The sequence below is a fragment of the Actinoallomurus sp. NPDC052274 genome, assembly GCF_040679475.1.
GTDB classification, from domain to species: Bacteria; Actinomycetota; Actinomycetes; order Streptosporangiales; family Streptosporangiaceae; genus Actinoallomurus; species Actinoallomurus liliacearum.
Genome location: NZ_JBFAUT010000026.1, coordinates 1 through 53,771, shown reverse-complemented (window position 1 = coordinate 53,771; position 53,771 = coordinate 1). Strand labels below are relative to the sequence as shown.

The window sequence follows — 53,771 nt, the reverse complement described above, 5'->3', positions numbered from 1 at the left end:
TCCGGACTTCGCGTGATAGAAGCCGGGCAGGGCGTCGAGCCCGGCCGCCACGGCGGCGTAGCCGCCGATCAACCTGGGGCCGTGGCTCCAGTGGAAGACCATCGCCTGCTCACCCTTGATGAACAGGGTCTCTTCCTGTGATTGGTCCGGCGACTTGAACATCACGGCGTGGTCGAAGTCGCCGCTCATCTCCGGGGGCACACTTCGCCACTGCCACTTGGGCATGTCGGCCAGGGAGCCCTTGTAGGAACAGCCGCCCTTGGGGCCCCAGTCGATGACCGCGCACTGGTTCCCCTTGAACAGCATGGTGCTGCCGTCCGGCAGTCCCATGACGGCGTTGAGGTCGCTGCGATACTCGCTCGGGATGTGGCGCCCGAAGTCCGGCATCTCGGTGATCGGCCCCTGATATCTGGGCATGCCACCCCACTGCCAGTCCAGGCACTGATCTCCGAGGATGAAGATCGTCCGCCGAGTGCCCGTGGCGCTCCGGACGTCGAACGCCGCGTCGGTGTGACCGGCGAACGACTCGGGGATCCCGGCGAGCTGCTTGTCGTAGGCGTCCACAAGCCGCCCATCCGAGATCAGCTTCTCCGTGTTGATCTTCGCGACCCGGTCGGCCCGCAGGAACAGCGCTTCCCACGGATCGGCCTGTCCCGGAATGATCGCCGTGAAGTCTGTATTGCCCGCCCGTACGAACACCATCGTGCGCCTCCCAGTCGGGCCCCCGGCGGGCCCCCGCCGCTGACGTTAGGAGTTCACGATCGGCGCTCACAATGAGCAGAAATCGTCTGGGCGGGCCGGAACAAGCGAGGTGGACGGCTCCTTTCCATTGCGGACGTCCCTCCGGTATCGGGCCCGCACCCGGCCATGATCGCCACCGCCCGCTCCGCCTTCTCACCCGCGCCGCGAAACCGCAGGTCCAGGTCGAGGCGGCCAAGCCTCGAGCCGGCCGTGGGGGAGATCGCATCCGTTTCCGTCACCCCCGCCCCACCAGCCCCGGAAGAGGCCATCGCAAAACATCGCCATCACGCGACCTCATACGGCCAAGCCGTCCGTGGCAGCCAGAAGTCGTGTTCGCTGTTTCCCCCGAAGCCCGCTTCGGCCGCGAGGCGCACCGCCTGACCGTCGAGGCCCTCGCCAGCGGCACTCGGCCGGTTGCGCCCGGCCCGATAATGCCTGCTACATCGGCCCCGCAGGCCTGGTGCCCGTGACCCCGGCGAGGATGGTCTCGACCAGGGCGTCCAGGTAGTCGGCCGCGTTCGCGCGGGTGGCGTCGCGCATGCCGACGGGGGTGACGGTGGCGTGCATCATGGCGGCGCCGAAGAGCATGTCCATCAGAATGGTCGGGCTCGTGCCCTCGGGCAGTTCGCCGCGGGCGACGGCGCTTCGCACCAGTCGCCGTGCGGCCAGGACGGTCGGGCTGCTCTCCCGGTGCGAGGTGCCGAAGACCTCCGGGCGCACGGAGGAGTCCACGATCCGGCGCATGTAGGCGAGGCCCGCGTCGCTCCACAGCAGGAGGAGCATCTGCTCGGCGAGGCGGCGCAGGTCGGCTCGCAGATCGCCGGTGTCGACGTGGGTGTCCAGGACGATCCGCGCCTTCAGCGCGTCGACGAGCAGGGCCTCCTTGCCGGGCCAGCGCAGGTAGAGCGAGGCCTTCCCGACGCGGGCCGCGCGGGCGACGGCGCCGAGGCTCACCGCCTCCAGGCCGCCTCGGGCGTACAGCGCGATGACGGCGTCGAAGACCCGGTCCTCGAAATCGGGATCACGCGGCCGGCCGCGGACGGAGGCGGTGCTCTCAGCCATGGCCCCGCCCCTCGTCTCGTGCCGTCTTGTGCGCGGCGTCGCGCAGGGACATACTCCCATCGTATTTTCAGACCGCTAGAGTCTATTACTAGCGCCGGGGCAACAGCTTCGACTGGGAGTCACCATGACCGCTTCCCCCGCCCACCGCCCGCTCGACGGCTTCCGGGTCCTGGACTTCACCCAGAACGTGGCCGGTCCGCTGGCCGGCACCGTGCTCGCCGACCTCGGCGCCGAGGTCATCAAGATCGAGGCCCCCGGCGGCGAGGCCGCCCGCCGGATCACCTCGAGCCGCCCCGGCCTCGAGCATGTGGCGCCGTACTTCCTGCCAAACAACCGTGGCAAGAAGTCCGTCATGATCGACCTCAAGTCCGAGGAGGGACTGCGGCAGGCGCTGGCCCTGGCCGACACCGCCGACGTCGTCCTGGACGGCTTCCGGCCCGGCGTGATGGACCGGCTCGGCCTGGGCGCCGAGACCTTGCAGGCCCGCAACCCCCGACTGGTCTACGCGGCGCTGTCCGGATACGGCGGTTACGGTCCGGTGGGGCGGCGGCCCTGCATCGACATGATGATCCAGGCCGAGTCGGGCCTGGTGACCGGCCTCCGGTCCAGCGACGGCACACCCGAGTTCGTGCGCTCCACGATCATCGACGCGGCCACCGGACACGTCCTGGCTCAGGCCGTCCTCGCCGCGCTGCTGAACCGCGAGCGGCACGGCGTCGCGGACGTCGTGCGCGTCGCCATGTACGACGTGGCGTGCAGTCTGCAGTCCAACAGCCTCACCATGGCGGCCAACACCGCCTCGAACACCCCCAGGCCCACCGACGGCCGGAGCCCGTTCGCGACCGAACCCAGCGGCGCCTTCCGGTGCGGCGACGGCGATCACCTCGTGCTGGCCGCGTACGTGCCCAAGCACTGGAAGAAGCTGACCGAGGTCCTCGGCCGCCCCGATCTGCTGACCGATCCCCGGTTCGCCGACCAGCGGCAACGCGGCCTCCACCGGCGAGAACTCACCGCCGAGTTGACCGCGGCGCTCCGCGCGCATGCCGCCGCCGAGTGGGTGGAGATCTTCGAACGGGCCGGGCTGATGGCCACACGCGTACAAACGTGGAGAGAGGTGGTCAGCTCGCCGCAATTCGCCGAGAATCAGCTCGCCGTCACGGTCACCGACGGTGAACGAACCGAGACCGTCATCCGCACCCCGGCCCGCTACGACGGCTTCACCCCGGCCGGCACCACGCCGACCCCGGCCCTGGGCCGGCACAACGACGAACTCCTCCCTCCGAACGGTGCGGCGTGACCTCCTAAGCTGGCGGCCGTGGACGACACCGCGAACGACGACCTGGACGTGGCCGCCTTCACCACGGCGATCGAGGATTTCAACCGCTTCTACATCCGGCTGCCCACGCTGGAGAAGCTGCCGTTCACGACCCTGTCGGTGCTGGACACCCTCGCGTACGGCGACGGCCCGATGCGGCTGACCGACCTGGCCAGGACCGAGCAGATCACCCAGCCCGGCGTCACCCAGCTGGTCACCCGGCTCGAGCGGGAGGGGCTGGTCGAGCGCCGCCCCGACCCGGGCGACGGCCGCGTCGTCCTCGTGCACATCACCGAGACGGGCCGGCGGATCTGCCGGTCCCGCCACGCCGACCGGACCGGCCACCTGATCCCGCTGGTCGCCCGGCTGACCCCCGAGGAGCGGCAGGCGATCGCCGGCGCGCTGCCCGCCCTGACCCGCCTGGCCGAGCTCGGCCGTGACCGGGGGCGGACCGCCCGGTGAACCCCGACCTGGAGATCCCTAGCATGGCCGGGTGAGGACCGCCGAGGAGAACATCCATCCGTACCGCATCGACATCCCCCAGGCCGACCTGGACGACCTGCACGCGCGCCTGGACCGCACCCGCTGGCCGGACGAGCTGCCCGGCGTCGGCTGGGCCTACGGCGTACCGGGGGACTACCTGCGCGAGCTCGTACGGTACTGGCGGCACGAGTTCGACTGGCGGGCCGCCGAGGCACGGCTGAACGCCTGGCCGCAGTTCACCACCACCATCGACGGGGCGACGATCCACTTCGCCCACGTCCGCTCCCCGGAGCCGGACGCCGTCCCGCTGGTCATCACGCACGGCTGGCCCGGATCGATCGCGGAGTTCACCGAGATCGCCGGCCCGCTGTCGGACCCGCGAGGGCACGGTGGCGACCCGGCCGACGCGTTCCACCTGGTCATCCCCGGCATCCCCGGGTTCGGTCTGTCGGGACCGACGCGCCAGACCGGCTGGGAGTTCAAGCGGATCGCGGCCGCGTTCGCCAAGCTGATGCGCCGCCTGGGCTACCGGCGGTACGGCGCGCAGGGCGGTGACTGGGGCGCGGTCGTCTCCCGCGAACTCGGCCGGACCCGCCCCGAGGAGATCATCGGCGTTCACCTGAACCTGCTGCCCGGCGGGGCCGCCACCGAGGAGCCCGACGAGCGGGCCGCGCTGTCCCCGGCCGAACGCGACCGTGCCATGGCCTCGTGGCGGCGCACCCAGGCGTGGGAGCGGGAGGGCATCGGATACGCGGCGATCCAGTCGACGCGTCCGCAGACCCTCGCCTACGCCCTGACCGACTCGCCGGTCGGCCAGCTGGCCTGGATCGTGGAGAAGTTCAAGGAGTGGACGGACTCCCGGGACCGGCCCGAGGACGCCGTGGACCGCGACCAGCTGCTGACCAACGTGATGCTGTACTGGCTGACCGGGACCGCCGGATCCTCCGCCCGGATCTACTACGAGCGGGCGCACGCGGACTACTGGGGACGGCCGCCCGAGCCGTCGACCGCGCCGACCGCCCTGGCCGTCTTCCCCCACGACAACTTCATCCCGTTGCGGCACATCGCCGAACGGACGAACACCATCGTGCGCTGGACGGAGTACGACCGGGGCGGGCACTTCGCCGCGATGGAGCAGCCCGACCTGCTGGTCGGCGACATCCGCGCGTTCTTCCGGACCCTCCGTCAGGCGAACGGTCGCCGGTGAGCCCGCCCGCTCCGGTCGCTCGGGGCGGGGCTCACGCCAGGCGCTTGTAGAAGAAGCTGCAGTCGCGCAGCGCGCCCGACGGGTCGGCGGCGTAGTCCGGGACGATGCCGTACCGCGTCCAGCCGGCGGAGGCATAGAGGCTCTCGGCGACGCTGCCGGTCTCGGTGTCCAGGAGCAGGAGCGTCGTGCCGAGCTCGGCGGCCGCCCGCTCGGCGGTGGTCAGCAGCGCCCGGCCCAGCCCCCGGCCCCGCGCGGCGCGGTGGACCATCAGCTTGAGGACCTCGGCGCGGTGCCGGCCGTTGGGCTTGGGTTCCACGGCGAGGCTGACGGTCCCCTCGATGCCCCGCGGACCGCGGCAGGCCCAGACGAGCAGGCTCCCGTCGGCCACGGCCGGGGTGCGGGCCCGCCAGAAGTCGAGCGCGGCGCCACGCTCGAACGGAGCCACGAAGCCGAGGGAGTGACCGCCGGCGACGGCGTCCAGCAGGAGGTCGGCCAGGTCCGGCACGTGGACGGTGAACTCGGCGGCGGACAGGCGGGTGATGGCGCGCATCGGGCGAACTCCTTCATCGGCCGGCGGCGGGGGAGAGGAGGACGTCACGGCAGGACCACCAGGAGGGCGTAGCGGACCGGTTCGGCGCCGAGGCAGCGGAACCGCGACCGGCCCCACAATCGGAACCGCAGGCAGTCGCCGTCGCGCAGCTCGTACGTGTGACCGTTCGCGCCGACCTCCAGGGCTCCGTCGAGCACCCAGATGTGCTGCTCCAGGCCGGGAACCGGCGGTCCGTCGTAGGAGATGTCCGCGCCCGGGCGCAGCAGCCCCTCGATGGCCTCACCGCGCAGGCCGGGATGCGGGGGCGACACCGACCGCCGGGTGAAACCCGACTCCTCGTCCCGCCACACGGTCTGCTCACCGGCGCGTACGAGCTGGGGAGGGTCGGCCTCGACCTCGGCGAGGAGGCGTGACATCGTCCGCTCGTACGCGGCGCACAGCCTGCCGAGCAGGGCGGCGGTGGGGCTGATCTCGCCCCGCTCCAACCGTGACAGGGTCGATCGGCTCACCCCCGTCCGCCGTGCCAGCTCCTCCAGCGACCAGCCGCGCTCGACGCGCAGCTCCGCCAGCCGGGCCGCCAGCCGGGCGTCCACTCCGCCCGGCTCGGCCTCCTCCACCGAGTCCTGTCCCATATCTGGGACAATATCCCATATTCAGGATCGCCCGGACTGAGGAAGACGCTGTGGCGGATGCTGTTCGGGACAGCCGGACGGGCGGAGGGAATCGAGCCGTCCCCCGAGGCGATTGCCGAGCTCACGAGCCTGCTCGCGCGTCCACGGCCAGGGCGACGGCGTAGCGGGGGCCTCCGGAGGCACGGACGAGGGTGCGGGGCTGAATTCTGGTGATGGTTGCCATGGCGTCAGACGATGCGTTCGGCCGCTGGGGCAGGGCACGTCGGTTGACGCATACCGTCAATCGACGCCGTCGCCAGGTCGTCCGGTCGGTGATGATGAGGGGATGACGCTGAGGATCGACATCAGCGGCCTGCCGTCCGAGAGAGTGCGGTTCGCCGCCTCCCCACTGGCCGAACTGACCGCGATGCTGCACGTGCTGGCCGAACCCGGTCACCATCCGCAGTTCGCCGGCTGGGCCGCGGACGTCTGGGCCGGGCTGCGGCCGGAGCTGGCCGAGCGGCTCAGGGAGGCTGAGTTCCTCTGGCGTTCCTCACAGGCCGACTTCCTGATCCCCGCGCGGCCCCGGCCGACCCTCGCCGAGGAGCTGGACGACGTGGACCGGATCGACGACGAGACGTATGTGACCGCCGCGCTCGTCACCACCTGTGGCAGCAACCGGGTCCATTTCCGCGGGGCGTCGCCGCTCACCGACACGACGGCGCGCGAGCGGGCCCTGGACGTGGCCCAGGCCCGCGGCGCGCTGCAGGAGGCCTTCGCGGAGCGGCTGCTCGCGGACCCGGCCGCGGTGCGGGCGCGGATGCGCCACACCCTCGAAGAATGCGCCGAGGCATTCTTCGACGACGCCTGGGCGGGCGTCGCGGTGCGGCTCGCCACTGATCTGCGCCTGAAGAACGAACTCCTCAGGCGCCAGGGCATCGGGGCGGCACTCGCCTCGGTCTCCGGCGCGGTCGCCCTGGCACCGGACGGCGACTGCATCATCGTGGACAAGGTCCAGGACAAGGCGACCGCCGCCCGTGGCGCCGGGGTCACCTTCATCCCCAGCGTCTTCGGCCGCCCGCACCTGGTGGCGGTCCACGCTCGCGGATGGCATCCGGTGGTGCAGTACCCCGTCGCCGAGCCGGGTCCGGCTGAGCCCGTCTCTCTGGAGACGGTCACCCTCCGGCTGGAGGCGCTCGCGCATCCGGTACGGCTGCGGCTGCTGCGCACTCTGGCCCGTGGCCCGCACACCACCGGCGAGCTGGCCCACTTCTGGGAACTCTCACCCCCGGAGGTGTCCCGCCACCTCGCCGTCCTGCGCCGCGCGGGCCTGCTCACGGCCCGGCGGCACGGCCGTTACGTCCGGTACACCATCAATCTGCCCGATCTGACGGCGTTGGGCGCCGACCTGCTGGCGGCCGTACTGCGCTGAGCAGCCTCAACCTGTCAGATTTTCGTTCCGATGTCCCTCACGCCCCTGGACAGCGGTGAAGGCCAGGAGAAGCTCGGCGGTCCGCGTCGGGTCCTCCATTATCGGCGTGTGTCCGACGCCGGACAGCATCTCGACTCTCGCGTCCGGAACGGCGCGGTAGTCGGCGGCGGACGATGGCCGCCATCGACGGTCCTGGTCGCCGAAGATCACCTGCAGTGGTCTACCGAGGACGGCCAGCCGCTCCGGGAGCGCTCGCTGCTTCAGGTAGTCGCGGGGGGCCTGCATCGCCGCAGCGAACGCGTCGTAGGGCATACCGCGCACCTCGTCCACGAACTCTTGCGGGAACTGGAAGCCCTCGCGGCTGAAAGCGGTGCTCCCGAACTGGCGGATCTGCTCATCGGTCGGAGGCCACTGCGAGGGTCCGATGGCGGCGGTCTCTGCCGCGATGAAGGCGTCCATGCTGGGGCCGGTGTTGATGAGCACGAGCGCGGTGACCAGGTCGGGCCGTTGCTCGGCGAGGGCGGTGGCGACCACGCCTCCGCTGGAATGGCCGACGACCACGGTGTGCTCGACACCGAGTCGGTCCAGTGCCATGCCGACCCGGCGTCCCTGCTCGGGGGGCCCGTAGCCGCCGGTGGCCGGTGCGGTCGACCGGCCGCACCCGAGCAGATCGATCCGGATGACGCGATGGGACTCGGTCAGCAACGGGACCAGCGAGTCCCACGAGCGGGTCGATGAGGCGGAGCCGTGGATGAGCAGTAGCGGCGGGGCGTCGCGGGGGCCGTCCTGGCACACGTAAATGTCACCGTCGTCCAGGGGCAGGATCGAACCCTCAGTCGTCTCGGCGCCGCCGTTCACGTGCGGTTTCCCGTCAGGAATGGTCATGAGCCCACTGTCGCCGCCGGTGCGCGCCGGCGTCTTGGACGAATGTTCCGGCCGGCCCGCCCATCGTGGTGGGCGAGCCGTTCCGCGAAGGACGCCCCGCGCTGCGGGACACCGAGGACTCCGGAGCCGTGTCCTCGAGGTTCGATCTCCGAGCCGAAGTGTCAGCCGCCGGCCAGGGCGCGCCCGAGGAGGGGGAGCAGGCGGTCCCAGTGGCGCTGCGATGCGGAGGGGCTGAAGGCGTCGGTGTCGGACATGGTGTAGCCGTGGACGGTGCCGGGGTAGATCTCAATGGCGTAGTCGACCCCTGCGGCATCCAGGGCCTGGTCGAGTGCGCCGATGGCCTCGGGCGACATGTCGTTTTCGGCGAGACCGAGGTGAACTTGGGCGGTGAGCTCGGGGACGAGGCGGTGCGGGCTGTCGGGTGCGTCGGTGACCAGGAAACCGGGATGGAATCCGGCGACGGCGGCCACCTGGTCGGGATGGGCCGCCGCGGTGCGCATCGCCAAGGCCGCGCCGATGCAGTAGCCGACCACGGCGGCCGGTCCGGCGCTGACCTCGGGCCGGGTGGCGAGGAAGCCGAGGTAGGCGTCGGCGTCGCGCACGATTCGTTCGGCGGTGTGCGTCTCGAGCAAGGGCATCAACAGGGCGATGACCGCGGGCCGGATCTCTTCTCCGATGTGCTCGGGAAGTTCGGTCACCGGTGCCGGGCCGTGCCGGTAATAGAGGTTGGGGACGAGCACGTAGTACCCGTGCTCGGCCAGTGCGCGGGCCTTTCGCTCCAACTCGGGTCGCAGGCCGAAGGCGTCGGTGTACAGCAGCACCCCCGGGTGCGGCTCGCCGCGGTCGGGAAAGGCGGCGAAAGCGTCGGCCTGGCCGTCCGGGGTGGGAACCTGCAGAGTCTTGGTGGGCATGGCTTCTCCTGTCGTGGTTGATGTGTCGAGCCTGTGATCAACACGACGAGGCGGAGCCCGCGCGGCAGCGCATGGTCCTCGATCGAAGAGCGGGCCCGCGTCGGCCCGTACGGCGCTCAGAGGAGCACCGGGTCACCAATCCGTGTGTGGCGCAATGCCGTCCCGGTGATCATCGTCGCAAGGATAGCCCACCCATCGGACGCGCCCCTGCGCGTGATCCGTCAAGCGCCGCCCGGGCGCAGGTGGCGATCGCCGGCCACGGCCGCGTGGCCGACCGGTCGGGGCGGTCGACCACGCGGCCGGAATCCGGAATTCGGCCGACCTGTAAAACACGGGGCGCTCGCGCGGAATCGGACGGCGCGCGTTCCACCGGCGTCGTTGAATTCGTCGAAACCGTCGGCATTCATCACAGTCGAGGCGTTCGGCCACCGGGCGCGCACACAGAGTGGAGGGATGGGGCACGCCGTTGACTTGACAAGGACCATGAAGTCATTAACGCTGTCGAACGAGGCCCGGTGCCTCGTTGTTCGTAATTCCGAGCAGACGGGTCTCGACGGCCGAGGCTCGTTGAGGTATCAACGAAAGCGACTCGTGCGTGCCTGAAATCAACACGACAGAAGAGACGGTCTTCGACCTCCTGGGCGATCGACCGCAGGTCGCAGCGCTGATCGACTGGACGCTTCTGAAACTCGACAAGCAGTCGGATTCGATCCATCTGTCGTTCACCGCCGCTGAGACTTTCACGAATCCCGCCGGAAGCGTTCATGGCGGATTCATCGTGGCCATGCTCGACGAGTGCATGGGCTCGGCCATTGTGGGGCTCACCGACGCGCGGTTCCTGCCCATGACTATTTCGATGTCCACGGACTTCATCAAGCCGGTTCCGGTGGGGCAGGTCTTCGGTGAAGGCCACATCACCTCAATGGGCAATAGTTCCGCTTTTCTCGAGGCGCGGCTTTCGGACGGAGCCGGCCGCACACTGGCCCGGGCGATCGGCACCTACCGCCTGTTGCCCTTCCCCCACGGCCCGAAACACGACGCCGGACCGCACTAGAGACCCGGCGCCCCGCACCGCACCTCACCTCGTCCCGTACCTCACGTCCCTCGCCCGCCCCAGCGAGTCCCCCGAAGGATGGAACGCCGCGCATGAGCAATTTCGACGAACTGCTGTCCGCGACCGAGAGAGAGTTCAAGAGCGAGATCGAGAACAACCCGTTGATCGAACTCGTTCTCGGCGGTGGAATGAAGCGTGAGCACTACGTCAGCTATCTGCGCGAGACGTACCACATGGTCCGGCACACCTCCCGGATGCTGTCGCTGGCCGGGGCCCGCCTCGGCGACGACTACCGTAAGCTGCGGGATTGGTTCTTCGAGCAGGCCCGCGAGGAGAACAACCATGATCTGTTCTGCGTCAAGGACCTGAAGAACCTCGGTGAGGACGTCGACCGGGTCCTGTCCGTCCCGCCGATGTCCGGCTCCTGGGCCCTGGTCGCGCAGAACTACTACATGGCGACCTACGGAAGCCCGCTGGGCATCCTCGGGGTGGCGAGCCTGACAGAAGGGCTCGGCGCGGGCCTGGGCAAGGTCGTCGCGGACACGCTCAGGCAGCAGTACGGCCTGGAACGCCGCCAGGTGACCTTCATCAAGAGCCACGCCGGGCTCGACGCCCGGCACATCGAGGACGTCAAGAAGGCCGTCGACGACCTGCTGGTCAAGGACTCCGACCTCGACGAGGTCGTCCAGGGCAGGCGGATGACGATCCACTACTACGGCCAGATGTTCCGCGACGTGCTGAGCGCCGCCTGTTAGATGATCACGTACGACGGTCTTCACCTGGAAGACGACGCGATCCTCGCCAACCGCGACGTGACCTCCCCGATCACCCTCGTGGCCGCCCCCGAGGATGAGACGGTCCTGCGGGAGGTGCGCAAGTACCGGACCCACGAGATCCAGGACGTGCACGAGCACGACGAGTACCGGGAGTTCCTGGAGAAGGCGCTCAAACCGCTCGGGCTCTACAGCGCGGACTTCCTGCCGAGCAGCGCGTCGAGCTGTTACAAGGTGACCTTCCGCGACGAGGCGGTGGCCATCTTCCGGCTGACCCCGGTCGCCCCGGACTCGGTCTTCCACCGAACGATCCCCGGGGCGTCCGGCACGAAGATCCTCCAGGTCAACAACGTCGCGGTGGATCAGACCTACCAGGGCGACCTCCTGCTGGGCATCATCCTGAAGAACTGCGCCCTGCTGTCGCACGCGAAGGGTTTCGACTTCGTCGCCGGCCTGGTCCGGCACGAGGTCCTCCCGCTGTTCGTCGACTTCGGCACGCTCCCGGTCCGCCACGAGCCGCTGCACCTGCTGGGGGATTCGGCCATCTGCGACTACGTCACCTACTTCAGGACGGACCGCAGGGAGCACATCGCCTACGCCCTCGCCCGCAGCTACCACTACTTCCACCGGAAGGTCACGATGAAGAGGATCGCCGCCGACGTGAAATGGTCGGCCCTGCGCGCGCCGGACGAGTTCGGGAGCGTGTGAGGTGCCCGCCACGGATCGGGTCGGCGACGCCCGGGACGCCGGCACGGCCACCGGCGCGAACACGCGGCCGGCACCACCCGCGCCGGCCCGCCTCATGCAGATGGTCCTGCACGCCATGGCCGCCAAGTCCGTCTACGCGGCGGCCGAGCTGGGCCTGGCCGACCTGCTCGGCGAACGGCCGCGGACCACGGCCGAGCTGGCCGAGCTGACCGGCGCGCACGGGCCGTCCCTGCGTCGGCTGCTGCTGGCCCTGGCGGGGCTGGGACTGGTGACCCAGACCGGCATGGACCGGTTCGAGCTCGCCGAGTTCGGGCGGCCGCTGCGCAAGGACGCCCCGAACTCCATCCGCGACCTCGTGCGAATGATGTGCGGCCCGGCGGTGTGGCGGAGCTGGGACGAGCTGGTGCCCAGCGTGCGCACCGGAGAGCCGGCCTGGGACCTGGCGCACGGCGTCACCTGGCTCGAGTACTACGCGCGCGAGCCCGAGGAGGCGGCGACGTTCAACCGGGCCATGGCCGAGCACACCCGGGACACCGCGCCCGGCGTCCTCGCCGCCGCGGACCTGTCCCGGTTCGGCACCGTCGTCGACGTCGGCGGCGGCGACGGCACCCTGATCTCCCATGTCCTGCGGGCCCATCCCGGCGTACGGGGCGTGGTGTTCGACGTGCCGACCGGCCTGGCCGCCACGGCCACGACGCTGGCGGCCGCTGGCGTCGCGTCCCGGTGCCAGGTGGTGAGCGGCGATTTCTTCGTCTCGGTGCCCGCCGGCGCCGACGCGTACCTGCTCAAGCAGATCCTCCACGACTGGGACGACGAGCGCGCCACGGCGATTCTCCGCAACGTCCGCGCCGCGGTCGCGCCCGGCGGCCGCCTGTTCGTGATCGAGCGGGCCGTTCCCGAGCAGGTCACCCCGGGCGACCTCGCCGAGACCCGCGACCTCCTACTGGACCTGCACATGCTCGTCGCCACGGGCGGGCGGGAGCGCACCGAGGGGGAGTTCGGGCGGCTGCTGGACGCCGCCGGGTTCGAGATCGCCCGGGTGACCGCCCTGCCCCGCTTCGACTTCCGGGTGATCGAAGCCACCCCGGCCTGAGAGTAGGAGGCACCGACCCTTGACGCTCCCGACCGACACCACGCCGTCGACCGACACTGCGGTCCTGGACGGCGCGACGATCCTGGCGAACGCCCGCGCGGTCGCCCCGGTCCTGCGCGAAGAGGCCGAGGCGAGCGAACGCGGCCGCCGGCTCACGCCGCGCGCGGTGGAGGCGCTGCGTTCGACGGGCGTGTTCCGCATGGCGATGCCGCGGGCGTGGGGCGGACCGGAGGTCGACATCCGCACCCAGACCGAGATCATCGAGGAGCTGTCGGCGGCCGACGGCGCGGCCGGCTGGTGCGCCATGATCGGCTCGGACGGCGGCTTCTACACGGCGCCGCTCGAGGACGCCGTGGCCCGCGGGCTCTACCCCGACCTCGACATGATCACCGCGGGCTGGATCGTGCCGGCCGGGCGGCTGCGCCGGGTGGCCGGCGGATACCGGCTGGAGGGCCGCTGGCAGTTCGGCAGCGGCTGCACGCACGCCGACGTCATCATCGGCGGCGCGCTGGTGTTCGAGGACGGCGCGCCGGTGCTGACGGAGGGCCGGCCGGAGGTACGCGTCGCGATGCTGCCGGCGGGGGAGTTCGAGATCCTCGACACCTGGCACACCACCGGGCTGGCGGGCAGCGGCAGCCACGACTACACGACCGAAGGCGCTTTTGTCCCGGCCGAGCAGACCTTCCGGTTCGGTGACCTTCGCCGCCGCCGGCGCGCCGGGGCCCTCTACGCCTGGCCGGGCATGTTCTTCGCCAACCTGCCCGGGGTGCCGCTGGGCATCGCCCGCGCCGCGCTGCGGTCCGCCGAGCAGCTCCTCGCCGACAAGATGCTCGTCCCGGAGATGCGCCCGGCGCGTGAGGACCCGCGGGTCCGCACCGGCATCGCGCAGGTCCACGCGATGGTCGGCGCGGCCCGCAGCTACCAGTACGACGTCCTCGGCGAGCTGTGGGCGACCCTGGAGACCGGCGGTGAACCGTCCCTGCGCCTGCGGGCGGCACTGGTCGGCGCGCACATGCACACGATCCGGACCTGCCGCGACGCCGTGCGGCTCCTGGCCGACGTCGTGGGCAGCGCCTCGATCTACCGGCGCTGCCCGATCGAGCGTCACCAGCGTGACCTGACGACGATCGCCCAGCACCTCATGGGCCAGCCCAAGATCCTGGAGATGGCGGGCGCGCTGTGGCTGGGCGTGGACAAGGCCCTGGCCAGGCACCCGCTGTCGGCCGAAGGGCTGATCTGACCGTGATGGCGGACGACCTCGCAGTGGTGAGCAGGTCACCCCGCCGTGTGCGCGAGGATGGCGGCGGCCAGTTCCTCGTGCGCCTCCGGCGGCAGCGTGTGCCCCATGCCCGTCACGGTCATCAGCCGCGCGGCCGGAATCCGCTCGGCGATGATCGCGCCATGACCAGGCTTGGCCGGCTCATGGCTGCCCTCGATGACCAGTGTGGGCGCCTTCACCTGGTGCAGCACGCCCACCGGCTCGAAGTCCGGCTTGGCCATCGCGGCCAGCCGGTGGTTGGCCGCCGCCGACAGGTCACGGGCCCGGTCGTAGATCCGTTCCTGCAGCCGGCGCGCCGCGTCCTCGTCGAACGGCAGCCCGGTGCCGTGCAGCAGGCGCTGCTCGGCGATCATGCCGTCGATCACCGCGCGCCGGTCCTCCGGTGGCGGGGCGGCCATCAGCGCGCGGTAGAAGGCCACGAACTCCGGTGTCGGCTCCGGCAGGCTCCCCTCGGGCTGCGGCTGCCCCATCAGGGCCCGTACGAGCACCTCGCCCTCTCCGCCGCCGAGCGGCGAGGAGGCGATGACGGTCAGCGAGCGCACCCGCTCCGGCCGCTCCACCGCGACGAACTGGCCGAGCAGTCCGCCCGCCGAGTGGCCGACCAGGTGCGCGCTGTCCAGACCGTGGGCGTCCATCACGCGGTACACATCGTTCTTGATGTCGTCCCACGTGTACGGCTCCGCCGCGAAGTCGACGGTGCCCGACATCCCGGTGTCACGGTGGTCGTACCGGATCACCCGACGGCCTCCGGCGGTCAGGCGGCCGACGAACTCGTCCGGCCACAGAACGCCCTGCGACATCGAGCCCATGATCAACAGGATCGGCGCGTCCGTCTCGGCGCCGAACTCTTCACTCCAGAGGGTCACGTTTTGCATGTCTCACAGCATGTCGTCGTCGGCTACGGACGCCTTCTGTAGAACTACCAGTCGCGCCAGATCCGTACGGGAGCCGATGCCCAGTTTCGGATAGATCTTGTACAGGTGGTACTCGATCGTGCGCGGACTCAGGAAGAGCCGGGCGGCGATCTGCTTGCTCGACAACCCGTCGGCGACCAGGCCCGCGATGCGCAACTCCTGCGGGGTCAGCGCGTCGAGCGCGGCCGCGGGCGGCGCCTGTCCGCTCTCACCCGCCGCCCGCAACTCGTCCTGCGCGCGCCGCGCCCACGGTCGGGCGCCCGCCTGCTCGAACGTCTCCCACGCCATCCGCAGATGCGCCCGCGCCTCACCCGGCCGCTGCCCGCGGCGCAGGCGCTCACCCAGCAGCAGCGCCGTCCTGGCCGCCTCGAAAGGGTTGGCGTGCAGCCGCAGCGCCTCACCGAAGGCGTCCTCGGACGAGTCGGCCAGGCCGCGGCAACGCTCCAGCAGCGCGCGCGACTCGGGTGTCGCGGCGTGCGCCGACCACCGCTCATACGCCTCCAGCGCCGCACGCGCGCCCGCCTCGTCGCCCGCACCCACGGCGGCCTCGACGCGGTCGGGCGCCATCCGCCACACCACGGTCGGATGCCCGGCGCCCGGTCCCGCCGCCGCGATGGCCGTGAAACGGTCGTGCGCCGCCGCGTAGCGGCCCAGGCACAGGTCGAGCAGCGCCAGCGCGTACGCGGCCACTCCCGCGCGCAATCCGACCCGGTGCGGGATGGCGATGGCCAGCGCCTCGCGGGCCTGCTGTTCGCAGGGCTGCTCCTCGCCCCGCAGCGCCGCCAGCGCCGCCAGGTTGGCCAGGTGTGCGGCCACCGTGTTCTCATACCCGGCATCTCGGGCCAGCGCCAGGCCCTCCTCGGAGATGGCCTGGCTGCGTGCCAGCCGTCCGGCGACGCGCTCTGCGGTCGCCACGAACTCCAGCACGACGGGCAGTTGCCCGGTCATCCCCGACACCCTGGCCACCTGTCCGGCCCGGGCGGCCATTTCGGTGGCCAGATCCGACTCGCCCAGAGCGCTGGCCGCGGCCGCCGCCCACAGGTACTCCGCCGCGTCCTCCAGCTCGCCGGTCCGCGCCAGCGCCCGCCGCAGCAGTCCCGGCCCGGCAGCGTCGCCGTCCAGCGTCAGGCCGAGCCCCGCCACCGTGTCCCGCAGGAAACCCTCGGGGTGCGCCGCCGCCCTCCGGCCGAGCTCGACGACGGCCGCCGTGTCGCCGACGTATGAGGCCGCCTCCACGGCGTCGGCCAGCATGTCCAGGCTGTCGCCTGCCTTCAGGATCCGGACGGCCTCGGCGGCGTTGCCCGAGTTCAGCGCGAACCGGCCCCGGAGCTGAGCGATCTCCACGGCCATGGTGGCGTCCCCGTCAGCCTGTTCACGCGCCTCTGCCAGCAGCGACTCCGCCTGTCCCGGGCGGCCGCCGAGCCAGGCCGCCGCGGCGGCGTCCTTCAGGCGGGCGGCACGGGCGCGCGGCTCGGGAGTCAGCTCAGCGGCCCTGGCCAGGGCCGTGGCGGCGGCGCCGTACCCGCCGCGGTCGCGCGCCCGCTCCGCGGCGGCCACCAGCGTGGTGGCGACCTGCTCGTCCTGACCCAGAGCGGCTCCGGCCAGGTGCCACGCGCGGCGGTCATCCGCGGTCAGCTGCGCCAGGATGGCGTGCACGCGACGGACGTCGGCGGGAGCGGCCGCCTCATGCACCGCGGACCGGATGAGCGGATGACGGAACCGCACACCCGTGCCCGACACCTCGGCCAACCCGGCCCCCTCCAGCTCGGCCAACGCCACCCGCCCGGCCCGGGCCCCCGTGTTCTCGCCGGGCCGTACCGCTTGCTCGGCCAACAACCGGTCGGCGGCGCGCAGGACCGGGTCGAGGTCGGTCTCCACGGCGGCGACCAGGGCGACCAGCCGAGCAGGGGCGGACAACGCGGCCACCCGATGGCCGAAGAGCCGGGCGCCACCGGGCAACGGATCGGGCAGCGGTTCGCGCCCGGCGAGCTGCGCCGGCGTCAGGCCGGCGGCGATCTCGCCCAGTGCGAGCGGGTTCGCGCGGGTGAGCGTGACGAGCTCCCGTGCCACATGGGCGGGCAGCACACCGTGGCGGGACTCCAGCAGCTCGGCCGCTGCGGACTCGGGCAAGCCGCGCACGTCAACCGTCAGCGGCACGCCCTTGACCGGTGCGTCGCCGCGCACGGCGAACAACATCGCGATCCGTTCCGTCCCCAGCCGCCTGGCGGCGAACAGCAACGCGTCGGCCGAGGCCCGGTCGACCCACTGGAGGTCGTCGACCACGCAGATCAGCCCGTTCGGCGCGGCGGCCTCGGCCAGCAGCGAGAGCACGCCGGCCCCCAGCAGGAAGCGATCCCCGACACTGCCCGCGGAAAGCCCCAGGGCCGTGCTCAGAGCGTCCCGCTGCGGTTCGGGCAGCGCGTCGAGCGAGCCGGTCACCGGCCACAGCACCTGGTGCAGCGCCGCGAACGCGAGGTCGGACTCGGGCTCGACGCCGGTGGCCCGCAGCACGCGCATCCCGCCGCCTCGCGCGGCCGCCGTGTCGAGCAGGGCGGTCTTGCCCTCGCCTGCCTCGCCCCGCAACGCCACCGCGCCGCCGGAGCCGTCGCGGGCCCGTGCGATCACCTCGTCGAGTGCGTTGATCTCCGCTGATCTGCCGTAAAGCACGAAGCGACCGCCTGGGTCACCAGTGCGCCGGGCGGGTCGGCGTGGGCGGCAGCCGGGTGGCGGCGTCGCCGCGGGCCGCGTTGACCTGCGCCTGGGTCAGGAAGATCGCGCCGGTGAGGTCCGCTCCCCGCAGGTCGGCGTCGCGCAGGTCCGCGCCGATGAGGTCGGCCATGCGCAGGTCGGCGTTCCGCAGGTCCGCGGCGATGAGGTAGGCCCCACGCAGGTCGGCGCCGCGCAGATCCGCGCCGCGCAGGCGCGCGCCGACCAGGTCGGCGCCCCGGCGGTTCTTGCCGCGCTTCGGCACCCCGGCCCGTACGAGCTCGCTGGTGCGCAGCAGGAGCGGGTTGACGCGGGCGCGGTGCGCGGCGACGTCGAGGTCCGCCAGTTCTGCCGCGTCGGCGCGGGTGAGGGGCTCGGTGTCGGCCAGCGCCCGGCGCAGCTCGGCGTGCACCGGGCGGGCGGCCGGCAGCGCGAGCGCCTCGGTCAGGTACCACAGGATCTCGTTCAGCTGCCGCATGACGGCGAACACCGCGAACATCCGCCGGGCGGTGTCGGGGGACTCCCGCCAGTCCTGCCCGGCGAAGGTGACCTGGCAGACCTGCTGTCCGGCGCCGAAACAGTCGAAGACGGTGCAGCCGGAGAAGCCCTTGGTCCGCAGGTCGGCGTGGATGCCGCAGCGGGAGTCGCCGCGCAGGTTCGGGCAGGGCCGCCCGGCGTCCTTGTCGATCGCGAAGTCGGCGGAGGCCGCGAACGGCAGCGCCACGCAGCACAGTCCCTGGCAGCGGCCGCAGTCGGCGCGCAGGTCCGGGCGGACCGGCGTCACGGGAAGGGTCTGACGGTCGCGGGGCAACGGGCGGTCTCCTGGCTCGGCTCGGCACCGGGCGCGGCGCCCGGCGCGGACTTCCATTGTCCGGGACCGGGCGCCGTGCCGGGGCCCCTGGGGCGGACGCCGTGCCGCCCGCCGTTCAGAGGCGCTCGACGATGGTCGCGTTGGCGAGGCCGCCGGCCTCGCACATCGTCTGCAGGCCGTAGCGTCCGCCGCGCTGTTCGAGGACCGACAGCAGGGTGGTCATCAGCCGTGCGCCGCTGGCTCCGAGCGGGTGCCCCAGGGCGGTCGCCCCGCCGTTGACGTTGACCTTGGCCGGGTCGGCGCCGGTCTCGGCGAGCCAGGCGAGCACGACGCTGGTGAAGGCCTCGTTGACCTCGAACGCGTCGATCTCCTCCAGCGACAGTCCCGCGCGGTCGAGGACCTTGCGGGTCGCGGGGATGATGCCGGTGAGCATGAGCAGGGGGTCGTCGCCGACCACGGCGAAGGTGTGCAGGCGGGCCCGGGGCCGCAACCCGAGCCGCCGTGCCGTCTCGCCGCTGGTGATGAGCACGGCGGCGGCGCCGTCGTTGACGGGCGAGGAGTTGCCCGCGGTGATCCGCCAGTCGATCTCCGGGAACCGCTCCTCCCAGACGTCGGCCCGGAACGCCGGCCGCAGACCGGCCAGGACCTGCGGCGAGGTGTCGGGCCGTACGGACTGGTCCTCGGTGACCTGCACGGGCGTGCCGTCGGCCGAGGGGGCCTTCACCGGGGAGACCTCGGCGGCGAAGCGACCGTCCGCCCACGCCCGCGCGGCGCGGTGGTGGCTTTCGGCGGCGAAGGCGTCCAGCCGTTCCCGGGACAGGCCCCAGCGCTGGGCGATCAGCTCGGCGCTGACGCCCTGCGGCACCAGCCCGTCCGGATAGCGCCGGCCCACGCCCGCGCCGAGGAAGTCGCGGCCGGCGGTCTGGCTGCCGATCGGCACGCGGCTCATCGATTCGACGCCGGAGGCGATCACGACGTCGTAGGCGCCGCTGATGACGCCCTGGGCCGCGAAGTGGATCGCCTGCTGGCTGCTGCCGCACTGGCGGTCCACCGTGACGGCGGGCACCGACTCCGGCAGTCCGGCCGCCAGCGCCGCCCACCGCGCGGTGTTGGCGCTCTGCTCGCCGATCTGGCCGACGGCCCCGCTGATCACGTCGTCGACGGTGGCCGGGTCGATCCCGGTCCGTTCCAGCAGCGACCGGATCGCGTGCGCGTGCAGATCGACGGGGTGCATCCCCGACAGAGCGCCGCCGGGCTTGCCCTTACCGATCGGCGTACGGACCGCATCGACGATGACCGCGTCGTTCATGCCAACTCTCCTCACTCGCAACCGAACCTACTGACCGGTATATCGTGCAGAGTTGGATTTCACAACTCACTCTTGACGGCCCACCCGGACCGGAGCCGACACCCATTACGTTGCCGTGGCGGGCTCCGCGGTGAGCTCGGAGGTGGCCCGCGCCCCGGAGGGGACAGACTGTGACCACAGCGATCAGCCCGGCAGGACGCGTCGGGCCGACCGTCACCCTCGATGACAGGAGTGGCCATGACCGGCTCTTCTTCCACCTTGAACGCCGCCCCGCGCTCCCGCGCTCAGCGTCGCCGCGACACCGAGCACCGGCTCGCCCACGACATCGACCTGTGGGTGGCCACCGCCTCGGCGGACGGCGCGCCGTACCTGGTGCCGCTGTCCTTCGACTGGGACGGCCGGGCACTGCTGATGGCCACCCCGCTGGACAGCCCCACTGGCAGGAACCTGGCCACGACCCGGACCGTCCGGCTGGGGCTGGGCCCCACCCGCGACGTGACCATGATCGACGGCGAGGTCGAGGTCCTGGAGATCGACGCGCTGCCGCAGGAACGAGGTGACCGGTTCGCGGCGCGCACCGGCTTCGACCCGCGCGCACTGACCACTCCGTACCGCTGGTTCCGCGTCACCCCGCGCCGCATCCAGGCCTGGCGCGAGGTGAACGAACTGCCCGACCGCGAACTGATGCGCGAAGGCCGCTGGCTGGTCTGACGTTCCAGGGCGATCTCGAGGGTAGGTTGGGTTTCAGGACCGACCGGTGCGCCGACGGCGCCGAGCGAGGAGGGCAGTCCCGTGGCCGTACGCGGCCGTCAGTGTTCGATCGCCAACGCGCTGGCCGTGATCGGCGAGAAGTGGAGCCTGCTCGCCCTGCGGGAGATCCTGCTCGGGGAGCGGCGGTTCGACCAGATCGCCCGCAACACCGGCGCCAGCCGCGACATCCTCGCCGCGCGGCTGCGGACGCTCGTCGAGGCCGGGGTCCTGACCAGGCGGCAGTACGAGGCGCACCCCCCGCGCTATGAGTACGTGCCCACCGAGGCCGGCCGCGCGCTCCAGCCCATCCTGATGAACCTGATGGACTGGGGTGACCGTTACGTCACCGACGGACCGCCGCCGACGGTCTGGCGGCACTCCTGCGGGGCCGACCTGCACCCCCGGACGGTGTGCGCGCACTGCGGCGAGCCCGTGACGGAAGGGGAGGTCCACGCGGTCCGCCTGGGTCCCGTCCGCTGACGGCGCCGGGAATCGGTGATCGGAGCATGACGTTTCCCGCTATAGTTGAATTTTCAATAAGCAGGGAAGGGCCGCGTCATGCAGTTCGGGATCTTCACGGTCGGCGACGTCACGCCCGATCCGACCACCGGCAGAACGCCGAGTGAGCACGAGCGGATCACGGCGATGGTGACGATCGCACAGAAGGCCGAGGAGGTCGGCCTGGACGTGTTCGCCACCGGCGAGCACCACAACCCGCCGTTCGTGCCCTCGTCCCCGACGACGATGCTGGGCTACATCGCGGCGCGGACCGAGCGGCTGATCCTGTCGACCGCGACCACGCTGATCACCACGAACGACCCGGTGAAGATCGCCGAGGACTTCGCGATGCTGCAGCACCTGGCCGGCGGGCGCGTCGACCTGATGCTGGGCCGGGGCAACACCGGCCCCGTCTACCCGTGGTTCGGCCAGGACATCCGCCAGGGGATCCCCCTGGCCATCGAGAACTACGCGCTGCTGCACCGGCTGTGGCGCGAGGACGTGGTCGACTGGAAGGGCCGCTTCCGCACCCCGCTGCAGGCGTTCACCAGCACGCCCCGGCCGCTGGACGGGGTCCCGCCGTTCGTGTGGCACGGCTCGATCCGCAGTCCGGAGATCGCCGAACAGGCCGCCTACTACGGCGACGGTTTCTTCGCCAACAACATCTTCTGGCCCAAGGAGCACTTCCAGCGGCTCATCGGCCTGTACCGGGAGCGCTACGCCCACTACGGCCACGGCACGCCCGAGCAGGCGATCGTCGGCCTGGGCGGGCAGGTGTTCATGCGCAAGAACTCCCAGGACGCCGTACGGGAGTTCCGTCCCTACTTCGACAACGCCCCCGTGTACGGGCACGGCCCGTCGCTGGAGGAGTTCACGGCCGAGACGCCGCTGACCGTCGGCAGCCCGCAGCAGGTCATCGACAAGACCCTGACCTTCCGCGAGCACTTCGGGGACTACCAGCGCCAGCTGTTCCTCATCGACCACGCCGGACTGCCGCTCAAGACGGTCCTGGAGCAGCTCGACCTGCTCGGCGAAGAGGTCGTCCCGGTGCTGCGCAAGGAGTTCGCGGTGAACCGGCCGGCCGAGGTCCCCGACGCGCCCACCCACGCCTCGCTCCTGGCCGCCCGCGGCACCGAGACCCCGGCGGAGACCGCCCAATGAGCCGAATCGAGCGGAGCGAGCGAATGGACGCAGTGCCTCCGGTCACTCCGCCGACGAAGGAGGCCGCATGAGCGAGCGAAGCGAGAACGCAGGGGTGCGCCTGGTCGCCGTCTCCGCCGGCCTGGGCACCCCGTCCTCGTCCCGCCTGCTGGCCGACCGCCTCGCCGCGGCCACCCGCGAGCGCCTGACCGCGGACGGGCGCCCGGCCGAGGTCACGGTGATCGAGCTGCGCGACCTGGCCACCGACATCGCGAACGGTCTGGTCACCGGCTTCCCCGGCGCCCGGCTGCGCACGGCGATCGAGACGGTGACCGGCGCGGACGGCCTCATCGCGGTCAGCCCGATCTTCTCGGCCTCCTACAGCGGGCTGTTCAAGTCGTTCTTCGACGTGATCGACAACACCGCCCTCGCCGGACGCCCCGTCCTGATCGCCGCGACCGGCGGCACCGCCCGCCACTCCCTCGCCCTCGAGCACGCGCTGCGGCCGCTGTTCACCTACTTGCGGGCGATCGTGGTCCCCACCGCGGTGTACGCCGCGCCGGAGGACTGGGGTTCCGGCGGGGACGCCGGCGCAGGCGGCCTGGCGGCCCGGATCGACCGCGCGGCGGACGAGCTGGCCGCGCTGACGCGCGACCGCCCGCCCGCGGCCGCGCCGGCCGAGCCGGTGGTGCCGTTCGCGGAGCAGCTCGCCGCGCTGCGCCCGGAGTGAGTCAGCCCGGCACGACCTGGTTCTTGCCCAGGACCCGTACGCCGCTCGCCGTCACGGTGAAGTGCTGCCGGTCGTAGTCCTCGTCCACGCCGATGCGGGCGCCGTCGGGGATGACGACGTTCTTGTCGATGATGGCGCCCCGTACGACGGCGCCGCGCCCGACCCGTACGCAGTCCATCAGAACCGAGTCCTGAACGGTGGCGCCGGCCTCGACGTGGACGCGGGGCGACAGGATGGAGCGCTCGGCCACCCCGCCGGCGAGGATGACGCCGGGGGAGACCATCGAGTCGACGGCGTACCCGCGCCGACCCTCCTCGTTGAAGACGAACTTGGCCGGCGGCAGCGGGTCGTGGCCGGTGTAGATCGGCCACTCGTGGTTGTAGAGGTTGAACACCGGATGGATCGAGATGAGGTCCATGTGCGCCTCGTAGAAGGCGTCCAGTGTCCCCACGTCGCGCCAGTATCCGCGGTCCCGGTCGGTGGAGCCGGGCACCTGGTTGTCGGCGAAGTCGTAGACCTGCGCGCGGCCGGCCTTGACGAGCTTGGGGATGATGTTCCCGCCGACGTCGTGCTTGCTCGACAGGTCGGCGGCGTCCTCCTTGACCACGTCGACGAGGACCTCGGTGTCGAAGACGTAGTTGCCCATGGAGGCGTACACCTGGTCGGGCGCGTCGGGCAGGCCCACGGCGTCCTTGGGCTTCTCCCGGAACGCCGCGACGCTGACGCCGTCGGGACCGGTCTCGATCACCCCGAACTGGTCGGCGAGGGACAGCGGCTGGCGGATCGCGGCGATGGTGACCCCGGCGCCGGACTGGATGTGCTGGTCCACCATCTGCCGCGGGTCCATGCGGTAGATGTGGTCGGCACCGAAGACGATCACGTGGTCGGGCCGCTCGTCCTCGATCAGGTTGAGGTTCTGCAGGATCGCGTCGGCCGAGCCGGCGAACCACCGCGGCCCGAGGCGCTGCTGGGCCGGTACCGGCGTGACGTAGTTGCCCAGGAGCGTCGACATCCGCCACGTGCGGGAGACGTGCCGGTCCAGGCTGTGGCTCTTGTACTGCGTCAGTACGACGATCTTGAGGTAGCCGGCGTTCGCCAGGTTGGACAGGACGAAGTCGATCAGCCGGTACATTCCGCCGAAGGGCACCGCCGGCTTGGCCCGGTCGGCCGTCAGCGGCATCAGCCGCTTGCCCTCCCCGCCCGCCAGCACCATCGCCAGGACATGAGGTCTCGCCATGGCCAGACCTTAGCCCTCCCACCAGCGTTAAAACAGGACGAGCAGGCATATTTGGCACTACGCTGCCGGGCATGCGCGTCGACCTGCTCACCCGTGAATACCCGCCGGACGTCTACGGGGGAGCCGGCGTCCACGTCGAGCACCTGGCCCGGGAACTGCGCCGGCTGTGCGACCTTCGGGTCCACTGCTTCGACGGCGACCGGGCCGAGCCCGGCGTGACCGGCCACCGCGTACCGGCGGCGCTCGAGGCGGCCAACCCGGCCCTGCAGACGCTCGGCGTCGACCTGGAGATGGCCGCCGGCGCCGGGGGAGCGGACCTGGTGCACAGCCACACCTGGTACGCGAACCTCGCCGGTCACGTCGCCAAGCTCCTGCACGGCGTCCCGCACGTGGTCACCACCCACAGCCTCGAGCCGCTGCGGCCCTGGAAGGCCGAGCAGCTCGGCGGCGGCTACGCGATCTCCTCCTGGGCCGAGCGCACCGCGATCCTGGCGGCCGACGCGATCGTCGCCGTCTCCGCGGGCATGCGCCGCGACGTGCTCACCTGCTATCCCGAGGTCGACCCCGACCGCGTCACCGTCCTGCACAACGGCATCGACACCGACGAGTACGCCCCGGACCCCGGCACCGACGTGCTCACCCGCCACGGCATCGACCCCCAGCGCCCCTCCGTGGTGTTCGTGGGGCGCATCACCCGCCAGAAGGGCCTGCCCTACCTCCTGCGGGCCGCCCGAGCCCTCGACCCGTCCGCCCAGCTCGTGCTGTGCGCCGGCGCGCCCGACACCCCGGAGATCTCCGCGGAGGTCGAGGCGCTCGTCGACGAGCTGCGCCGCGAGCGCGGCGGGATCGTGTGGATCACGAAGATGCTGCCCCGCCCCGAGGTCGTGCAGATCCTCAGCCACGCGACCGTGTTCGCGTGCCCGTCGGTGTACGAGCCGATGGGCATCGTCAACCTGGAGGCCATGGCCTGCGAGGCGGCCGTCGTCGCCACCGCGACCGGCGGCATCCCCGAGGTCGTCGCCGACGGCGAGACGGGCCTGCTCGTGCCGATCGAGCAGGCCGCCGACGGCACCGGCACACCCGTGGATCCCGACCGCTTCGCCGCCGACCTCGCCGAGCGCGTGAACGCGCTGCTCGCCGACCCCGAGCGCGCCGCCTCGATGGGCAAGGCGGGCCGCCGCCGCGCGATCGAGCACTTCTCCTGGTCCCGGATCGCCCGCCGCACCCACGACCTGTACGCCTCTCTCATCTGACACCGGCCGTCCGCGCCGTGGCACGGCGTGGCTCCTGGGCGGCCGTGGCATGGACGCGGATACGGGATTACCCGGATCCGCGGGCGGGGGTTCGCCGGGGAGACTGTTCGCGTTCCCCGCGGAAGGACGGTCGATGGTGAATGGCATCGGGGGGGTCATTCTGGAATGCCCGGACCCAGGGTCCGGGCCGCGGATGGTGGCGGTGCGGCCGGCACCCGTGCTGCGCCCGTACGTCGCCGGGTACGCCGGTCTCCGCGTCGACGCCGCCCGGCCGCTGCGGGGGCGCGCCGTGGCGACCTGTGGGGTCACGCTGTTCCTCGACTTCGCCGCCTCGGTGCGGCTGGTCACCGCTCGGGATCGGCCCCTGCGCGTCCAGTCCTCGCACGTCACCGGCCTGCACGACCGGCCGGTCCTGTTCGAACAGCGCAGCCACCACCGGGGGATGGCCGTCGAGCTCACCCCGACCGGAGCGTACGCGCTGTTCGGCGTGCCGATGCGAGAGCTGAGCAACACGACCGTCGACCTGGCCGACCTGCTGGGGCCCCGCGCGGAGCGGCTCACCGAACGGCTCCGCGCGGCACCCGACTGGGCGACGCGGTTCGAGCTCCTGGACCGCCTGCTGCCCGCCTGGTTCTGCGCCGGGCCGGAGCCGGCGCCCACGGTGCTGCGCGCCTGGCGGCTGCTGCGGTGGACCTGCGGGGCGGTGAGCGTGGCCACGATGGCCGAGGAGACCGGCGTGACCCGCCGCTGCCTGGAGATGCGCTTCGCCGAGCAGATCGGGCTGCCGCCCAAGACCATCGCCCGCCTCCTGCGGTTCGAGCGGGCCGCGCGCCTGCTCACCGCATCCGCGTCCTCTGCGCCCGCGCAGATCGCCGCCGTGTGCGGCTACGCGGACCAGGCGCACCTCACCCGGGAGTTCGGCAGGCTCGCGGGCCGCACGCCCACCGGGCTGCGCGCCGAGCACGCCGCCGCGATCACGCTCCGCCGATCGCACAACGCATCCGGTCTCTGACCCTTCGCATTCGTTCAAGACCCGGGGAGAGGGCCGCCCATAGCGTCCGAGGTGGAAGTTCCCCCGGACGAAAGGGTCCGCTCCATGCTGATACCGAACTACCTGGCGGCCGCCGTCGTCGGCGGCGCGCTCGTCACCGCCGGTGTCGCGCTCGCGCCCTCCGCGAGTGCGTCACCGGCGCCGGCCTCGACCCGGGAGGCGGTCGCCCACCGGTGCGACCACCCGTGCAGCGACCCGCCGGGCCCCGGGTGGCGCTACATCGACAACTACTTCTGGGCCAGCAGCTGCATCGAGGTCGGCAACCGCGGCATCAACAACCATTCCTGGTCCAAGTACCAGTGCTACGGCAGCACCTGGACCAATTACGACCTCTGGGTGATCTGACCGCCGTCCGGCGACGGGCGGGCGTCCCCCTCGGCGCCCGCCCGGTCTCCGCGCCCGAGGTAGCGCCGGGTCACCCGGCGGCGCGGTCGCCGACGGGGCAGGGCGCGGCGGGCGCCGGAGCCGGCGCCACCGGGCGGGCGGTCCGGGACCGTACGGCACCGGACACCGCAGCGGTGAGGGCCAACGCGATGACGACGGCGCCGTAGGCGGTGGCGGTCGCCCGCAGGCCGAACGACGGCACCGCCGCGCCCGCGACGACGGCGGGCACGCTGAAGGCCAGGTAGCTGACCACGTACACCGAGGCGAACAGCTCCGCCCGCTGCCCAGGGCCGGCCAGCGTCGCCAGGGAGCGGAACGCCCCGAGGAAGGCGCTGCCGAAGCCGCAGCCGGCGATGGCCGTGCCGATGAAGAACAGGGACGTCGAGGCGGCGGCCAGCGCAAGAAGCGTCACGGCGGTTCCGGCGGCCAGCGCGGCCGCGCCGGCGGCCATGACGCGCTGCGGAGCCCGGTCGCGGACGAGCACCGAGGCCATCGCGCCCGCTCCGGTAAGGGTGGTGACGACGAGCCCCCCGACCAGGTGGTTGCCGATGTGCAGGACGCCGGCCGTCAGCGACCCGCCCAGGGACAGGTACAGGCCGCAGATCGCCCAGGTCGCCACCAGGCAGGGCGCGGTCGCCAGGAAGGCCGCGCGGGCCGGGACGGGGACCGCCGCCCGGGGCCGCAGAGAGGCCAGCGCGCCGGGGCGCGCGGTGACCAGGTCCGGCAGGAACGCCATCACGGCCGCCAGGATCACGAATGCCGCGGTGAGCCCCGCGAAGACCAGCGTCGTGGGGGCGGGGGCGTACTCCACCAGCGATCCGCTGCCCAGCGCGCCGGCGGCCAGGCCCAGGGCGGGCGCCACGCTGTTGACCAGCGACCCCGACCGGGCGCCGGGCTGCAGGTCGACCAGCCCGGCGCTGATGGCACCGGTCGCGGCACCGGTCGCCAGACCCTGCACGGTGCGCGCCGCCAGGAGCGTCCCGACGTCGCCGGCGGTCAGGAACAGGACCATGGCGGCGGCCTCGGCCAGCAGGGCGGCGATCAGGACGGGCCGGCGGCCGAGGAAGTCCGAGAGCCCGCCGACGGTCAGCAACGCGATCAGTAGGGCGAGGGCGTAGACGGCGAAGATCTCGGTGAGGGTGGTCGCCGAGAACCCCCATCGGTGCTGGTAGACGACGTACATCGGGGATGGGGCGCTCGCGGCGCCCATGAAGACCAGCAGGGTCGCGCCGAGCAGCCAGAAGCCGGCCGGGCGCGGCAGGCGCCGGACCGTACGGGCCGCCGCGGGCGCGACGCGGTCGTCCACTGTGGGCATGCGGTACTCCTCCAACAGTTCCAAGATTTTCGAACCATTGAAGGCTACTCCGGCCCGGTCGATTGTTCAACTATTATCGAACCATGCAGTCCGGATCGACACGTGAGCTCGCCCATCCCGACGCTGCGGACTTCGTCCTGACGGACGTGCTGTTCGCGCTCAGCGATCCGGCGCGCCTGGAGATCACCCGCCGCCTCGCCGAGGGACCCCTGGAGGTCGCGGCCTGCCAGCCCACCGGCGGCGACCTCCCCAAGTCGACCCTGTCCCACCACCTGAAGACACTGCGCGAGGCCGGCGTCGTCCGCAACGTCCCGCACGGCCGGCGGCGCTACGTCAGCCTGCGCCGCGACGACCTGGAGCGGCGCTTCCCCGGCCTCCTCGCCGCCGTCCTGCCCGCGGCCCCCACCGGCGAATGACCGCCTGACCACCCATTACAGTGTCGCCCGCTGCCGCCAACGGAAGGACGACCCCGCCGTGTCCACGCTCGACTCCTCGATCCCGCGGTTCCACCTGGCCATGCCCGTCGACGACCTGGACGCCGCCCGCGTCTTCTACGGCGAGGTCATCGGCTGCGCGCAGGGCCGCAGCGCCGACACCTGGATCGACTGGAACCTGCACGGCCACCAGTTCGTCACCCACCTGGCACCGCGCCGCGCCGAGCACGCGCACAACCCGGTCGACGGCCATGACGTCCCCGTGCCGCACTTCGGCCTGATCCTGACCATCCCGGAGTTCCACCGGCTCGCCGAGCGGTTCCGCGCGGCGGGCACCACGTTCGTCATCGAGCCCTACCTGCGGTTCGAGGGCCTGCCGGGCGAGCAGTGGACGATGTTCCTGCTGGACCCGGCGGGCAACGCGCTGGAGTTCAAGGCCTTCGCCGACGACGCGCAGGTCTTCGCCGTCTGAGCCGCCGCGCCGTGGCGGTGTCCACCGCCGGAGGCTCCATCTCGACGGTCGGCAGGTGAGGGCGGAGGCCTACGCTGGGCGGCATGCCGGATTCCGCATCCCTGTTGAGCATCGGACAGGTCGCCGAGCGAACGGGCCTGAGCGTGCACGCGCTGCGCTTCTACGAGCGCGAGGGCGTGCTGGTCGACCCGGTGCGGCGCGGCCCGGCCGGTCGCCGGGTCTACAGCGAGAACGACGTCGAGTGGCTGACCGTGTGCATCATCCTGCGGGCCTCCGGCATGCCGCTGCCGGCGATCCGCCGCTACACCGAACTCGTCCGCGAAGGGGACGGCAATGAGGAGGAGCGCCTGGCGCTCCTGCGCGCGCGTCACCGCCCAGATCGGCGACCTGGCCCGGTGCCTGGACCTGGTGAACCACAAGGTCGGCGTCTACGAGGACATCCTCACCGACCAGGCCGCCCCCTGCCGGCCGGCCTCGAGCGGACACTGATCCAGATCCTGGCGCGCACCACCGCCGTCCGCCCTGACCGGCACGCGTAGCCGGCGGCCGCCCGCCGGGCCGCCGGCACCCGCACTCGGCGCTCGGCATGTGCGGGCTGCTCCTGCTCGGCCGCGGGGCGGGCCGGGCCCGTCAGGTGTCGCCGGCCGGGGGCTCGGCGAAGGCGCCGGCGGACGCGGCGAGGGAGGCGGTTCTGGCCGCCTGGTCGGGCAGGTCCGGGTCGGGTGGCGTGCGGAGAAGCACCAGGTGGTGGTACAGGGGCGCGGTGGCGGCGATGAGCAGTCGCCGAGCGTCGGTACGCGGCGGTAGTTCGCCGCGCTGGACGGCCCGGCCGACGATGTTCTCGCAGCGGGCGTACCGGTCCTCCCAGAGCCGCCGTTGGGCGTGGTCGGCCTTCTCGGAGCGGAACGAGGCGGCGATCAGGGCCGCCATGATCGGCGGCTGGGCGGTCATGGCGGCCTGGATCTCATGGTTCAGCGCCGCCAGGTCGCCTTCCAGCGCGCCGGTGTCCGGGGGCTGCCAGTCGTCGTCGCTCGCCGCGTCGAGGACGTCGGCGAGCAGGCCTCCGACGTCTCCCCAGCGCCGGTACACCGTCGCGCGGTGCACGCCTGCGCGGGCGGCGACGGCGTCCATGGTGAGCCCGTCATAACCGTGCTCGCCGAGTTCCGCGAGGACCGCGTCGAGCACCTGCGTTCGGATACGTGCGGTGCGGCCTCCGGGGCGGCGTCGGGTCGGCGATGCCGGCGGGGTGTCCTCTGGCCGTGGTGCTGGGGAAGTCATCGCTGGTAGTCCGGTTGCTCAGTGGGCGGGTGACATGCCAGTATCTTAATGCAGCATTTGTCGCACTAGTAGTGTCTTCGGGTCGACGGTGGCGTCGGCCATCTCGCCCAGGACGGGCGGCTGCCGCCCGAGGCGACCGCCCACCCGGCCATACGGCTCGGCGTCCGCCGTGGCGCCTGACGCCCCAAGCCCGCGAACACCCCGTGCAGGAAGGAAACGACTGCTGATGCCGACCGCCCCCGACCCGACAGTGGTGCATCCGATGCCCGAGCAACCGCGGGTGGTGCTGCTCAAGCCGCTGATCACCTCACCGCTGATCGAGGTCGGAGAGTTCTCCTACTACGACGATCCGGATGATCCGACCGCCTTCCAGAGCCGTAACGTGCTGTACCACTACGGGCCGGAAAAACTGATCATCGGGAAGTTCTGCGCGCTGGCCGAGGGCGTGCGGTTCATCATGAACGGCGCCAACCACCGCATGGACGGTCCCTCGACGTTCCCCTTCCCGATCATGGGCGGTTCCTGGGCCGAGCACTTCGACCTCATCACCGGCCTGCCCGGGCGGGGCGACACCGTCGTCGGCAACGACGTCTGGCTCGGATACGGGGCCATGGTGATGCCCGGCGTCCGCATCGGCCACGGCGCGATCATCGCCTCCGGATCCGTCGTCGTCGACGACGTCCCCGACTACGGCATCGCCGGCGGCAACCCCGCCAGGCTCATCCGCCGCCGCTACAGCGACGCCGACATCGGCCGCCTCCTGGCCCTGGCCTGGTGGGACTGGCCGCTCCAGCACATCACCGAGCACCTCCGCACGATCATGTCCGGGAGCATCGACGACCTGGAGAGCGCCGCGCCCGCGCTCCCGCATCGATGATCCACCCGCGTTCCGGCACCCGAGAATCGAGCTGTCAGCATGCCTGCTTCATCCGACCACAACCCGTTCGCCGGCTGGCTTCGCGGCCATGCCGTCCCGCTCACCCACCTCGACCCTGAGGCGCCGCTCGATGACCTGGAGCCGCTGCGCGACATCATCGGCGACGCCCGCGTGGTCGCGATCGGGGAGAACTCCCACTTCATCAGCGAGTTCGCGGCCATGCGCCGGCGCGTCCTGCGGTTCCTGGTCGAACGCTGTGGTTTCACCGTCCTGGCCTTCGAATACGGCTTCAGCGAAGGCTTCCCCCTCGACGCCTGGGCCCGGGGCGAGGGGACCGACGATGATCTGTCGGCCCATCTCGCCGAGACGATCCCCGTGGGAGTCGATGAGCCGCTGCGCTGGATGCGGAGCCACAACGCGACGGCCTCGAAGCCGGTGCGCTTCGCCGGGATCGACGTCCCGGCGGCCGGTGGATCCCTGCTTCCCGCCCTGGCCCCGGTCGCCGACTACCTCCGCCAGATCGATCCCGAGACCCTGCCGGCGATCCAGACGGCGATGCGGATCGCCGAATCGTTCGCCGGCGCCTCGGCGGCCTCGGCGGCACCGGCCTGGACCCGCCTGGCCACTGCCGAACAGGACACTCTCAGCGCGATCCTGATGCGCCTGCTCATCCGGTTCCGCGCCGTCGAACCGCTGTACGTCTCCCGCGGTGACCAGCGCGGCTACGACATCGCCCTGCGTCGCCTCGAAGCCGCCTGCCACGCGGACTACGGCTTCCGCGCCATGGCCGACCTCTTCGCCGGAAGCGGCCTGACCGCCGACACCTCGGCCCGGGACGTCTACATGGCCGGGTCGGTCCGGTGGCACCTGGAACGTTCCGAACCCGGGACCCGCATCGTGCTGGCGGCCCACAACGCCCACATCCAGAAGACGTCGGTCTCGTTCAACGGTCACCTCACGGGGCTGCCGATGGGACAGCACCTGCACGGCGTTCTCGGCGATGAGTACTTCGCCCTCGCCCTGACGAGCGTCAACGGGCACACGGCCGACATGCGTCCCGACGAGAAGGCGCGCTTCGGGTTCGCCATCGACGACACCGCGCTGGAGCCGCCCGAGCGGGGAAGCATCGAAGCCGCCTTCGCCGACGCCGGCCTCGGGCTCAGCATCGCCGATCTTCGCCGGGCCCGTCCGGAGACCCCCGGCCCCGACCGCGTCCGGATTCAGAGCGCCTATCTGCACACCCCTGTCATCGACGCGTTCGACGGCGTCATCAACACCGCGACCTCCACCGTGATCGACGACGTTCGGCGGAAGGACTGACACATGATCTTCACCCAGGCCGAACTCGACTACCTGGCCACCCAGCCCGTCGGGCGGCTGGCCACCGTCTCGCCCGACGGGCAGGTGCAGAACAACCCGACCAACTTCGACCTCGACGCCGGTACCGGCACGATCTTCATCGGCGGGGGCGCGATGGGCCGGTCGAAGAAGTTCCGGAACGTCCAGCAGGGCAGCACGGTCGCGTTCGTCGTGGACGACCTGGCGACGATCGATCCCTGGGCGCCCCGGGGCATCGAGATCCGGGGCAAGGCAGTGGCGCTGACCGATCAGGAGCCACCCGTGCCCGGCATGTCCCGAGAGATGATCAAGATCACCCCCACCAAGATCGTCTCGTGGAACCTCGACGGACCGCGGGCGAGCCGCACGGTGTGAGGCACCACCCCGGGGCTCCCGCCCTCTCCGGGCGGCCAGGCCCCGAGCGCGGCCTCCGCCGCGCTCGGGGCCTGGCCGGAGCGTACGTCTCGGGCACCTGGGTGACGATCTCCACCCGAGGCCCCTTCACGGTCACGCCACCCATGACGGAACGACCTGGCCCAGCCAGGCCGGGTCGGTCAGTCCGCGGATCGCGGTGACCGCACCGTCCACGACCGTGAAGGCCATGACGGTGACCGGCCGTCCGCGAACGGTGATGAGAACGCCAGGGACGCCGTCCACGAGCACCGGATGCCCCAGCAGCTCTGCCCGGTCGGCGGCCCGTGGATGATGCGGTGGATGGTGGAACGGCCGACGCTGTACTCGGTCGCCAGGTCGGCCAGCGACACCTCGCCCTCGGCGTAACGGCGGCGGATGGACCGCCGCGCGGACTCGGGCAGTTTGGGCTGCCTGCCCTTGAGCTTGCCGTTCTTCTTGGCCAGCGCCATGCCCGCGCGCGTGCGCAGGTGACCGAGATTCGCCTCAAATTCGGCGACCATCGCCAGGGTCTGCAGGAACAGCCTGGCCGAACGGGTCGTTCCAGTCGTAGACCGACCCGCCCAGCCCGAACAGCACCTCCCGCTCGGACAGGTCGGTGAGGATCTGGTTGGCCTCGGCCATGTTGCGAGCGAACCGGTCGAACTTGGTCACGGTGAACACGCTGGCCGGCCACACCGCCGCCAGGGCCTGGTCCAGGCCGCCGCGGTTGCGGCGGGTGGTGCCGGAGAAACCCCGGTCGATGTAGATGCGATCGGCTGGGACGCCGAGACCGAGCAGCTGCTCGGTCTGGACGACGACGTCCTGCTCGTCGGTGGAACAGCGGGCGTACCCGACCCGGACGGCACCGGGAGCCGAAGCGTTCACGCCCTCAAGTGTTCCGGATAGCCCCCTGTCACCGGGACAGTTCGCGGAACACTCTTACGGAACACCTCGACCTGGGGCGCCGTCCGGGCTGGCCGGTGTTCTGGTAGGGGATCCCCTACCGGAACACCGGCCAGTGAACGAAAACTGCGCCCCAGGCTCTGCGGAACGAAAGATCCAAGGCAGCAGCACAGCTGGCCCGGCAGGACGCGCCTGGGCTGTGGAGCTGAGGAGACCGGCGAGGGCCGCGCGGGCAGGGTCGTTGGTTTCGGGCGGTGCGGAACGCGGGGCCGGTGACTTCGCCGGGCGCGGTGTCCGATTCCTTCAAGACCGCCGTCCACTGCGTGGTTACATTGACCTGCATGAACGTATTTCCAGACCAGATCTTTCGACCAGGTGAGCATGCGTATGACGAGGAGCGGACGGGGCTCAACCGGGCTGTGGAGTCGTGTCCGGCGTGTGTGGTCGGCGCGGTCGGCGAGCAGGACGTGGCCGCCGCCGTGCGGATGGCGGTGGCGCAGGGCCGGGCCGTCGGCGTGATGGCCACCGGCCACAGCCCTTCGGTGGCGGCGGACGGCGCCGTGCTGATCAACACCGGGCGGATGAACGGTGTCGAGGTGAACCCCCGGACCAGGTCCGCCTGGGTGGAGGCGGGGACGCGGTGGCGGCAGGTCGTGGAGCGGGCCGCCCCGCACGGCCTGGCCCCGTTCAACGGCTCCAGCCCCAACGTGGGCGCGGTCGGCTACACGACCGGTGGGGGCGCGGGCCTGCTCGGCCGCCGCTTCGGCTTCGCTGCCGATCACGTACGGCGGCTGCGCATGGTCACCGCCGACGGCCGTCTGCGCGAGGTCAGCCCCGGCAGCGACCCGATCTGTTCTGGGCGGTGCGCGGGGGCAAGGACAACTTCGGCGTCGTCGTCGGCATGGAGATCGAGCTGTTCTCGGTGTCGCGGCTGTACGGAGGCGGCCTCTACTTCCCCGCCGACGCCACCGGCGACGTCCTGCACGCCTACACCGAATGGACCCGTTCGCTGCCGGAGCACATGGCCTCCTCGGTGCTGCTGGCCCAGAACCCGGACCTGCCCGCGGTGCCGGCGCCGCTGCGCGGCAGGTTCGTCACGCATGTACGGATCGCCTTCAGTGACGCCGAAGGCGGACAGGAACTGATCCAGCCGCTGCGAGAGATCGGCCCCACCTTGATGGACACGGTGCGGGACATGCCCTACGCCGAGGTCGGCACCATCCATCACGAGCCCACCGATACCCCCTACGCGGCCTATGACCGCAACGTACTCCTGCGGGACATCGGCAAGGACGCGGTCGACACGCTCCTGGCCCACACCGGACCGGACGCGCAGCCGCCGTTCATCACCGAGCTGCGGCACTTCGACGGCGCCTACACCCGTCCGCCCGAGATCCCCAACTGCGTCGGCGGCAGGGACGCGGTGTTCTCCCTGTTCACCGGCGCGACGGCCGCCCCCGGGAGCCGGGAGGCGCGCGATCGGTTCCTGGCGGACATACGTCCCTGGAGCACTGGGGGCACCAACATCAACTTCGCCGGTATCGAGGACACCGACCCGGCCGTCGTCCGCACCGCCTATCGGCCCGGCGACTACACCCGCCTGACCGAGCTCAAAGCCGTCTACGACCCCGGCAACGTCTTCCGGATCAACTTCAACATCCCCCCGAAGGGGGCGCCGGCATGACGGCGCGGCCGGAACCGCAGGGCCCCGAGCCGTTCAGGACACGGCCCCGCTCCGACGCGGTGCGCAGGCGCCATCGCGGCGTCCTTGACGGTGACGCGGCCGCCCCCCACGGCACCTCATCCGAACCTGCACACAACCACAATCACGGGAGGAAGTCTTGCGAGTCGGAATCGGGCTGCCCGCCGCCGTGCCGGACACCGACGCCACGGTCATCGGGCGCTGGGCCGCGGAAAGCGAGGAGCGCGGCTTCGCCTCCCTGGGGGTGATCGACCGGCTGGTGTACGACAACCTGGACCCGCTGGTCACGCTGGCCGCCGCAGCGGCCCGCACCGAACGCATCGAGCTGCTGACCACCGTCCTCAACACCGGTTACCGCGGCAACCCCGTGCAGCTGGCCAAGCAGATCGACTCGCTGGAGCGGCTGTGCGCCGGACGGCTGACCGTGGGCCTGGGCATGGGCGGCTGGCCCGAGGACTACGCCGCCAGCGGTGCGCCGACGACCCGGCGCGGCGCCGCGTTCGAGGCCGGCCTCGCGGCGATGCGCGCCGTGTGGCGCGGCGAGACGACCGGAGCCTCCGGCCCGGTCCCCGCCCTCCCCGAAGGCCGCCCCGGACTGCTCCTGGCCGGTCTGGTACCCGCCGCGTTCGCTCGAGCCGCCCGCCTGTCCGACGGCTGGGTGGCCCCGTCCTTCGGCCTGCGAACCCTCGAACAGGGCGTCGAGGCCGTCCACCGGGAATGGGCCCGGGCCGCACGACCCGGAAGGCCGCGCATCATCGTCGAGCGCTACTTCTGCCTGGGACTCGGCGCGGCCCAGACTGCCGAAGCCTACGTGGCGCACTACTACGGCCCCGACTACCTTCCTCACATCCAGCCCGACCTGCTGACCGGCCCCGAGCGGCTACGCCTGGAGATCGACCGCCTAACCGCGGCGGGCGCCGACGACCTGGTACTGCTGCCCTGCTCGGGCGATCCCCGGCAGATCGGCCTGCTCGCCGACGCCCTCGACCAGACGCGCCGGACACCGGCCAAGGAGGCGACACCGTGAACTCCCACGACCGCAAGGACCCGGCCGGTTCCGACCTCACCGACCTGGTCAACGTCGGCCGGGCGGTGGCCGGCTACTTCGCACGCGTCGGGATCACCCGCAGCGCACAGCTGACAGGCAGGGACCCGATCGAACTGTACGCGCAGATGTCGGCCGCCGCCGGCGAGGCCCTGGACCCGTGCCTGCTCGACACCATCATGTCCGCCGTCGACCAAGCCGAAGGACGACCCGCCCGACCGTGGTGGCACTACACCCCAGAACGCAAACGGCTGCTTACTGCAATCAGACCCTCCACCAACAAAGACACCTAGACCAAGAGACGTGCCAGACCAGCCCCCTGCCCGGGCTCGGGACCCAGTCGGGGGGCCAGGCAGCGTGTACGGCCGGTCACCTGCACCCGCCTTAAGCTACCGACAGGTACCGCCAATGGCGGTCCACAGATTCCCCAGCTCCTGATCGCGGCACCCCTTCACGTCTGCGACCAGCTAAAAGGGGCCCAGAGGAGGTGAATAGCACCCCCGACCACCTGCTTTCTGGCGTATTCCGGCCGCCCCCGAACGACACCCGTTCCGCCGGCGTGAGGGCGTCCATGACGACGTACAGCGCGAGGCCGACGGACTCGGCGAGCACGGCCTCCTCCGCGGGGTCGATTCGGGAGTTCGATCGCCTCCCCGGGGAGTGCGCCGACGTGAAGTTCGAGGGACTGCTCGCCCCGCGCCCCGCGCCTGCGGAGCGCGTCCAGGCAGATCCGACTCGTCACCGTGGTGAGCCAGCCGCGCAGGTCCTCAATGCCGCCACGGCCGGAGCGCGCGAGCCGCAGCCACGCCTCCTGGACGGCGTCATCCGCGTCGGCGTGCGAGCCGAGCATGCGGAACGCGATCGCGTGAAGATACGAGCGCTGTGTCTCGAACTCCGCGGCGAGCTCTTCCTCTTCGGTCACGGTTCTCCTTGGCGTACGGCGGTGTCACCACCAGGACGCATCGCGCGCCGGTGAGGTAACTCCCGGACCGGCGTTACCTTCCGCCGCGGCCGGACGGCGTAGTGCCGTTCACCGATCCACGGTTCCCTGGAGGAGAGATGGCAGCACGCATCCAGAACGCGGCGGGCGGACCCGACATCACACCGGCCGTCCAGCACCTTTTCACGGAGGTGTACGCCAGCGGCGTACCGCGTCAGACGCTTGAGCTCGTGCATCTGCGCGCGAGCCAGATCAACGGCTGCAGCGCCTGTGTCGACGCCGGCGCCACGCGCGCGGCCAAGGCCGGTGTCAGCCCCGAGAAGCTGTACGCCCTCGCCGCCTGGTACGAGAACCCGCTCTTCGACGACGCCGAGCGGGCCGCGCTCGCGCCCGCCGAGGCCGCGACCAGGCTCTCCGACCGGCCCGGCGCGGTCACCGACGAGATCTGGGCCGAGGCCGTTCGGCATTACGACCAGCGGCAGCTCGCAGCCCTGGTGCTCATGGTGGCGATCACCAACTTCTTCAACCGCATCAACACGACCCTCCGGATCCCTGCCGGGACCAGATGGGACTGACCGCCACCACCCCGGGGCGGCGACCACTTTCCGATCGCCGCCCCGCTCGTGGTCAGCCGTTCCCCGGCTGCTGCTCGGTGTCGACGGCGGGATCCGTCCGTGCGAACCGCCCGGATCCGACTGGTTCTTCTTGACGGAGGCGTACACATAGGCCAATACTCTAGTTAGTTAGATGATTAGGTGGATCAGATGATCAGTTTTCGAATCGAGGGCCGGACCGGGGTGCCGCCGTATCTGCAGATCGTCCAGCAGGTGCGGCAGGCGCTGCGAATGGGCCTGCTGGCGCCCGGTGACCAGTTGCCGACGGTCAAGGAGGTCGTCGGTGAGGTGGCGGTCAATCCCAACACGGTGCTGAAGGCCTACCGCGAGCTGGAACGGGACGGGCTGGTGGAAGGGCGTGCCGGTCAGGGCACGTTCGTGGTCGGCCGTCCGGCCGGGCCGCCGCCGGGCACGCACACCCGGCTGGGGCGCAGCCTGGCCCGGTGGGTGGCCGAGGCGCGTGAGGCCGGGCTCGACGACGAGGCGATGGAGTCGCTGCTGCGCATCACACTGCGGGCGGCCGAGGAGGAAGGAGTGGCATGAGCATGGAACAACCCCTCGCCGTGGAGACCCATGGGCTGACCAAACGGTTCCGCGCCAAGACGGCACTGGAGGACTGCGACATCGAGGTGCCGGCAGGCCGGGTGTCGGCGCTGATCGGGCCGAACGGGGCCGGGAAGACCACGCTGCTGCGGGTGCTGTGCGGCCTGGCCCGCCCGAGCGAGGGTGAGGCCGCGGTACTGGGCCGCCGCCCCGACCCCGACGACGCGGCGTTCCTGGCCGACATCGGCTTCCTGGCCCAGGACATCCCGTTGTACCGGCGGATGACCGCCGCCGGCCACATCGCGCTCGGCGGCCACCTCAACGCCCGATGGGACGCAGACGCGGCCCGGGAGCGAATGGGTGCGCTGGGCATCGCGCTGGACCGGCCGGTGGCGACGCTGTCAGGTGGACAGCGCACCCAGCTGGCGCTGGCGCTCACGCTGGCCAAGAAGCCGCGCGTACTGCTGCTCGACGAACCGGTGGCCGCGCTGGACCCGCTCGCCCGCCACCAGTTCCTCGCCTCACTCACCGAGGCGGTCGCCGACGGCGACTTGACCGTACTGATGTCATCGCACCTGGTGCATGACCTGGAACGGGTCTGCGACCACCTGATCCTGCTCGATTCCTCCCGCCTCCGCCTGGCCGGCGACATCGACGACATCCTGGCCCAGCACCGGATCCTGATGGGGCCGCGCCGCGACATCACGGCGATCGAACGCGACCACACGGTAGTCAAGACCACCCACACCGCCCGGCAGAGCACCCTGCTGGTGCGCCTGAACGGCCCGCTGCACGACCCCCGCTGGGAGGTGGCCGAGCCGGACCTGGAGGAGTTGATCCTCGCCTACATGGGCCTTAGCGGTAGGCCCGCCCCGCTTGCGACGACCGGAGAGGCCCGATGATCTGGCTCGTGTGGACGCAGTACCGCAGGCAGTTCACCTACACCGCCACCCTTGTGGGTGCGCTGGCGGTACTGCTGATCGTCACCGGCGCGGTGATGAACTCCGACTACCACTCGGCATTGGCCCACTGCGGCACCGCCGGAGACTGCGGCAACCTGGGACTGTTCCAGGGAAGTGGCTGGTCCGCGCTGACCACGGCGGTGCCGCTGACCGTCGGCGTGCCGATCCTGCTGGGAGTCTTCTGGGGCGCTCCGCTGGTGGCCGGGGAGTACGAGCAGGGCACCCAGCAGTTCGTCTGGACCCAATCGATACCCCGCCGGCGATGGCTGCTGACGAAGATCGGCTGGGCGCTGTCGGCGGCCGCCGTGTGGGGCTCGGTCGTTGCCGCGTCGGTGACCTGGTGGTCGCGAACCGAGAACGCGCTCAACCACCACCGGTTCGACCCGTTCAAGTTCGATGTGCAAGGCGTGGTCCCGGTCGCCTACGCAGTGTTCGCGGTGGCGCTGGGCATCGCGGCCGGAGCCGTGCTGCGGCGTACACTGCCGGCGCTGGGCGTGACCGTGGCCGGATTCACCACACTGCTGCTGGTGCTGCAGAGCTTCGTCCGGCCACATTATCTGCCGATGAAAACCGCGAACCTGCCGCTGTCGCGCCTGCACGGGGGGCTGCTCAGCGGCTCCTGGCAGTTCGGTGGACAGGTCCTCGATCCCACCGGTCAGGTCGTCGGCCACGTGATCGGCGGAAACGACTGGAACATCCAGCAGGCGATCCCGGCCAACTGCGTCTTGAACAACCCCGACAGCGTGCGACAGTGCCTGTCCGCCGACGGATATCGCATGGTCGTGCACTACCAGCCGGCATCCCGATACTGGACCTTCCAGTTCATCGAAGCGGGACTCTTCCTCGCCCTCGCCGCCGTCCTCGTCCTGATCGCCTACCGAGCCATCAGCAGGCGAGACGCCTGACACATCGGCAACTACCGGCCGGGTCTTTCATAGGTGAGCGGCGACGACTTCCTTCGCGCGGAAACGGGGGTCGACCGGCATCGGAACGAAAATGCAAGGCCCCAGGACTGTTCGCACGGCGAAAGGAGCGGGTTGTGAGGGAGCACCGTGACGGGTGGAAGGTCGTTTCCGACCCGTCGGCATGGGACGGCATAGTCTTCGTCGACATTGACGGCACCCTCGTACCCGCCCCCGGCTCTGCTGTCCACGTAGCCCGATATCTGGGCACGGAGGAGGAGATGGCCAAGGCCGAGGCAGCCTACGCGGCCGGTCAATTGACCAACCCCGAGATCGCGGCGGTGGACGCCCTCGCATGGGCGGACCGCACCGAACGGGAGATCGACGACTGGCTGACTCAACTGCCGCTCGTCGACGGGATCGCGGAGACAGTCCAGTGGTGCCGTGCTCATCGTCTGCTACCGGTACTGGCCACCCTGGCCTGGCAGCCGATCGGGAAGCATCTCGGGAAGAGGTTCGGGTTCGCCGCCTACTGCGGACCTGAGCTGGAAATCCTCAACGGGTCCTTCACCGGCCGAGTGCGGGCCACCTTCGATGAGTTCGGTAAACGCGACTTCGCGCTGCGCTACGCGGAGAACCTCGGCTTCGGCCCGTCCCAGTGCGCCGCCATCGGCGACAGCCGGTCGGACCTGCCGCTGTTCGACGAAGTCGGCCTCGGTGTCGCCTTCAACGCGGACCAGCAGGCGCGTGACAGGGCCTCGACGACGGTGGACGGCGGGGACCTACGGGCCGTGACACCGCTTCTGGCGGATTGGCATCAGCGCATTCGTTGAAGCGCCCAGCCGGGTACGGCGCATGTCGTCATCCGTACCCCCGACCTGGGTGTTCGGGAGTCGTGACCGACGGGCGGCGGCGCGTGCGCCCGTAGTACCGGGCAGCGCGTCGACCTGTCATGATTCCTCCTCGCTCGGCAGGGGCACGATCACGGAACGCCGGACATGACTAAAGATCACCGAGGTCTGCACGTGCACGATCTCCCGCCGCTTGGTGAGGCGGTCCAGGATGAAGGCGCTGAGCTGATCGTTGTCGGCCACCGCGATGTGCAGCAGGAAGTCGTCGCTGCCGGACATGACGAAGTACGACAGTACTTCCGGCAGGCTCGCCACGAAGGCCTGGAACGACTCGATCACCGTGCGGTCCGGTGGGCGCAACTGCACGGCCACCATCGCCTGGGTGCCACGGCCGATCTTCCGCAGGTCCACCTCGGCGTGCCGACCACGCAGGATGCCGCGCTTGGTCAGCCTGCGGATGCGTTCCAGACAGGTGGACTGCGCCACGTGCAGGCGGGCGGCCAGCTCCTTGTTCGTCAGCTGGGCGTCCTCCTGCAGGAGCGTGAGCAGCGCCGTGTCAAGTTCGTCCAGCACCATCGCGAACACCTTGTTTCCGTGCAGAATTCGAGATTTTCGGTGAATTTCCGAACCTAGCACGACCATAGCCGGGAAGATCCGCAGTACCCGCTACCTTTGGCGTCATGCTCCTGTGTGACGGCGATCTCGCCGAACTCACCGCCGCGGCACGCCCCGCGAAACCCGTGCGCCGACGCGGGCGCACCCTGGCGGTCTCCTCCGTCCTGGCGGCAGCGCTGATCTGGAGCACGTCGTTCGCGGTCACCAAGGTGGCACTGGCGGAAATCCCGCCGATGACGATCGGCGCGATCCGGTTCAGCCTCGCCGCCCTCATCCTGGCCGCAGTGGTCCACACCAGGCGGGACCGGCGGCTGCCGACGGTCCGGCAGCGGTTGTTCATCGGCCTGGCCGGGCTGCTGGGCATCGCAGCGTACTTCGCCGTGGAGAACCTCGGCGTCGACCTGGCGACGGCCTCCGACGCGACGCTGATCGTCGCCTCGTACCCGATCATCACCCTGGCCCTCGAGTTGGTCATGCGGCGGGCCATGCTGTCGGTCGTCCGGCTGGCCGGCATGGTCATCGCCATCGGCGGGGTCTGGCTGGTGGTGCGGGGCGGGACGGGCGGTGACCTCGCGAACCGGTTGTGGGGCGACACGTTGCTGATCCTTGGCGGGCTCGTCTGGGCCGGGTACAACCTGGTGGCGCAGCACGACGCCTCGGGCGCCTCGCCGGTCGTGGTGACGTACTACCAGACGCTGGCCGGAGCGCTCGCTTTCATCGCGATGTCGCTGTTCGAAACGGACCGCTGGGTCTGGCCGTCACCGGCCAACCTCGGCCGCATGCTGTTCCTGGCCGGGCTTTGCTCGGTGGCCGCGTTCCTTCTCTACAACCACGGATTGCGCGGGCTGTCGCCCAGCGTGGCGGTCAACATGCTCAACATCGTCCCGGTGGCGGGCCTGGTGTGGGCGGCGTCGCTGGCCGGGGAAGCCGTCGGCGTGCAACAGATCATCGGCGGTGCCGTCGTCATCGTCGGCGTGGTATCCGGCCTGTACCAGCGAAAGAGCGACAGGCCCACGGCAGTATCGAACGCGGCAAGATCAAACACAGAGGGCAACGCATGACAAACCGGCCAGAGTTCAAGTGCGCGATCGTGGTCAGCGCCGAGCTGCCCACGGGACTCGCGGTCAACGCGGCGAGTGTGCTCTCGCTGACCATGGGGCACCGCGTCGAGGGACTCGTCGGCGTGGACGTGAAGGACGCCGATGGCGTGGCCCATCCCGGCATCATCTACACCCCGCTGCCGATCCTGGTGGCGCCGCGCGAGCAGGTCGGCACCATCGTGCAGACCGCGGCCGCGCAGGACGGGATGTTCTTCGTCGGCTTCAGTTCCCTCGCCCAGGGTTGCAGGACATACGAGGAATACATCGACAAGATGGCGGCCACCCCGACCGCCCAACTGGCCAGTGTCGGTGTCGGCCTGTACGGCCCGCGCAAGCAGGTCAACAAGCTCGTCGGCTCGCTGCCGCTATTCCGCTGAGATCAGACCTGCCGTCCGTACTCCGCCGTTGACCTCGGCCGGACGTGTGGTGCTCACCGGCGCCGCGGGGGCTGTTCCGCCGACGACGCCGCCCACTCGCCGGAATGCCCGTCGCCCCCATCACTTAAAGAACTCAACGGGCACAACCGTGCAAGTAGGCGCACCCGCCCATACCCATAGCGATCAGATGGTTACGCGCACCGGTCGGCCGCCTGAGGTGGCGATCGCCCAGCCCTGCGGGGGCAGGCTCACCCGTCCTTCGTGGATCCGCCCGCCGCCCGCGGCGTGCGCCCAGCCGCCGGGCGGCAGGGGGAGCTCGGCGGGCCGGTCGGCGGCGTTGAGGGCGACCGCCACGGCCTCGCCGTCGTGACCGGCGGTGTAGACGATCGCGGTGTTGGTCAGCGTCGTCACCTCGGTACGGGCGCGGACCAGCCACGGGTGCCGCCGCCGGAACCCGATGAGGTCCTGGTGGAGCCGGTGGTGGGAGCGGCCGTGCCCGGCCAGGCCCGCCGGATCGTCGGGGAAGACGGGACGGATCGCGTCGTCGCCGCCCTCGCGGTCCTCCTTGACCCCCTGGAACGCCTGCTCGTCCCCGGAGTAGATCGCGGGGATCCCGCCGACCGTGCACAGGATCACCAAGGCGTGCTCCCAGTGACGGGGCTCGCTCAGCCGGCTGGCGATCCGCGTGACGTCGTGGTTGCCGACGAAGGTGTGGGGCGCGAAGGTCTCCAGCAGGGCGTTGTGCCGTTTCAGGGCCCAGGCCAGCTCGAACAGGTTCCGGTCGTTGAGCGAGCTCCAGACCGCCTTCCACAGCTCGTACTGCGTGACCGAGTCCAGCCCGCCCTCGGTGACGTAGGAGGCGTAGTCGCCGTGGATGACCTCGCCCATCAGCCACGCGTCGGGGAACCGCGCCCGGACCCGGTCGGTGACGGTGCGCCAGAACGGCGCCGGCACGGCGTAGGCGGCGTCCAGCCGCCAGCCGGACACGCCCCGCTCCAGCCAGTGCGTCATCACGCCGGTGACGTAGTCGGCGACCTCGGGTTCGTCGTGGTTGAGCGCGACGAGCCGGTGGTGGCCCTCGAAGGTCGCGTAGTCGCCGTCGGGCGCAGGGCGGAACCAGGAGGCGTACCGTGAGCGCGGCCCGTGCGCGACGGCGTCGGCGAAGGCGGGGAAACCCCGGCCGACGTGGTTGAACACCCCGTCCAGCAGCACCCGCACCCCGCGTTCGGACGCCTGCTCGACGAGCCGGAGCAGGTCCTCCTCGGTGCCCAGCCGCGAATCGACGCGGAAGTGGTCGACGGTGTCGTAGCCGTGGGTCTGGGAGGCGAACACCGGCCCGAGCGCCAGCCCGTTGCAGCCCAGGGCGATCAGGTAGTCCAGCCAGTTCGCCACGCGGGACAGCCGAGGCACCGGCGGCGCGGACGGCGGCAGGGCCTGGCGTTCGGCGCCGGCGAACCCGAGCGGGTACACGTGCCACCAGACGGCGTGTTCGGACCAGTGCATGGGAGATCCCGTCAGTGCTCGGTGGGCCGGCCGCCCTGGCGGCCGGCGTGGGGGAGGTCGCCGGCGAGCCGGTCCATCAGCGTCCCGGCGAGCCGCAGGACCTGGCGTTCGGTGTCCGACAGCCCGGCCATCGCCGAGGCCAGCCACGCGTCGCGCTCGGCCATGTCACGGGCCAGCGCGGCAGTCCCCGCCGGGGTGATGGCCAGCACCGACTGCCGGCGATCGCGGTCGTCGCGGATCCGGGTGATCAGACCGGCCTGCTCCAGCTCGGCGAAGACCCGGGTGAGGGACTGCGGCCGCTGGTACTCGGCGGCGGCGAGCTCCCCGGCGGTGGCCGGGCCGTGCCGGTGCAGATGGCCCAGGACGCCGAGCTTGTTGGCGCTGAGCGCGTCGGGCGCACGCGCCGCGCGCAGCCGCCGCCCGAGCCGGGTGACGCCCTGACGCACCTGCGCGGCGCTCTCCCGGAGTTCGGTGTCCTCGTCCACCTTGCTCACATTACTACGCTATCACTTACGATTCCGCCATGAGCGACCGGCCACGACGCCACCACACTCCTCTGATCTCATACGCATCACGTAAGATTCGATGCTGGTCCGCCGCCGTCCGGCGCCTCGACCCGGATCTCGCGGCGCTGCGGGCGACCGCCGTCACCCTCGCCGCGACGCTGACCGCGTACGGGTCGGCGTCGCTGCTCGAGCACACCGCGCGCCTGCACGTCGACATCCTCATCCAGGCGGTCGCGCTGACACTGACCCTCTCGCGCACCGGACCCGGCGCCGACTCGGCCGACCGGATCATCACCCTGGCGGCCCTACCGCCCCTGGCGCTCGCGGCGGCCGAGACCTCCAGGCTCATGTCCGAACACCCCGCCGCCGGCGACGCGATGTTCACCGTCCTGCTCAGCACCACGATCGCGGTACGGCGGTTCGGGCCGCGCGCGACCAGGGCCGGGACCCTCGCGGTGCTGCCACTGATCGCCGTGCTCGTCGGGCAGGTCCCGGGCGTTCCCCCGCCCGGCCGCGACCAGGACCTGTGGGCGGCGATCGTCGCGCTGACCGCCGCGTTCTGGGCACTCACCGCCCGCTGGGCCGCGAACCGCACCGGGTTCACCCGCCCGGCCGCCGCGGCGTACACCCCGCCGGCGGCGGCCCGGGCGCCCGGGCGGCGGCCGTCCGCGAGCACGCGCATGAGCCTGCAGATGGCCGGTGCCGTCGGCGCCGCGTTCCTCGTGGGCCACCTGGCGTTCGCCGAGCACTGGACGTGGGTGGTGCTCACCGCGTTCGTCGTGTGCAGTGGGGCGCGGGGCCGCGCCGACGTCCTCCACAAGGGCGTGCTGCGCACCGCCGGCGCGGCGGCCGGCACCGTGGCCGCGACGGTGACCGCCGGCGCGTTCGGCCCACGCGACGCCCGCGCGATCATCGTGATCTTCGTCGTCCTGGCCGCGGCCACCTGGCTGCGGCACTTCGGCTACGCCTACTGGGCCGGGTGCGTCACCGCGGTCCTCGCCCTGCTGTACGGCTACTTCGGGCAATCCGCCGCCGACCTGCTGGCGACCCGGCTGACGGCGATCCTCCTCGGCGCCGTGCTGGGCGTCACGGCGTCCTGGCTGATCCTGCCGATCCGGTCCGTCGACGTGCTGCGCCGCCGGACCGCGGACGCGCTGGCCGTGCTCGGGGACTTCCTGGCCGCGGCGCGCCGGGACCCCGGGCGGCTGGCCGACGACCAGGTCAGGTTCGACGGCGCCGTACGGCGGCTCGAACAGATCGCGGGCCCGCTGCGCGCCCACCGCGGGCTCCGCCGCACCGTCCGCGGGCGCGGCTGCCCCGCCCGCTCTCATCCCGCCGACGCGATCGACACGGTGCGGCGGTTCGCCGAGCCGGTCCGCGCCATCGCGCGGTGCGCGGCCGAGCACCGCGCCGTGCTGGCCGCCCCCGACATCCTGCGCCTGAACGCCGCCGTCACCGCCGACCTGACCCGGGCCCGCCGCGCCGTCGGCCGCCGCCCCACGGGGCAGGGCACGGCCTCCCTCGGGGCGCCGGCGCCCACCACGCCGGCCTGCCCCGCCGACCGCGTACGCGCGGCGCTCATCGAACTGGACGCCGCCCTGCGGAACCTCGAGCGGATCTTCACCGGTCCGACGAACGCCTCCTGGGCGAACCGCCGCTGACGTCGGCCCTGCGAGCTGATCCGCACGATGTGACCCGGGCGGGGCGACGTGGGCCGGGGTCAGTGGTAGGCGGCGACGGCGGCGAAGTACAGGCCGAGGAAGGTGGCGGCCGCGCCTGCGCCCGTGATGATCGCGTTCGCCGTGCGGGTGCCGGCGGTGCGGGCGAGCAGGCCGGTGATGGTCGCGACGTTCAGGGCGAAGGACATGGCGAGCAGCAGGGACAGGATCTGGACCAGGCTCATGGGGATGGCTCCCGTCGGCTTCTTGGTGCGCGATGTGAAACGAATGACGAGAATGACAATCAGTCAGGCGGCGATTGTTCGGGAACGCCGGTGAACAATGGCGGAAGAATCCAAGCGGAGGCACCATGGCCGGGCGTCCACCCCGAGCACCTGGTGAAAGAGGCGATGAGGCCACCCGGGCCCTGATCGCGTGGTACCAGCGGGCCTTTGAGTCATCAGGCCTGGAGAGCCGTCAGTCCCTGGCGATACGCGCCGGTGTCGCTCCCGCTCGTGTTTCGGAGTTCTTCAGCGGAGCCCGATTTCCGTCCTGGCCCCTCGCTCAGCGGCTCGCGGCGGCACTGGGCCTGGACGAGGACGAGGCCCACCGGCGGTGGACCCGCTCTGCCAGGCTGCACCGGCAGGCTAGATCGGCGGCCGCCTCCGCCGCAGGAACGCGTCATGGCGCGCCGCCCGCGTTGCCAAGGGACGTCGCGGTCATCCTCGCCGCTCAAGAGGACATGAGTTCCGACCTGCCGTACGAACTGTTCGGCACCGACGCCCCCACGTTGGGTGAGGTCTATGTGCGAGAACGGGTGCGGGCCGATCGAGATGCGGACGGGCGGGCAGGCCGCCGTTCATCCGAGGTTCCGGCTATCGTCCCGGCCGGCGAGCTCGTCCTGAGACGGCGCCACGCCGTCGTCCTCGGCGCACCGGGAACGGGCAAGACGAGTATGGTCCAGCGGCTCGTCCATCGGTGGTCGCAGGCATGGCTGAAACCGGACGGCGAGTCGGTGCCGGATCAGCGGCTCCTCCGGCTGGTACCCGTGCGCGTCACGGCGGCCGACCTCACCGGGCAGGGCACGTTCCCCGAACTCCTTGCCGCGGCCCTCACCCGGCAGTTGGGGGCTCGTCTCGACACCATGCTGGATCCCGCGATGTTCGTCGACGGCCCGGCTCCCGGAGTCGACTGGCTGGTGTGCGTGGACGGCCTGGACGAGATCCTCGCCCCGGGTCGGCGGAAGAACGTGGTCCGGGCGCTGCGCTGGCGGATCGTCAACGGCGGATCTCACCGCTTCCTGGTCACGTCCCGCCCGCTCTTCCTCGCGGAGTTGCGCCCGCTGTATGAGGCCGGTGCCGCCGACGGCGAACTCCTGCCGTTCACCAATGACCAACTCAACTGGCGGACAGGGAGCCCGTCGCCGCCAGAGACGCGATCTTGGACGTGGCCGCGCGCACCGATGACGACGGCGTGCACTATGAGACCGTTCGGCTGCTCCTGAGCGAGGGTTGGCTGAAGGAGGCGTGCGACCATGTTCGCCGTCATGCCATGGGCCCGGGGATCGACTCTTTCTGGAGGAACGCGGTCGCCGGCATGATCGTGACCGCCCTGCCTCCAGACACGGCCCGTGACCTGGCGACCGTGCTCGCACAGGCAACGGACCCGGAAGACCGAGACCACGCATTCTGGACAGCCACCTGGGCCGGCGTCCTCGAAGACCTGCAACTCCTTCCGGTCGTCCTGGGGCGTCCCGAACGCTGGCCCACAGGATGGGGCGATGGTCCCTCCGAACGGCCGACCGGCTAGCCGGGAGCGACGCCGCCGCGCCCCGGCCCGCGGAGCCAGGTCGGGGGCGCGGCGGCGTCCCGGATGTCCAGGACTCCTCAGGGCTCGAGGTCCGTCACCCCCTTGCCGCTCGAGATGTCGCACGGGACGGAAGCCTGGTCGTGCACGATCAACCAATTCCCGTCGATCTTCCGGAAGCAGAAAGTGCCCCGGACCCACATGCCGTTCGTCGCCGTCCCGTTCTTCAGCGTGCCGCTGAGCCGGCCGAAGAGATGGCCGAACGCCACGTCATCGCCCACGGTGAGCGTCAGGTCGCGAACCTCATAATCCACTTCCTGGAACAACGCGAACGCGTTCGTCCAGTTCTTCAGTTTCGCGGCTATTCCCACATGCTGCAGCGGTGGCTCGACGTCGAAGGACACGACGTCCGTCGCGTAAAGCCGCTTCAGGCCCTCGAGGTCCTTGGCGCGGATTCCTTCGACGATGTTGTCGATCTGCTGCTTGATCTCGGTTTCGGCTACCTCGCGCTGCGCGGGCATCGCCACCCGTCCCTTCTGTTCGGTGCGGAATCTTGGCTTTTCACCAGTACGACGGCACAGCGCCGCGGAATGTCAGGCCCGCGGCCCTGCGCCCGGTTCCACCGAGCCGTACCACCCGGCCTCCCTGGCGGGATTCCTCGTTCGCCCGCCGCCTCGGCTCCGGGGCCCTGGATCCGCCTCTGGCATCATGACCGCGAGTCCGGCTAAATGGACACGAATCGGGCGTGATCCGGCGAGCGCGCCCTCAGACCAGGAGGTCGCTTGCTGGAGGACACCGCGCGACGGCGTGGCGCGATGGAGCACACGGTCGGCCTCATCCTCGCCGCCACGGCCGCCGTCCTGTGGGGGGTGGGCGGTGTCGCGGCCCAGGAGCTGTTCCAGCGGCACGGCATCGACCCGCGCTGGCTGGTCGCCGTGCGCATGACGGGAGCCGGGCTGCTGCTGCTGGCGGTCTTCCGCCCGGCCTGGCCGGGCCGGCAGACCCTGCGGCTTCTCGTCCTGGGCATCGTGGGAATGGCCGCGACCCAGTACACGTGGTTCGCGGCCATCGCGCACTCCGACGTCGCGACGGCCACGTTCCTGCAGTACAACGCCATCGCCATCACGGCCGGGTGGCAGATGCTGCGCGGTGAGATCCGCCCGACGCCGCGGCGGCTGGCGGCGCTGGCGGCCGCGGTGGTGGGCGTGGCCCTGCTCGTCCTGGGTCAGCGCGGCGGCCTCGCCGCCCTGCGGGTCAGTCCCCTCGGCGTCGTGTTCGGCCTGGCGTCCGCCGTCGCCTTCGCGTACTACATGCTCGCCTCGGCGCGCATGGTCCGGGTCCTCGGGTCCGGAGCGACCACGGCGTGGTCGCTGAGCTTCGCGAGCGTGCCCATGCTCGTGTGGTCTCCGCCCTGGCAGGCCCATCCGATCGGTGACGCGGTCACCGTGACCGCCCTGACCGGGGTCGTGGTCGTGGTGTCCACGGCGCTGGCCTTCAGCCTGTCCGTCGCCGGGCTGCGCCGCGTGACGGCCACCGAATCGGCCATCGTCAGCACGATCGAACCGGCCGTCGCCGGCCTGGCCGGGGCCCTGTTCCTCGGCGTACGGCTGCTGCTGCCGCAGTACCTCGGCGCCGCCCTGATCCTGGTCGCCGTGCTGCTGCTGACGGCCGCCGACCGGCCCGCGACGGTCGGCCCGCCACCGCGCCGACCCGATGACGACGCCGCCGCCCGCACCGGTTCCCGCCCGGTTCCGGACTCAGGGCGGTGAGCGTCCCGAGCAGACGACCGGCCCCACGGCGTACGTGCCCGTCCCGATCGGGCATCCGGGGCGGTGCGGTCTCCGTTCGGGGCGCGGCCACAGCCGGACGAGTGCAGACGGCCGCGCGGTACGGCCGCGCCGGCTCCGGTCAGGCGGGGATGCTGAGGGCGACCATGGCGATGTCGTCGTCGGCGGGATCGTCGAACGTGTCGACCAGGCCCCGCAGGCGTTCCATCAGGGCCGGCGCGGCGAGCCCGCCGCAGTCGGCCAGGAACGCGTGCAGCCCGTCCTCACCGAACCGGGTACCGCCGCGGTGGGCGTCGATCAGGCCGTCGGTGTGCAGCAGCAGCGTGTCACCGGCGGCCAGTTCCACGTGGACGTTGTCGAACACCGCGCCCTCGAGGCAGCCGATGATGGGCCCGCGCAGCTCCCGGCTCTCCAGCCGGCCGTCGGCGCGCAGCAGGATCAGCGGGGGGTGACCGCCCGCGGCGAGCGTGATGATCGCGCCGTCGGGGCCGGGACGCACGATCGCCGCCGCGGCGGTGCAGAACCACATCTCCGCGCCGCCGGGTCCGTACACGGCCTGGTCCAGTTTGATCGCCGCGTCCAGGCCCGTCAGCATCCGCGCGGGATTGGGGCGGGTGATCGCCTCGGTCCGCAGCGTGTAGCGGACCAGGGAGGTACGGCCGGCCGCCTGGGCGCCCTTGCCGACGACGTCGCCGATGAACAGGCCCCACCGCCGGCCGTGCTCGTCGAGCGGGAACAGGTCGTAGAAGTCCCCGCCGATCGGCTCGATCGCCGGCTGGTAGTGCGCGGCGATCTCACAGTGCGGCAGCTCGGGCAGGCCCGGGGGCAGCAGCGACCGCTGCAGGGCGTCGGCCAGGGCAGCCAGCTGGGTCTTCTCCCGCTCGGCGGTCTCGTGCACGGCGCGTTCGAGGGCGGCGGCGCGCAGCGCCGACAGCCGCAGCTCCAGGTGCTCCATGGCCAGGGCCGCCAGGTCGGCGAGCACGGTCAGCTTCTCCGAGGCGACCTCGCGCGGTCGAGGGCCCATGACGTTCACCGTTCCCAGGCGGTGCCCGTCGGCGGTCGTGATCGGCGCGGCCGCGTAGAACCGCACCCCGGGCTCGCCCGCCACCAGAGGGTGCCCCGCGGCGTGCGGGTCCCGCGTGGCGTCGGCGACGGCGTACGGCCCGGGCCGGGACACCGCCTCGGCGCACAGGCCCGGCTCGCGGCTCACCTGCGCGACGCCCGGCAGGCCGGACGAGGCGACGAACCACACCCGGTCCTCGTCGACGATCGTCACGTTCCCGATCGGCGCGTCCAGGACCCTGGCCGCCAGCGCGGCGACGCGATCCAGCACCGCGTCCGGCGGGGAGTCGAGGATCTGGTAGCGGCGGACGGCCGCGAGCCGCCCGCGTTCGCCGGTGTCCATGCTCGCCGGAGCCTCCGTGACCGGGATCGGCGGCAGGGACCCGTCCGGGACCTCGAACGATTCCATCAGCCGCGCTCCCTGTGCCGCCCGCCGTGGGCATGATCAAAGCGTGATCATCTCACATGTCCCGGCACCGGCCGTCCGGGCCGGCCGTTCCACTATGCCCGATGCGAATCACCACATCAGACACCGTGCGGGACACGATGGGGTTGCGGTCCGGCCCCGCCCGGCGACCCGGCACCGTTCGTCACGCTCGGTGACGAGCGCGGGCGGTGGTGCGGCCGTCTCGCCGGGCGCGCCCTACGGTGGGAGGTGACATGCGCACCATCAAGCACTCCGGTGTCCACGAGCTGGAGATCCGCCGGTCCCGGTTCATCTGCGCCCTGGCCCGCGTCCTCACCGAGGAGGAGGCGCAGGCGTTCATCGCCGCGCGCCGCCGCGCCCACCGGGACGCGACCCACAACTGCACCGCCTACGTCCTGGGCGAACACGGGGAGATCACCCGCAACAGCGACGACGGGGAACCGGCCGGGACCGCCGGCCTGCCCATGCTGGAGGTCCTGGGCCGCCGGGGCCTGACCGGCGTGGTCGCGGTGGTCACCCGCTACTTCGGGGGCGTCAAGCTCGGCGCGGGCGGCCTGGTCCGCGCCTACGGGCAGGCGGTCGCCGAGACGATCGACGCGGTGGGCGTCGTTGAGCGGCGCCCCGTCGTGACCGTCACCGTCACCGTCGGCCATGACCGGGCCGGCCGGCTCCAGCGGGACCTGCACGCCACCCCCTACCCGCCGGTCGGCGCCCGCTACGGCCCGAGCGCCGAGATCGACGTCGCGGTGCCGGAAGAGGAGCTCACGGCGTTCGACGCCTGGGTCGCGGCCGCCACCGGCGGACAGGCCGCCGTGCGGCGCGGCGCCCGGGCCCTCGTCGACGTCGAGGTCTGACGCCTCCCCGGTAACCGCCCGAGGCGATGACGATCCGCCGAAGATCCTGCCAGAAGATGTCAGGTATCACCGGAATGATCGACTCGTCACCAACGAAAGGAAGGGCGGCGTCATGACCGCGATCGCCTCTTTGGCCATGTTCAACTTCGACTGCGCCGACCCCGGCGCGCTCGCCGAGTTCTACCACGAGGTCCTCGGCATGCCGATCACCCATCGCGAAGGCGACTACGCGATGATCGGCGACGGCGTGACCAACATCGGCTTCGGGCGCGTCGAGGGCTACCGGCCGCCGAACTGGCCCGACGAGGACGCTTCCAAGCGCTACCACCTCGACCTGTACGCCGACGACCTGGAGGAGGCCGAGGCGCGCTGCGTGAAGCTGGGCGCCTCCCGCCCGGACTTCCAGCCGGGAGGCGAACGCTGGCGGGTCCTGCTGGACCCGGCCGGGCACCCCTTCTGCGTCTGCCCGCGCCCGGCCTCCTGACGACCCGACCACCCCGATGCGCGCCAGGCCGCGCGCGAAGACCCGGGAGCCGTGCCCGGGGGGGCGGGGCGCGCCCGGGCGCCCCCGCCCGGGGCGCCCGGGGACGCGGGGCGGAGGGGGCCGGGCCCACCCCCCC

60 protein-coding genes and 2 pseudogenes (1 of these 62 running past the window's edge) are annotated in these 53,771 nt (G+C 71.6%); 40 read left to right on the top strand and 22 right to left on the bottom strand.

Annotation, left to right across the window (positions count from 1 at the left end; all coding sequences use genetic code 11):
- Together AB0K82_RS22725 and AB0K82_RS22720 are read right to left on the bottom strand one after the other, a co-directional pair.
- Positions 1-702: the 5' portion of a hypothetical protein gene (locus AB0K82_RS22725; RefSeq protein WP_364399819.1), read on the bottom strand. It extends 333 nt beyond the left edge of the window; the window shows 702 of its 1,035 coding nt (coding positions 1-702); the start codon lies at positions 700-702; the stop codon falls past the left edge of the window.
- Positions 703-1,179: 477 nt separating this feature from the next.
- The gene (locus AB0K82_RS22720; protein WP_364399816.1) at positions 1,180-1,803 is read right to left on the bottom strand and encodes a TetR/AcrR family transcriptional regulator; all 624 of its coding nucleotides are present in this window, start codon (positions 1,801-1,803) and stop codon (positions 1,180-1,182) included.
- 124 nt (positions 1,804-1,927) lie between these two features.
- Between AB0K82_RS22720 and AB0K82_RS22715 the strand changes: the two genes are divergently transcribed.
- The 3 genes from AB0K82_RS22715 to AB0K82_RS22705 are packed head-to-tail and all read left to right on the top strand — an operon-like array spanning position 1,928 to position 4,808.
- The gene (locus AB0K82_RS22715) at positions 1,928-3,100 is read left to right on the top strand and encodes a CoA transferase (protein WP_364399813.1); all 1,173 of its coding nucleotides are present in this window, start codon (positions 1,928-1,930) and stop codon (positions 3,098-3,100) included.
- An 18-nt stretch (positions 3,101-3,118) separates the two neighbouring features.
- Positions 3,119-3,580: a MarR family transcriptional regulator gene (locus AB0K82_RS22710; RefSeq protein ID WP_364399810.1), complete on the top strand. Its 462-nt coding sequence runs from the start codon at positions 3,119-3,121 to the stop codon at positions 3,578-3,580.
- A 31-nt stretch (positions 3,581-3,611) separates the two neighbouring features.
- Entirely contained in the window at positions 3,612-4,808 is a 1,197-nt protein-coding gene (locus AB0K82_RS22705) for an epoxide hydrolase family protein (protein ID WP_364399807.1), read from the top strand.
- 31 nt (positions 4,809-4,839) lie between these two features.
- On the opposite strand, the gene AB0K82_RS22700 is transcribed toward AB0K82_RS22705, so the two are convergent.
- Both AB0K82_RS22700 and AB0K82_RS22695 read right to left on the bottom strand, forming a co-directional pair.
- Complete coding sequence (locus AB0K82_RS22700; RefSeq protein ID WP_364399804.1) at positions 4,840-5,358, bottom strand: GNAT family N-acetyltransferase; 519 nt, start codon at positions 5,356-5,358, stop codon at positions 4,840-4,842.
- A gap of 44 nt (positions 5,359-5,402) precedes the next feature.
- On the bottom strand, positions 5,403-5,990 hold the full coding sequence (locus AB0K82_RS22695; protein WP_364399802.1) for an XRE family transcriptional regulator: 588 nt from the start codon (positions 5,988-5,990) through the stop codon (positions 5,403-5,405).
- 325 nt (positions 5,991-6,315) lie between these two features.
- Here AB0K82_RS22695 and AB0K82_RS22690 point away from each other — a divergent pair, with 325 nt between their 5' ends.
- On the top strand, positions 6,316-7,401 hold the full coding sequence (locus AB0K82_RS22690) for a DUF5937 family protein (RefSeq protein ID WP_364399799.1): 1,086 nt from the start codon (positions 6,316-6,318) through the stop codon (positions 7,399-7,401).
- 6 nt (positions 7,402-7,407) lie between these two features.
- Here AB0K82_RS22690 and AB0K82_RS22685 read toward each other — a convergent pair whose 3' ends face one another.
- Positions 7,408-8,286, bottom strand: a complete 879-nt coding sequence (locus AB0K82_RS22685) for an alpha/beta hydrolase (RefSeq protein ID WP_364399796.1) — start codon at positions 8,284-8,286, stop codon at positions 7,408-7,410.
- 161 nt (positions 8,287-8,447) lie between these two features.
- The gene (locus tag AB0K82_RS22680) at positions 8,448-9,197 is read right to left on the bottom strand and encodes a dienelactone hydrolase family protein (RefSeq protein WP_364399793.1); all 750 of its coding nucleotides are present in this window, start codon (positions 9,195-9,197) and stop codon (positions 8,448-8,450) included.
- Positions 9,198-9,792: 595 nt separating this feature from the next.
- Here AB0K82_RS22680 and AB0K82_RS22675 point away from each other — a divergent pair.
- The 5 genes from AB0K82_RS22675 (at position 9,793) to AB0K82_RS22655 (ending at position 14,065) form a co-directional block, all read left to right on the top strand.
- Positions 9,793-10,251 (top strand): PaaI family thioesterase, encoded by a 459-nt coding sequence (locus tag AB0K82_RS22675; protein WP_364399790.1) that lies wholly within the window; start codon positions 9,793-9,795, stop codon positions 10,249-10,251.
- Between the two features lie 92 nt (positions 10,252-10,343).
- Positions 10,344-11,006, top strand: a complete 663-nt coding sequence (locus AB0K82_RS22670) for an iron-containing redox enzyme family protein (RefSeq protein ID WP_364399787.1) — start codon at positions 10,344-10,346, stop codon at positions 11,004-11,006.
- Positions 11,007-11,732: a hypothetical protein gene (locus AB0K82_RS22665; RefSeq protein WP_364399785.1), complete on the top strand. Its 726-nt coding sequence runs from the start codon at positions 11,007-11,009 to the stop codon at positions 11,730-11,732. It begins immediately after the preceding gene.
- A gap of 1 nt (position 11,733) precedes the next feature.
- The gene (locus tag AB0K82_RS22660) at positions 11,734-12,825 is read left to right on the top strand and encodes a methyltransferase (protein ID WP_364399782.1); all 1,092 of its coding nucleotides are present in this window, start codon (positions 11,734-11,736) and stop codon (positions 12,823-12,825) included.
- Positions 12,826-12,844: 19 nt separating this feature from the next.
- Positions 12,845-14,065, top strand: a complete 1,221-nt coding sequence (locus tag AB0K82_RS22655) for an acyl-CoA dehydrogenase family protein (protein ID WP_364399779.1) — start codon at positions 12,845-12,847, stop codon at positions 14,063-14,065.
- A gap of 35 nt (positions 14,066-14,100) precedes the next feature.
- On the opposite strand, the gene AB0K82_RS22650 is transcribed toward AB0K82_RS22655, so the two are convergent.
- The 4 genes from AB0K82_RS22650 to AB0K82_RS22635 all read right to left on the bottom strand — a co-directional run bounded on the left by AB0K82_RS22650 (position 14,101) and on the right by AB0K82_RS22635 (position 19,844).
- A complete protein-coding gene (locus AB0K82_RS22650) occupies positions 14,101-14,979 on the bottom strand; it encodes an alpha/beta fold hydrolase (protein ID WP_364399776.1) in 879 nt (292 codons plus the stop codon).
- Between the two features lie 3 nt (positions 14,980-14,982).
- A complete protein-coding gene (locus tag AB0K82_RS22645; RefSeq protein WP_364399773.1) occupies positions 14,983-17,685 on the bottom strand; it encodes an AAA family ATPase in 2,703 nt (900 codons plus the stop codon).
- A 16-nt stretch (positions 17,686-17,701) separates the two neighbouring features.
- Positions 17,702-18,535, bottom strand: a complete 834-nt coding sequence (locus tag AB0K82_RS22640; protein WP_364399771.1) for a pentapeptide repeat-containing protein — start codon at positions 18,533-18,535, stop codon at positions 17,702-17,704.
- A 115-nt stretch (positions 18,536-18,650) separates the two neighbouring features.
- On the bottom strand, positions 18,651-19,844 hold the full coding sequence (locus tag AB0K82_RS22635; RefSeq protein WP_364399770.1) for a thiolase family protein: 1,194 nt from the start codon (positions 19,842-19,844) through the stop codon (positions 18,651-18,653).
- A 237-nt stretch (positions 19,845-20,081) separates the two neighbouring features.
- Between AB0K82_RS22635 and AB0K82_RS22630 the strand changes: the two genes are divergently transcribed.
- From AB0K82_RS22630 to AB0K82_RS22615, 4 genes are all read left to right on the top strand, one after another.
- The gene (locus tag AB0K82_RS22630) at positions 20,082-20,555 is read left to right on the top strand and encodes a pyridoxamine 5'-phosphate oxidase family protein (protein WP_364399768.1); all 474 of its coding nucleotides are present in this window, start codon (positions 20,082-20,084) and stop codon (positions 20,553-20,555) included.
- 81 nt (positions 20,556-20,636) lie between these two features.
- On the top strand, positions 20,637-21,074 hold the full coding sequence (locus AB0K82_RS22625) for a helix-turn-helix domain-containing protein (RefSeq protein WP_364399765.1): 438 nt from the start codon (positions 20,637-20,639) through the stop codon (positions 21,072-21,074).
- 78 nt (positions 21,075-21,152) lie between these two features.
- Complete coding sequence (locus AB0K82_RS22620; protein WP_364399762.1) at positions 21,153-22,253, top strand: LLM class flavin-dependent oxidoreductase; 1,101 nt, start codon at positions 21,153-21,155, stop codon at positions 22,251-22,253.
- 67 nt (positions 22,254-22,320) lie between these two features.
- Complete coding sequence (locus AB0K82_RS22615; protein WP_364399759.1) at positions 22,321-22,962, top strand: FMN reductase; 642 nt, start codon at positions 22,321-22,323, stop codon at positions 22,960-22,962.
- A gap of 1 nt (position 22,963) precedes the next feature.
- Here AB0K82_RS22615 and glgC read toward each other — a convergent pair whose 3' ends face one another.
- Positions 22,964-24,199: a glucose-1-phosphate adenylyltransferase gene (gene glgC, locus AB0K82_RS22610; protein WP_364399756.1), complete on the bottom strand. Its 1,236-nt coding sequence runs from the start codon at positions 24,197-24,199 to the stop codon at positions 22,964-22,966.
- Positions 24,200-24,270: 71 nt separating this feature from the next.
- Between glgC and glgA the strand changes: the two genes are divergently transcribed.
- The 3 genes from glgA to AB0K82_RS22595 all read left to right on the top strand — a co-directional run bounded on the left by glgA (position 24,271) and on the right by AB0K82_RS22595 (position 26,848).
- Entirely contained in the window at positions 24,271-25,452 is a 1,182-nt protein-coding gene (gene glgA / locus AB0K82_RS22605; protein ID WP_364399754.1) for a glycogen synthase, read from the top strand.
- Positions 25,453-25,654: 202 nt separating this feature from the next.
- Positions 25,655-26,464 carry a helix-turn-helix domain-containing protein gene (locus AB0K82_RS22600; RefSeq protein ID WP_364399752.1) on the top strand — a complete coding sequence of 270 codons (810 nt, stop codon included), beginning with the start codon at positions 25,655-25,657 and terminating at the stop codon, positions 26,462-26,464.
- Positions 26,465-26,548: 84 nt separating this feature from the next.
- On the top strand, positions 26,549-26,848 hold the full coding sequence (locus AB0K82_RS22595) for a hypothetical protein (RefSeq protein WP_364399749.1): 300 nt from the start codon (positions 26,549-26,551) through the stop codon (positions 26,846-26,848).
- A gap of 70 nt (positions 26,849-26,918) precedes the next feature.
- On the opposite strand, the gene AB0K82_RS22590 is transcribed toward AB0K82_RS22595, so the two are convergent.
- Positions 26,919-28,202, bottom strand: coding sequence for an MFS transporter (locus AB0K82_RS22590; RefSeq protein ID WP_364399746.1), 1,284 nt, complete (start codon positions 28,200-28,202; stop codon positions 26,919-26,921).
- Positions 28,203-28,285: 83 nt separating this feature from the next.
- On the opposite strand from AB0K82_RS22590, the gene AB0K82_RS22585 reads away from it, so the two are divergent.
- The 3 genes from AB0K82_RS22585 to AB0K82_RS22575 all read left to right on the top strand — a co-directional run bounded on the left by AB0K82_RS22585 (position 28,286) and on the right by AB0K82_RS22575 (position 29,647).
- On the top strand, positions 28,286-28,618 hold the full coding sequence (locus AB0K82_RS22585) for a metalloregulator ArsR/SmtB family transcription factor (protein WP_364399744.1): 333 nt from the start codon (positions 28,286-28,288) through the stop codon (positions 28,616-28,618).
- 58 nt (positions 28,619-28,676) lie between these two features.
- Entirely contained in the window at positions 28,677-29,108 is a 432-nt protein-coding gene (locus AB0K82_RS22580) for a VOC family protein (RefSeq protein WP_364399741.1), read from the top strand.
- An 83-nt stretch (positions 29,109-29,191) separates the two neighbouring features.
- Positions 29,192-29,647, top strand: a complete 456-nt coding sequence (locus AB0K82_RS22575) for a MerR family transcriptional regulator (RefSeq protein ID WP_364399738.1) — start codon at positions 29,192-29,194, stop codon at positions 29,645-29,647.
- A gap of 91 nt (positions 29,648-29,738) precedes the next feature.
- Here the strand turns inward: AB0K82_RS22575 and AB0K82_RS22570 are convergent, their stop codons facing one another.
- Complete coding sequence (locus AB0K82_RS22570; protein WP_364399735.1) at positions 29,739-30,293, bottom strand: TetR/AcrR family transcriptional regulator; 555 nt, start codon at positions 30,291-30,293, stop codon at positions 29,739-29,741.
- A gap of 355 nt (positions 30,294-30,648) precedes the next feature.
- Between AB0K82_RS22570 and AB0K82_RS22565 the strand changes: the two genes are divergently transcribed.
- The 3 genes from AB0K82_RS22565 to AB0K82_RS22555 are packed head-to-tail and all read left to right on the top strand — an operon-like array spanning position 30,649 to position 32,976.
- A complete protein-coding gene (locus AB0K82_RS22565; protein WP_364399732.1) occupies positions 30,649-31,263 on the top strand; it encodes a CatB-related O-acetyltransferase in 615 nt (204 codons plus the stop codon).
- A gap of 39 nt (positions 31,264-31,302) precedes the next feature.
- Positions 31,303-32,583 carry an erythromycin esterase family protein gene (locus AB0K82_RS22560; protein WP_364399729.1) on the top strand — a complete coding sequence of 427 codons (1,281 nt, stop codon included), beginning with the start codon at positions 31,303-31,305 and terminating at the stop codon, positions 32,581-32,583.
- 3 nt (positions 32,584-32,586) lie between these two features.
- The gene (locus tag AB0K82_RS22555) at positions 32,587-32,976 is read left to right on the top strand and encodes a PPOX class F420-dependent oxidoreductase (RefSeq protein WP_364399726.1); all 390 of its coding nucleotides are present in this window, start codon (positions 32,587-32,589) and stop codon (positions 32,974-32,976) included.
- Between the two features lie 179 nt (positions 32,977-33,155).
- On the opposite strand, the gene AB0K82_RS22550 is transcribed toward AB0K82_RS22555, so the two are convergent.
- The gene (locus tag AB0K82_RS22550) at positions 33,156-33,515 is read right to left on the bottom strand and encodes a helix-turn-helix domain-containing protein (RefSeq protein WP_364399723.1); all 360 of its coding nucleotides are present in this window, start codon (positions 33,513-33,515) and stop codon (positions 33,156-33,158) included.
- A complete protein-coding gene (locus AB0K82_RS22545; protein WP_364399720.1) occupies positions 33,499-33,879 on the bottom strand; it encodes a recombinase family protein in 381 nt (126 codons plus the stop codon). The genes AB0K82_RS22550 and AB0K82_RS22545 overlap by 17 nt, the downstream gene beginning before the upstream one ends.
- 359 nt (positions 33,880-34,238) lie before the next feature.
- Here AB0K82_RS22545 and AB0K82_RS22540 point away from each other — a divergent pair.
- From AB0K82_RS22540 to AB0K82_RS22525, 4 genes and pseudogenes are all read left to right on the top strand, one after another.
- Positions 34,239-34,715, top strand: a pseudogene (locus AB0K82_RS22540) (FAD-dependent oxidoreductase); the annotation flags it as partial.
- Positions 34,716-34,759: 44 nt separating this feature from the next.
- Positions 34,760-35,581 carry a BBE domain-containing protein gene (locus tag AB0K82_RS22535; protein ID WP_364399717.1) on the top strand — a complete coding sequence of 274 codons (822 nt, stop codon included), beginning with the start codon at positions 34,760-34,762 and terminating at the stop codon, positions 35,579-35,581.
- Between the two features lie 157 nt (positions 35,582-35,738).
- The gene (locus tag AB0K82_RS22530; protein WP_364399714.1) at positions 35,739-36,626 is read left to right on the top strand and encodes an LLM class flavin-dependent oxidoreductase; all 888 of its coding nucleotides are present in this window, start codon (positions 35,739-35,741) and stop codon (positions 36,624-36,626) included.
- Positions 36,623-36,937, top strand: a complete 315-nt coding sequence (locus AB0K82_RS22525) for a helix-hairpin-helix domain-containing protein (protein WP_364399711.1) — start codon at positions 36,623-36,625, stop codon at positions 36,935-36,937. The genes AB0K82_RS22530 and AB0K82_RS22525 overlap by 4 nt, the downstream gene beginning before the upstream one ends.
- Before the next feature lie 158 nt (positions 36,938-37,095).
- On the opposite strand, the gene AB0K82_RS22520 is transcribed toward AB0K82_RS22525, so the two are convergent.
- Positions 37,096-37,566, bottom strand: a complete 471-nt coding sequence (locus AB0K82_RS22520; protein WP_364399708.1) for a sigma factor — start codon at positions 37,564-37,566, stop codon at positions 37,096-37,098.
- 137 nt (positions 37,567-37,703) lie between these two features.
- Between AB0K82_RS22520 and AB0K82_RS22515 the strand changes: the two genes are divergently transcribed.
- From AB0K82_RS22515 to AB0K82_RS22495, 5 genes are all read left to right on the top strand, one after another.
- Entirely contained in the window at positions 37,704-38,159 is a 456-nt protein-coding gene (locus tag AB0K82_RS22515; RefSeq protein ID WP_364399705.1) for a carboxymuconolactone decarboxylase family protein, read from the top strand.
- Positions 38,160-38,348: 189 nt separating this feature from the next.
- Positions 38,349-38,741, top strand: a complete 393-nt coding sequence (locus AB0K82_RS22510) for a GntR family transcriptional regulator (RefSeq protein WP_364399703.1) — start codon at positions 38,349-38,351, stop codon at positions 38,739-38,741.
- Positions 38,738-39,643, top strand: a complete 906-nt coding sequence (locus AB0K82_RS22505; protein WP_364399700.1) for an ABC transporter ATP-binding protein — start codon at positions 38,738-38,740, stop codon at positions 39,641-39,643. The genes AB0K82_RS22510 and AB0K82_RS22505 overlap by 4 nt, the downstream gene beginning before the upstream one ends.
- Positions 39,640-40,608, top strand: coding sequence for a hypothetical protein (locus tag AB0K82_RS22500; RefSeq protein WP_364399697.1), 969 nt, complete (start codon positions 39,640-39,642; stop codon positions 40,606-40,608). Before AB0K82_RS22505 ends, AB0K82_RS22500 begins: the two co-directional genes overlap by 4 nt.
- A gap of 134 nt (positions 40,609-40,742) precedes the next feature.
- A complete protein-coding gene (locus AB0K82_RS22495; RefSeq protein WP_364399694.1) occupies positions 40,743-41,438 on the top strand; it encodes a haloacid dehalogenase-like hydrolase in 696 nt (231 codons plus the stop codon).
- A 117-nt stretch (positions 41,439-41,555) separates the two neighbouring features.
- Here AB0K82_RS22495 and AB0K82_RS22490 read toward each other — a convergent pair whose 3' ends face one another.
- Complete coding sequence (locus tag AB0K82_RS22490; protein WP_364399691.1) at positions 41,556-42,032, bottom strand: Lrp/AsnC family transcriptional regulator; 477 nt, start codon at positions 42,030-42,032, stop codon at positions 41,556-41,558.
- A 104-nt stretch (positions 42,033-42,136) separates the two neighbouring features.
- Here AB0K82_RS22490 and AB0K82_RS22485 point away from each other — a divergent pair, with 104 nt between their 5' ends.
- Both AB0K82_RS22485 and AB0K82_RS22480 read left to right on the top strand, forming a co-directional pair.
- Entirely contained in the window at positions 42,137-43,132 is a 996-nt protein-coding gene (locus tag AB0K82_RS22485) for a DMT family transporter (RefSeq protein ID WP_364399688.1), read from the top strand.
- Positions 43,129-43,548 carry a DUF2000 domain-containing protein gene (locus AB0K82_RS22480; RefSeq protein ID WP_364399685.1) on the top strand — a complete coding sequence of 140 codons (420 nt, stop codon included), beginning with the start codon at positions 43,129-43,131 and terminating at the stop codon, positions 43,546-43,548. The genes AB0K82_RS22485 and AB0K82_RS22480 overlap by 4 nt, the downstream gene beginning before the upstream one ends.
- Positions 43,549-43,731: 183 nt before the next feature.
- Here the strand turns inward: AB0K82_RS22480 and AB0K82_RS22475 are convergent, their stop codons facing one another.
- Positions 43,732-45,051: an alpha-amylase family protein gene (locus AB0K82_RS22475; RefSeq protein ID WP_364399682.1), complete on the bottom strand. Its 1,320-nt coding sequence runs from the start codon at positions 45,049-45,051 to the stop codon at positions 43,732-43,734.
- An 11-nt stretch (positions 45,052-45,062) separates the two neighbouring features.
- Positions 45,063-45,545 (bottom strand): MarR family transcriptional regulator, encoded by a 483-nt coding sequence (locus AB0K82_RS22470; RefSeq protein ID WP_364399679.1) that lies wholly within the window; start codon positions 45,543-45,545, stop codon positions 45,063-45,065.
- Positions 45,546-45,574: 29 nt separating this feature from the next.
- On the opposite strand from AB0K82_RS22470, the gene AB0K82_RS22465 reads away from it, so the two are divergent.
- Complete coding sequence (locus AB0K82_RS22465; protein ID WP_364399676.1) at positions 45,575-47,218, top strand: FUSC family protein; 1,644 nt, start codon at positions 45,575-45,577, stop codon at positions 47,216-47,218.
- Between the two features lie 59 nt (positions 47,219-47,277).
- Here AB0K82_RS22465 and AB0K82_RS22460 read toward each other — a convergent pair whose 3' ends face one another.
- Positions 47,278-47,460: a hypothetical protein gene (locus tag AB0K82_RS22460; protein ID WP_364399673.1), complete on the bottom strand. Its 183-nt coding sequence runs from the start codon at positions 47,458-47,460 to the stop codon at positions 47,278-47,280.
- A 125-nt stretch (positions 47,461-47,585) separates the two neighbouring features.
- Between AB0K82_RS22460 and AB0K82_RS22455 the strand changes: the two are divergent.
- From AB0K82_RS22455 to AB0K82_RS22445, 3 genes and pseudogenes are all read left to right on the top strand, one after another.
- Positions 47,586-47,810: pseudogene (locus AB0K82_RS22455) on the top strand (helix-turn-helix transcriptional regulator); the annotation flags it as partial.
- Positions 47,811-47,957: 147 nt separating this feature from the next.
- Positions 47,958-48,719, top strand: coding sequence for a hypothetical protein (locus AB0K82_RS22450; RefSeq protein WP_364399976.1), 762 nt, complete (start codon positions 47,958-47,960; stop codon positions 48,717-48,719).
- Positions 48,662-49,024 carry a hypothetical protein gene (locus AB0K82_RS22445; protein WP_364399974.1) on the top strand — a complete coding sequence of 121 codons (363 nt, stop codon included), beginning with the start codon at positions 48,662-48,664 and terminating at the stop codon, positions 49,022-49,024. The genes AB0K82_RS22450 and AB0K82_RS22445 overlap by 58 nt, the downstream gene beginning before the upstream one ends.
- A 77-nt stretch (positions 49,025-49,101) precedes the next feature.
- Here the strand turns inward: AB0K82_RS22445 and AB0K82_RS22440 are convergent, their stop codons facing one another.
- Complete coding sequence (locus AB0K82_RS22440) at positions 49,102-49,542, bottom strand: nuclear transport factor 2 family protein (RefSeq protein WP_364399965.1); 441 nt, start codon at positions 49,540-49,542, stop codon at positions 49,102-49,104.
- A gap of 261 nt (positions 49,543-49,803) precedes the next feature.
- Here AB0K82_RS22440 and AB0K82_RS22435 point away from each other — a divergent pair, with 261 nt between their 5' ends.
- Positions 49,804-50,790, top strand: coding sequence for a DMT family transporter (locus AB0K82_RS22435; RefSeq protein ID WP_364399670.1), 987 nt, complete (start codon positions 49,804-49,806; stop codon positions 50,788-50,790).
- Between the two features lie 139 nt (positions 50,791-50,929).
- On the opposite strand, the gene AB0K82_RS22430 is transcribed toward AB0K82_RS22435, so the two are convergent.
- A complete protein-coding gene (locus AB0K82_RS22430; protein WP_364399667.1) occupies positions 50,930-52,279 on the bottom strand; it encodes a GAF domain-containing SpoIIE family protein phosphatase in 1,350 nt (449 codons plus the stop codon).
- A 251-nt stretch (positions 52,280-52,530) separates the two neighbouring features.
- On the opposite strand from AB0K82_RS22430, the gene AB0K82_RS22425 reads away from it, so the two are divergent.
- On the top strand, positions 52,531-53,151 hold the full coding sequence (locus tag AB0K82_RS22425; protein ID WP_364399664.1) for a YigZ family protein: 621 nt from the start codon (positions 52,531-52,533) through the stop codon (positions 53,149-53,151).
- 112 nt (positions 53,152-53,263) lie between these two features.
- Entirely contained in the window at positions 53,264-53,635 is a 372-nt protein-coding gene (locus AB0K82_RS22420) for a VOC family protein (protein ID WP_364399661.1), read from the top strand.
- The last annotated feature ends 136 nt before the right edge of the window (positions 53,636-53,771 follow it).

What these genes read in the sequence shown, in the direction of transcription:
- AB0K82_RS22720 (WP_364399816.1), bottom strand. Translation starts at nt 1,803, where the DNA reads ATGGCTGAGAGCACCGCCTCCGTCCGCGGCCGGCCGCGTGATCCCGAT.
- AB0K82_RS22715 (WP_364399813.1), top strand. Translation starts at nt 1,928, where the DNA reads ATGACCGCTTCCCCCGCCCACCGCCCGCTCGACGGCTTCCGGGTCCTG.
- AB0K82_RS22700 (WP_364399804.1), bottom strand. Translation starts at nt 5,358, where the DNA reads ATGCGCGCCATCACCCGCCTGTCCGCCGCCGAGTTCACCGTCCACGTG.
- AB0K82_RS22695 (WP_364399802.1), bottom strand. Translation starts at nt 5,990, where the DNA reads ATGGGACAGGACTCGGTGGAGGAGGCCGAGCCGGGCGGAGTGGACGCC.
- AB0K82_RS22690 (WP_364399799.1), top strand. Translation starts at nt 6,316, where the DNA reads ATGACGCTGAGGATCGACATCAGCGGCCTGCCGTCCGAGAGAGTGCGG.
- AB0K82_RS22685 (WP_364399796.1), bottom strand. Translation starts at nt 8,286, where the DNA reads ATGACCATTCCTGACGGGAAACCGCACGTGAACGGCGGCGCCGAGACG.
- AB0K82_RS22680 (WP_364399793.1), bottom strand. Translation starts at nt 9,197, where the DNA reads ATGCCCACCAAGACTCTGCAGGTTCCCACCCCGGACGGCCAGGCCGAC.
- AB0K82_RS22670 (WP_364399787.1), top strand. Translation starts at nt 10,344, where the DNA reads ATGAGCAATTTCGACGAACTGCTGTCCGCGACCGAGAGAGAGTTCAAG.
- AB0K82_RS22665 (WP_364399785.1), top strand. Translation starts at nt 11,007, where the DNA reads ATGATCACGTACGACGGTCTTCACCTGGAAGACGACGCGATCCTCGCC.
- AB0K82_RS22650 (WP_364399776.1), bottom strand. Translation starts at nt 14,979, where the DNA reads ATGCAAAACGTGACCCTCTGGAGTGAAGAGTTCGGCGCCGAGACGGAC.
- AB0K82_RS22635 (WP_364399770.1), bottom strand. Translation starts at nt 19,844, where the DNA reads ATGAACGACGCGGTCATCGTCGATGCGGTCCGTACGCCGATCGGTAAG.
- AB0K82_RS22630 (WP_364399768.1), top strand. Translation starts at nt 20,082, where the DNA reads ATGACCGGCTCTTCTTCCACCTTGAACGCCGCCCCGCGCTCCCGCGCT.
- AB0K82_RS22620 (WP_364399762.1), top strand. Translation starts at nt 21,153, where the DNA reads ATGCAGTTCGGGATCTTCACGGTCGGCGACGTCACGCCCGATCCGACC.
- AB0K82_RS22615 (WP_364399759.1), top strand. Translation starts at nt 22,321, where the DNA reads ATGAGCGAGCGAAGCGAGAACGCAGGGGTGCGCCTGGTCGCCGTCTCC.
- glgC (WP_364399756.1), bottom strand. Translation starts at nt 24,199, where the DNA reads ATGGCGAGACCTCATGTCCTGGCGATGGTGCTGGCGGGCGGGGAGGGC.
- glgA (WP_364399754.1), top strand. Translation starts at nt 24,271, where the DNA reads ATGCGCGTCGACCTGCTCACCCGTGAATACCCGCCGGACGTCTACGGG.
- AB0K82_RS22595 (WP_364399749.1), top strand. Translation starts at nt 26,549, where the DNA reads ATGCTGATACCGAACTACCTGGCGGCCGCCGTCGTCGGCGGCGCGCTC.
- AB0K82_RS22590 (WP_364399746.1), bottom strand. Translation starts at nt 28,202, where the DNA reads ATGCCCACAGTGGACGACCGCGTCGCGCCCGCGGCGGCCCGTACGGTC.
- AB0K82_RS22585 (WP_364399744.1), top strand. Translation starts at nt 28,286, where the DNA reads ATGCAGTCCGGATCGACACGTGAGCTCGCCCATCCCGACGCTGCGGAC.
- AB0K82_RS22575 (WP_364399738.1), top strand. Translation starts at nt 29,192, where the DNA reads ATGCCGGATTCCGCATCCCTGTTGAGCATCGGACAGGTCGCCGAGCGA.
- AB0K82_RS22565 (WP_364399732.1), top strand. Translation starts at nt 30,649, where the DNA reads ATGCCCGAGCAACCGCGGGTGGTGCTGCTCAAGCCGCTGATCACCTCA.
- AB0K82_RS22560 (WP_364399729.1), top strand. Translation starts at nt 31,303, where the DNA reads ATGCCTGCTTCATCCGACCACAACCCGTTCGCCGGCTGGCTTCGCGGC.
- AB0K82_RS22555 (WP_364399726.1), top strand. Translation starts at nt 32,587, where the DNA reads ATGATCTTCACCCAGGCCGAACTCGACTACCTGGCCACCCAGCCCGTC.
- AB0K82_RS22550 (WP_364399723.1), bottom strand. Translation starts at nt 33,515, where the DNA reads ATGGTCGCCGAATTTGAGGCGAATCTCGGTCACCTGCGCACGCGCGCG.
- AB0K82_RS22515 (WP_364399705.1), top strand. Translation starts at nt 37,704, where the DNA reads ATGGCAGCACGCATCCAGAACGCGGCGGGCGGACCCGACATCACACCG.
- AB0K82_RS22510 (WP_364399703.1), top strand. Translation starts at nt 38,349, where the DNA reads ATGATCAGTTTTCGAATCGAGGGCCGGACCGGGGTGCCGCCGTATCTG.
- AB0K82_RS22505 (WP_364399700.1), top strand. Translation starts at nt 38,738, where the DNA reads ATGAGCATGGAACAACCCCTCGCCGTGGAGACCCATGGGCTGACCAAA.
- AB0K82_RS22500 (WP_364399697.1), top strand. Translation starts at nt 39,640, where the DNA reads ATGATCTGGCTCGTGTGGACGCAGTACCGCAGGCAGTTCACCTACACC.
- AB0K82_RS22490 (WP_364399691.1), bottom strand. Translation starts at nt 42,032, where the DNA reads ATGGTGCTGGACGAACTTGACACGGCGCTGCTCACGCTCCTGCAGGAG.
- AB0K82_RS22485 (WP_364399688.1), top strand. Translation starts at nt 42,137, where the DNA reads ATGCTCCTGTGTGACGGCGATCTCGCCGAACTCACCGCCGCGGCACGC.
- AB0K82_RS22480 (WP_364399685.1), top strand. Translation starts at nt 43,129, where the DNA reads ATGACAAACCGGCCAGAGTTCAAGTGCGCGATCGTGGTCAGCGCCGAG.
- AB0K82_RS22475 (WP_364399682.1), bottom strand. Translation starts at nt 45,051, where the DNA reads ATGCACTGGTCCGAACACGCCGTCTGGTGGCACGTGTACCCGCTCGGG.
- AB0K82_RS22465 (WP_364399676.1), top strand. Translation starts at nt 45,575, where the DNA reads ATGAGCGACCGGCCACGACGCCACCACACTCCTCTGATCTCATACGCA.
- AB0K82_RS22460 (WP_364399673.1), bottom strand. Translation starts at nt 47,460, where the DNA reads ATGAGCCTGGTCCAGATCCTGTCCCTGCTGCTCGCCATGTCCTTCGCC.
- AB0K82_RS22450 (WP_364399976.1), top strand. Translation starts at nt 47,958, where the DNA reads ATGAGTTCCGACCTGCCGTACGAACTGTTCGGCACCGACGCCCCCACG.
- AB0K82_RS22440 (WP_364399965.1), bottom strand. Translation starts at nt 49,542, where the DNA reads ATGCCCGCGCAGCGCGAGGTAGCCGAAACCGAGATCAAGCAGCAGATC.
- AB0K82_RS22430 (WP_364399667.1), bottom strand. Translation starts at nt 52,279, where the DNA reads ATGGAATCGTTCGAGGTCCCGGACGGGTCCCTGCCGCCGATCCCGGTC.
- AB0K82_RS22425 (WP_364399664.1), top strand. Translation starts at nt 52,531, where the DNA reads ATGCGCACCATCAAGCACTCCGGTGTCCACGAGCTGGAGATCCGCCGG.
- AB0K82_RS22420 (WP_364399661.1), top strand. Translation starts at nt 53,264, where the DNA reads ATGACCGCGATCGCCTCTTTGGCCATGTTCAACTTCGACTGCGCCGAC.